This is a genomic window from Streptomyces sp. NPDC044061 (assembly GCF_056434305.1).
Map to the genome: position 1 here is coordinate 312,734 of NZ_JBWKFL010000004.1, position 54,119 is coordinate 366,852.

The 54,119-nt window shown below is 70.4% G+C and carries 55 protein-coding genes, 1 tRNA gene, 2 pseudogenes and 1 riboswitch (1 of these 59 cut by a window edge); of the genes and pseudogenes, 27 read left to right on the forward strand and 31 right to left on the reverse strand.

The window, feature by feature from the left end:
- Positions 1-80: 80 nt before the first annotated feature.
- The 11 genes and pseudogenes from AC07CM_RS08615 to AC07CM_RS08665 all read right to left on the reverse strand — a co-directional run bounded on the left by AC07CM_RS08615 (position 81) and on the right by AC07CM_RS08665 (position 9,847).
- Entirely contained in the window at positions 81-1,136 is a 1,056-nt protein-coding gene (locus AC07CM_RS08615) for a 2-aminoethylphosphonate ABC transporter substrate-binding protein (RefSeq protein ID WP_478875592.1), read from the reverse strand.
- Positions 1,137-1,199: 63 nt separating this feature from the next.
- Entirely contained in the window at positions 1,200-1,997 is a 798-nt protein-coding gene (locus AC07CM_RS08620) for an ABC transporter permease (RefSeq protein ID WP_478875593.1), read from the reverse strand.
- Positions 1,984-2,825, reverse strand: a pseudogene (locus AC07CM_RS08625) (2-aminoethylphosphonate ABC transporter permease subunit). The gene AC07CM_RS08620 and the pseudogene AC07CM_RS08625 overlap by 14 nt, the downstream one beginning before the upstream one ends.
- The gene (locus tag AC07CM_RS08630) at positions 2,818-3,864 is read right to left on the reverse strand and encodes an ABC transporter ATP-binding protein (RefSeq protein ID WP_478875594.1); all 1,047 of its coding nucleotides are present in this window, start codon (positions 3,862-3,864) and stop codon (positions 2,818-2,820) included. Before AC07CM_RS08630 ends, AC07CM_RS08625 begins: the two are co-directional and overlap by 8 nt.
- Position 3,865: 1 nt before the next feature.
- The gene (locus AC07CM_RS08635) at positions 3,866-4,585 is read right to left on the reverse strand and encodes a phosphonatase-like hydrolase (RefSeq protein ID WP_478875595.1); all 720 of its coding nucleotides are present in this window, start codon (positions 4,583-4,585) and stop codon (positions 3,866-3,868) included.
- Between the two features lie 8 nt (positions 4,586-4,593).
- Entirely contained in the window at positions 4,594-5,718 is a 1,125-nt protein-coding gene (locus AC07CM_RS08640) for a TIGR03364 family FAD-dependent oxidoreductase (protein ID WP_478875596.1), read from the reverse strand.
- A 132-nt stretch (positions 5,719-5,850) separates the two neighbouring features.
- Positions 5,851-6,606, reverse strand: coding sequence for a GntR family transcriptional regulator (locus tag AC07CM_RS08645; RefSeq protein ID WP_478875597.1), 756 nt, complete (start codon positions 6,604-6,606; stop codon positions 5,851-5,853).
- 49 nt (positions 6,607-6,655) lie between these two features.
- Positions 6,656-7,549: a hypothetical protein gene (locus AC07CM_RS08650; protein ID WP_478875598.1), complete on the reverse strand. Its 894-nt coding sequence runs from the start codon at positions 7,547-7,549 to the stop codon at positions 6,656-6,658.
- Positions 7,550-7,636: 87 nt separating this feature from the next.
- Positions 7,637-7,918, reverse strand: coding sequence for a hypothetical protein (locus tag AC07CM_RS08655; protein WP_478875599.1), 282 nt, complete (start codon positions 7,916-7,918; stop codon positions 7,637-7,639).
- Positions 7,919-7,946: 28 nt separating this feature from the next.
- Complete coding sequence (locus AC07CM_RS08660) at positions 7,947-8,303, reverse strand: hypothetical protein (protein ID WP_478875600.1); 357 nt, start codon at positions 8,301-8,303, stop codon at positions 7,947-7,949.
- Between the two features lie 407 nt (positions 8,304-8,710).
- Positions 8,711-9,847 (reverse strand): ROK family transcriptional regulator, encoded by a 1,137-nt coding sequence (locus tag AC07CM_RS08665; RefSeq protein WP_478875749.1) that lies wholly within the window; start codon positions 9,845-9,847, stop codon positions 8,711-8,713.
- 48 nt (positions 9,848-9,895) lie between these two features.
- On the opposite strand from AC07CM_RS08665, the gene AC07CM_RS08670 reads away from it, so the two are divergent.
- The 3 genes from AC07CM_RS08670 (at position 9,896) to AC07CM_RS08680 (ending at position 12,443) form a co-directional block, all read left to right on the forward strand.
- Entirely contained in the window at positions 9,896-10,963 is a 1,068-nt protein-coding gene (locus tag AC07CM_RS08670) for a Gfo/Idh/MocA family protein (RefSeq protein ID WP_478875601.1), read from the forward strand.
- Complete coding sequence (locus AC07CM_RS08675) at positions 10,963-11,463, forward strand: heme-degrading domain-containing protein (RefSeq protein ID WP_478875602.1); 501 nt, start codon at positions 10,963-10,965, stop codon at positions 11,461-11,463. The genes AC07CM_RS08670 and AC07CM_RS08675 overlap by 1 nt, the downstream gene beginning before the upstream one ends.
- Positions 11,464-11,555: 92 nt before the next feature.
- Positions 11,556-12,443 carry an LLM class F420-dependent oxidoreductase gene (locus tag AC07CM_RS08680; RefSeq protein ID WP_478875603.1) on the forward strand — a complete coding sequence of 296 codons (888 nt, stop codon included), beginning with the start codon at positions 11,556-11,558 and terminating at the stop codon, positions 12,441-12,443.
- Positions 12,444-12,539: 96 nt separating this feature from the next.
- Here the strand turns inward: AC07CM_RS08680 and AC07CM_RS08685 are convergent, their stop codons facing one another.
- The 4 genes from AC07CM_RS08685 to AC07CM_RS08700 form a co-directional block, all read right to left on the reverse strand.
- Positions 12,540-13,397, reverse strand: a complete 858-nt coding sequence (locus tag AC07CM_RS08685; protein WP_478875604.1) for a fumarylacetoacetate hydrolase family protein — start codon at positions 13,395-13,397, stop codon at positions 12,540-12,542.
- A 143-nt stretch (positions 13,398-13,540) separates the two neighbouring features.
- Complete coding sequence (locus AC07CM_RS08690; protein ID WP_478875605.1) at positions 13,541-14,257, reverse strand: YidC/Oxa1 family membrane protein insertase; 717 nt, start codon at positions 14,255-14,257, stop codon at positions 13,541-13,543.
- A 118-nt stretch (positions 14,258-14,375) separates the two neighbouring features.
- A complete protein-coding gene (locus AC07CM_RS08695) occupies positions 14,376-14,702 on the reverse strand; it encodes a DUF6412 domain-containing protein (protein ID WP_478875606.1) in 327 nt (108 codons plus the stop codon).
- A 54-nt stretch (positions 14,703-14,756) separates the two neighbouring features.
- Positions 14,757-15,284: a winged helix-turn-helix transcriptional regulator gene (locus AC07CM_RS08700; RefSeq protein WP_478875607.1), complete on the reverse strand. Its 528-nt coding sequence runs from the start codon at positions 15,282-15,284 to the stop codon at positions 14,757-14,759.
- A gap of 68 nt (positions 15,285-15,352) precedes the next feature.
- Between AC07CM_RS08700 and AC07CM_RS08705 the strand changes: the two genes are divergently transcribed.
- Positions 15,353-16,759, forward strand: coding sequence for an MFS transporter (locus AC07CM_RS08705; RefSeq protein ID WP_478875608.1), 1,407 nt, complete (start codon positions 15,353-15,355; stop codon positions 16,757-16,759).
- A 43-nt stretch (positions 16,760-16,802) separates the two neighbouring features.
- Here AC07CM_RS08705 and AC07CM_RS08710 read toward each other — a convergent pair whose 3' ends face one another.
- The gene (locus AC07CM_RS08710) at positions 16,803-17,579 is read right to left on the reverse strand and encodes a class E sortase (protein WP_478875750.1); all 777 of its coding nucleotides are present in this window, start codon (positions 17,577-17,579) and stop codon (positions 16,803-16,805) included.
- A gap of 226 nt (positions 17,580-17,805) precedes the next feature.
- Here AC07CM_RS08710 and AC07CM_RS08715 point away from each other — a divergent pair, with 226 nt between their 5' ends.
- Both AC07CM_RS08715 and AC07CM_RS08720 read left to right on the forward strand, forming a co-directional pair.
- On the forward strand, positions 17,806-18,816 hold the full coding sequence (locus AC07CM_RS08715) for a hypothetical protein (RefSeq protein ID WP_478875609.1): 1,011 nt from the start codon (positions 17,806-17,808) through the stop codon (positions 18,814-18,816).
- A gap of 189 nt (positions 18,817-19,005) precedes the next feature.
- Complete coding sequence (locus tag AC07CM_RS08720; RefSeq protein ID WP_478875610.1) at positions 19,006-22,155, forward strand: DEAD/DEAH box helicase; 3,150 nt, start codon at positions 19,006-19,008, stop codon at positions 22,153-22,155.
- Here AC07CM_RS08720 and AC07CM_RS08725 read toward each other — a convergent pair.
- Positions 22,152-22,796 carry an ATP-binding protein gene (locus tag AC07CM_RS08725; RefSeq protein WP_478875611.1) on the reverse strand — a complete coding sequence of 215 codons (645 nt, stop codon included), beginning with the start codon at positions 22,794-22,796 and terminating at the stop codon, positions 22,152-22,154. The genes AC07CM_RS08720 and AC07CM_RS08725 overlap by 4 nt on opposite strands.
- Positions 22,797-23,041: 245 nt before the next feature.
- Here AC07CM_RS08725 and AC07CM_RS08730 point away from each other — a divergent pair, with 245 nt between their 5' ends.
- The 5 genes and pseudogenes from AC07CM_RS08730 (at position 23,042) to AC07CM_RS08750 (ending at position 26,948) form a co-directional block, all read left to right on the forward strand.
- Positions 23,042-23,887, forward strand: a complete 846-nt coding sequence (locus AC07CM_RS08730) for a helix-turn-helix domain-containing protein (protein WP_478875612.1) — start codon at positions 23,042-23,044, stop codon at positions 23,885-23,887.
- Entirely contained in the window at positions 23,887-24,102 is a 216-nt protein-coding gene (locus AC07CM_RS08735; RefSeq protein WP_478875613.1) for a DUF397 domain-containing protein, read from the forward strand. Before AC07CM_RS08730 ends, AC07CM_RS08735 begins: the two co-directional genes overlap by 1 nt.
- Before the next feature lie 73 nt (positions 24,103-24,175).
- Positions 24,176-24,646: pseudogene (locus AC07CM_RS08740) on the forward strand (DUF5753 domain-containing protein); the annotation flags it as partial.
- Positions 24,647-25,003: 357 nt separating this feature from the next.
- Positions 25,004-26,191, forward strand: a complete 1,188-nt coding sequence (locus AC07CM_RS08745) for a TIGR03118 family protein (protein ID WP_478875614.1) — start codon at positions 25,004-25,006, stop codon at positions 26,189-26,191.
- A 214-nt stretch (positions 26,192-26,405) separates the two neighbouring features.
- Positions 26,406-26,948, forward strand: coding sequence for an MOSC domain-containing protein (locus AC07CM_RS08750; protein ID WP_478875615.1), 543 nt, complete (start codon positions 26,406-26,408; stop codon positions 26,946-26,948).
- A 128-nt stretch (positions 26,949-27,076) separates the two neighbouring features.
- Here the strand turns inward: AC07CM_RS08750 and AC07CM_RS08755 are convergent, their stop codons facing one another.
- Positions 27,077-27,565 carry a DUF2267 domain-containing protein gene (locus AC07CM_RS08755; RefSeq protein ID WP_478875616.1) on the reverse strand — a complete coding sequence of 163 codons (489 nt, stop codon included), beginning with the start codon at positions 27,563-27,565 and terminating at the stop codon, positions 27,077-27,079.
- 191 nt (positions 27,566-27,756) lie between these two features.
- On the opposite strand from AC07CM_RS08755, the gene AC07CM_RS08760 reads away from it, so the two are divergent.
- On the forward strand, positions 27,757-28,062 hold the full coding sequence (locus AC07CM_RS08760; RefSeq protein WP_478875617.1) for a hypothetical protein: 306 nt from the start codon (positions 27,757-27,759) through the stop codon (positions 28,060-28,062).
- Between the two features lie 27 nt (positions 28,063-28,089).
- Here the strand turns inward: AC07CM_RS08760 and AC07CM_RS08765 are convergent, their stop codons facing one another.
- A complete protein-coding gene (locus AC07CM_RS08765; protein ID WP_478875618.1) occupies positions 28,090-29,052 on the reverse strand; it encodes a GlxA family transcriptional regulator in 963 nt (320 codons plus the stop codon).
- Between the two features lie 161 nt (positions 29,053-29,213).
- Between AC07CM_RS08765 and AC07CM_RS08770 the strand changes: the two genes are divergently transcribed.
- Positions 29,214-29,663 carry a hypothetical protein gene (locus AC07CM_RS08770; protein ID WP_478875619.1) on the forward strand — a complete coding sequence of 150 codons (450 nt, stop codon included), beginning with the start codon at positions 29,214-29,216 and terminating at the stop codon, positions 29,661-29,663.
- Between the two features lie 32 nt (positions 29,664-29,695).
- On the opposite strand, the gene AC07CM_RS08775 is transcribed toward AC07CM_RS08770, so the two are convergent.
- Positions 29,696-31,030 (reverse strand): SGNH/GDSL hydrolase family protein, encoded by a 1,335-nt coding sequence (locus tag AC07CM_RS08775; RefSeq protein ID WP_478875620.1) that lies wholly within the window; start codon positions 31,028-31,030, stop codon positions 29,696-29,698.
- 196 nt (positions 31,031-31,226) lie between these two features.
- Between AC07CM_RS08775 and AC07CM_RS08780 the strand changes: the two genes are divergently transcribed.
- The 3 genes from AC07CM_RS08780 to rdgB are packed head-to-tail and all read left to right on the forward strand — an operon-like array spanning position 31,227 to position 34,794.
- The gene (locus tag AC07CM_RS08780; RefSeq protein WP_478875621.1) at positions 31,227-32,540 is read left to right on the forward strand and encodes a DUF445 domain-containing protein; all 1,314 of its coding nucleotides are present in this window, start codon (positions 31,227-31,229) and stop codon (positions 32,538-32,540) included.
- Positions 32,541-32,591: 51 nt separating this feature from the next.
- Positions 32,592-34,145 (forward strand): MFS transporter, encoded by a 1,554-nt coding sequence (locus AC07CM_RS08785; RefSeq protein ID WP_478875622.1) that lies wholly within the window; start codon positions 32,592-32,594, stop codon positions 34,143-34,145.
- 46 nt (positions 34,146-34,191) lie between these two features.
- Positions 34,192-34,794: an RdgB/HAM1 family non-canonical purine NTP pyrophosphatase gene (rdgB, locus tag AC07CM_RS08790; protein WP_478875623.1), complete on the forward strand. Its 603-nt coding sequence runs from the start codon at positions 34,192-34,194 to the stop codon at positions 34,792-34,794.
- 55 nt (positions 34,795-34,849) lie between these two features.
- Here rdgB and AC07CM_RS08795 read toward each other — a convergent pair.
- The 4 genes from AC07CM_RS08795 to bcp all read right to left on the reverse strand — a co-directional run bounded on the left by AC07CM_RS08795 (position 34,850) and on the right by bcp (position 36,858).
- Positions 34,850-34,922: transfer RNA gene (locus AC07CM_RS08795), tRNA-Leu, on the reverse strand.
- Between the two features lie 25 nt (positions 34,923-34,947).
- Positions 34,948-35,601, reverse strand: coding sequence for an HNH endonuclease (locus AC07CM_RS08800; RefSeq protein ID WP_478875624.1), 654 nt, complete (start codon positions 35,599-35,601; stop codon positions 34,948-34,950).
- Entirely contained in the window at positions 35,598-36,251 is a 654-nt protein-coding gene (locus tag AC07CM_RS08805; RefSeq protein WP_478875625.1) for an HNH endonuclease signature motif containing protein, read from the reverse strand. The genes AC07CM_RS08800 and AC07CM_RS08805 overlap by 4 nt, the downstream gene beginning before the upstream one ends.
- A gap of 139 nt (positions 36,252-36,390) precedes the next feature.
- Positions 36,391-36,858, reverse strand: coding sequence for a thioredoxin-dependent thiol peroxidase (gene bcp / locus AC07CM_RS08810; protein ID WP_478875626.1), 468 nt, complete (start codon positions 36,856-36,858; stop codon positions 36,391-36,393).
- 93 nt (positions 36,859-36,951) lie between these two features.
- Here bcp and AC07CM_RS08815 point away from each other — a divergent pair, with 93 nt between their 5' ends.
- The 3 genes from AC07CM_RS08815 to AC07CM_RS08825 all read left to right on the forward strand — a co-directional run bounded on the left by AC07CM_RS08815 (position 36,952) and on the right by AC07CM_RS08825 (position 38,162).
- Complete coding sequence (locus AC07CM_RS08815; protein WP_478875627.1) at positions 36,952-37,281, forward strand: DUF3618 domain-containing protein; 330 nt, start codon at positions 36,952-36,954, stop codon at positions 37,279-37,281.
- Positions 37,282-37,374: 93 nt separating this feature from the next.
- Positions 37,375-37,677, forward strand: coding sequence for a GroES family chaperonin (locus AC07CM_RS08820; RefSeq protein WP_478875751.1), 303 nt, complete (start codon positions 37,375-37,377; stop codon positions 37,675-37,677).
- 56 nt (positions 37,678-37,733) lie between these two features.
- Positions 37,734-37,804: riboswitch (guanidine-III (ykkC-III) riboswitch) on the forward strand.
- Between the two features lie 37 nt (positions 37,805-37,841).
- A complete protein-coding gene (locus AC07CM_RS08825; protein ID WP_478875628.1) occupies positions 37,842-38,162 on the forward strand; it encodes a DMT family transporter in 321 nt (106 codons plus the stop codon).
- A 7-nt stretch (positions 38,163-38,169) separates the two neighbouring features.
- Here the strand turns inward: AC07CM_RS08825 and AC07CM_RS08830 are convergent, their stop codons facing one another.
- Entirely contained in the window at positions 38,170-40,947 is a 2,778-nt protein-coding gene (locus AC07CM_RS08830; RefSeq protein WP_478875629.1) for a transglycosylase domain-containing protein, read from the reverse strand.
- 1,296 nt (positions 40,948-42,243) lie between these two features.
- On the opposite strand from AC07CM_RS08830, the gene AC07CM_RS08835 reads away from it, so the two are divergent.
- From AC07CM_RS08835 to AC07CM_RS08850, 4 genes are read left to right on the forward strand one after another with little or no spacing between them, the layout of a single operon-like run.
- The gene (locus tag AC07CM_RS08835) at positions 42,244-43,044 is read left to right on the forward strand and encodes an ABC transporter permease (RefSeq protein WP_478875630.1); all 801 of its coding nucleotides are present in this window, start codon (positions 42,244-42,246) and stop codon (positions 43,042-43,044) included.
- Positions 43,037-43,861 (forward strand): ABC transporter permease, encoded by an 825-nt coding sequence (locus tag AC07CM_RS08840; protein WP_478875631.1) that lies wholly within the window; start codon positions 43,037-43,039, stop codon positions 43,859-43,861. The genes AC07CM_RS08835 and AC07CM_RS08840 overlap by 8 nt, the downstream gene beginning before the upstream one ends.
- 2 nt (positions 43,862-43,863) lie before the next feature.
- On the forward strand, positions 43,864-44,826 hold the full coding sequence (locus AC07CM_RS08845; protein ID WP_478875632.1) for an ABC transporter ATP-binding protein: 963 nt from the start codon (positions 43,864-43,866) through the stop codon (positions 44,824-44,826).
- 9 nt (positions 44,827-44,835) lie between these two features.
- Positions 44,836-45,588: a DUF1707 SHOCT-like domain-containing protein gene (locus AC07CM_RS08850; protein ID WP_478875633.1), complete on the forward strand. Its 753-nt coding sequence runs from the start codon at positions 44,836-44,838 to the stop codon at positions 45,586-45,588.
- A gap of 36 nt (positions 45,589-45,624) precedes the next feature.
- Here AC07CM_RS08850 and AC07CM_RS08855 read toward each other — a convergent pair whose 3' ends face one another.
- The 3 genes from AC07CM_RS08855 to AC07CM_RS08865 form a co-directional block, all read right to left on the reverse strand.
- Positions 45,625-46,020, reverse strand: a complete 396-nt coding sequence (locus AC07CM_RS08855; protein ID WP_478875634.1) for a hypothetical protein — start codon at positions 46,018-46,020, stop codon at positions 45,625-45,627.
- A 125-nt stretch (positions 46,021-46,145) separates the two neighbouring features.
- Complete coding sequence (rph, locus tag AC07CM_RS08860) at positions 46,146-46,883, reverse strand: ribonuclease PH (protein WP_478875635.1); 738 nt, start codon at positions 46,881-46,883, stop codon at positions 46,146-46,148.
- Positions 46,884-46,984: 101 nt separating this feature from the next.
- Positions 46,985-47,218 (reverse strand): PTS sugar transporter subunit IIB, encoded by a 234-nt coding sequence (locus tag AC07CM_RS08865; RefSeq protein ID WP_030782705.1) that lies wholly within the window; start codon positions 47,216-47,218, stop codon positions 46,985-46,987.
- Positions 47,219-47,405: 187 nt separating this feature from the next.
- On the opposite strand from AC07CM_RS08865, the gene AC07CM_RS08870 reads away from it, so the two are divergent.
- From AC07CM_RS08870 to AC07CM_RS08880, 3 genes are all read left to right on the forward strand, one after another.
- Complete coding sequence (locus tag AC07CM_RS08870; protein WP_478875636.1) at positions 47,406-48,704, forward strand: PTS transporter subunit EIIC; 1,299 nt, start codon at positions 47,406-47,408, stop codon at positions 48,702-48,704.
- A gap of 240 nt (positions 48,705-48,944) precedes the next feature.
- Positions 48,945-50,210, forward strand: coding sequence for a PTS transporter subunit EIIC (locus AC07CM_RS08875; protein ID WP_478875637.1), 1,266 nt, complete (start codon positions 48,945-48,947; stop codon positions 50,208-50,210).
- Positions 50,211-50,358: 148 nt separating this feature from the next.
- Entirely contained in the window at positions 50,359-50,754 is a 396-nt protein-coding gene (locus AC07CM_RS08880) for a hypothetical protein (protein WP_478875638.1), read from the forward strand.
- Positions 50,755-50,814: 60 nt separating this feature from the next.
- Here the strand turns inward: AC07CM_RS08880 and AC07CM_RS08885 are convergent, their stop codons facing one another.
- Positions 50,815-51,567 (reverse strand): MBL fold metallo-hydrolase, encoded by a 753-nt coding sequence (locus AC07CM_RS08885; RefSeq protein WP_478875639.1) that lies wholly within the window; start codon positions 51,565-51,567, stop codon positions 50,815-50,817.
- A 238-nt stretch (positions 51,568-51,805) separates the two neighbouring features.
- Between AC07CM_RS08885 and AC07CM_RS08890 the strand changes: the two genes are divergently transcribed.
- The gene (locus tag AC07CM_RS08890) at positions 51,806-52,264 is read left to right on the forward strand and encodes a type II toxin-antitoxin system PemK/MazF family toxin (RefSeq protein ID WP_478875640.1); all 459 of its coding nucleotides are present in this window, start codon (positions 51,806-51,808) and stop codon (positions 52,262-52,264) included.
- 64 nt (positions 52,265-52,328) lie between these two features.
- Here AC07CM_RS08890 and AC07CM_RS08895 read toward each other — a convergent pair whose 3' ends face one another.
- Positions 52,329-52,790 (reverse strand): hypothetical protein, encoded by a 462-nt coding sequence (locus tag AC07CM_RS08895; RefSeq protein WP_478875641.1) that lies wholly within the window; start codon positions 52,788-52,790, stop codon positions 52,329-52,331.
- 155 nt (positions 52,791-52,945) lie between these two features.
- Positions 52,946-54,119 carry the 3' portion of a putative Ig domain-containing protein gene (locus AC07CM_RS08900; protein ID WP_478875642.1) on the reverse strand. 890 nt of this gene lie beyond the right edge of the window, so the window shows 1,174 of its 2,064 coding nt (coding positions 891-2,064); its start codon lies off the right edge, out of view — the gene reads right to left on this strand; it ends in the stop codon at positions 52,946-52,948.

Below are 54,119 nucleotides of genomic sequence, written 5' to 3' on the forward strand. Positions count from 1 at the left end.
CGAACTCACTGGACGGCCGAACCCCCGGAGGGAACCGCATGGTTCCAGGGGCGTTGCCGGCGTTTCTCGTGCTGGGCGGGTCAGTTGCCGGTGGCCGACTTCCAGTCCTCGACGTACGTGGTGAGGTTCTTGTCGATGTCGTTCCAGTCCGGCTCGAAGAACTCCACGCCGTCCATCACCTTGGTGAGGGCGATGGCGTTGGCGTCGGTGGCCTTGACGTCCCGGCGGGCGCTGAACCCGCCGCCGATCTCGCTGACCTCCTGCTGCTGCTTCTGCGCGAGCATGAAGTCGAGCAGCTTCCTGCCGTTCTCGCTGTGCGGGGCCTTGGTGACCAGGCCGGCCGCGTAGGGCAGCGCGAAGGTGGTGGGCTTGCCGTCCTTGCCGGCCGGGAACCAGATGCCGAGGCCCGGCATGGTCTTGGACTGGGCGTAGTTCATCTGCACATCGCCGTTGGCGACGAGCAGTTCGCCCTTGTCCACCTTGGGGGCGAGCTTGCCGGTGGAGGCGGACGGACCGACGTTGTTGGCCTGGAGCTTCTTCAGGTAGGCGAGCGCCTGCTCCTTGCCGCCGAAGTCGTGGACGGCCTTGATCAGCACGGCGGTTCCGTCACCGGCGACGCCGGGGGTGGAGTACTGCAGCTTGTTCTTGTACTTCCCGTCGAGCAGCTCGTCCCAGGTCCTGGGGGCCTGCTTCAGCTCCTTCTTGTTGTAGACGAAGCCGAAGTAGTTGTTGACGACGGAGGTCCAGGTGCCGTCGGTGCTCTTGTCGGCTCCGCTGACCTGCGTGGAGTCCTTCGGCTCGTACTTCTGCAGCAGGCCCTTGCTGTCGGCCTGCTGGATGAAGGGCGGCAGGGTGACCAGCACGTCGGCCTGCGGGTTGCTCTTCTCGCGGACGGTGCGCTGCACCATCTCGCCGGAGCCGCCCTCGACGTACTTGACCTTGATGCCGGTCTGCTCGGTGAAGTCCGCGAAGACCTTGTCGTACCAGCCGTCGCCGTTCTCGCCCTTGAGGCCGTCGGCACTGTAGACGGTGACGACCTTGGCGTCGGAGGCGGCGGAGGAGCCGCCGCAGGCGGACAGCACGGGGGCGGCGAGCAGAGCGAGGGTTACGGCGAGCGTGACGCGGTTTCTGGGCATGGCGAGGCCACTCCTGGCGTGAGTAAGGGGGTGAGGGAGGGTGTGAAGGGGTGCGGGAGAGTGTCAGCGGTACGACGCCCGGGTGCGGACCCGGGAGACGGCGAACAGGACGAGCAGGGTCGCGGCCATCAGGACGACGGCGACGGCGGAGCCGGTGAACAGGGCGCCGCGGTCGGTGGCCGCGTAGATCAGGACGGGCAGCGGGGTCCAGTCGGGCGGATAGAGCATCATCGTGGCGCTCAGCTCACCCATCGACAGGGCGAAGCAGAGGCCGGCCGCGGCGGTGAGTGAGGGCAGCAGCAGGGGCAGCCGTACTCGCCACAGCACGTAGGAGGGCCGGGCGCCGAGGGACGCGGCGGCCTGTTCGTAGGCCGGGTCGAGGCGGGTGATCGCCGCCGACACGGACTGGTGGGCGAACGCGGTGACCAGCACCGTGTGCGCGAGGATCACGATCCACCGGGTGCCGTTGAGCAGCATCGGCGGCTGGGAGAAGGCGACCAGGACCGACAGTCCGACGACGACCGACGGCACGGCGACCGGCAGCACGAACAGGGCGTCCACGAGCCGCCGGTACCGCTTCTTCAGCGCCGCCCCGGCCAGCGCGGCCCAGGTTCCGACGGTCAGCGCGAGCAGGCTGGCGGCGGTGGCCGTGAGCAGGCTGGTGGTGAGCGCCTGGAGGGCCTCGCCCCGGGTAGCCGAACGGTAGTTGGCAGTCGTGGTCCCCGAGGGCAGTACGCCGGACCAGTGGGTGGCGAAGGAGGCGCCGAGGACGACGAGGAGGGGAAGCGCGAACAGCGGCAGGAACAGGACGAGGAACACCGCCCACACGGCCCACCTGGCCCCCCGGCTATGCACCAGCACGACGGCTCACCACCCGGTAGAGGCCGTACAGCCCCACGGAGATCAGGACATTGACGACGGCGACCACGCAGGCGCCCGGGTAGTCGGACTCCAGGATCGCCTTGCTGTAGACGAGCATCGGCAGGGTGGTGACCCCCTTCGCGCCGGTGAACAGCACGATCCCGAACTCGTTGAGGCAGAGCACGAGGACGAGGCTCCCGCCGGCCGCGAGCGCGGGCAGCGCCTCGGGCAGGATCACCTGCCGCACGATCCGCGGCACCCGCGCCCCCAGCGAACTGGCCGCCTCCAGCTGTGCGGTGTCGAGCTGCGAGAACGCGGCGAGCAGCGGGCGCATCACGAACGGCGTGAAGTAGGTGACCTCCGCCAGCAGCACGCCCCAGGGCGTGGTGAGGAACTGGAAGGAACCGATGATGCCGGTCGTGCCGTAGATGAACAGCAGCGCCAGCGTGATCAAGAAGGACGGGAAGGAGAGGTACACATCGATGAACCGCGCCACCGCCTTCGCCCCGGGGAACGGCACGAACGCGATGACCAGCGCGAGCAGGAAGCCGAGGATCAGACACCCGACGGTGGAGCCCAGCGCGAGCCAGACGGTCGTCCACAGGGCGTTCCGGAAGCCGGCGGAGGCGAAGACGTCGGCGTACGGCTGAAGGGAGGTGCCTCCGCCGTCCGGCTGGAAGGACTGCCGGACGACGAGGGCGAGGGGTAGAGGAAGAAGAGGGCGAGGAGAGCGACCGGGGGGAGGGCCCAGAGGTGCGCCCCGAAGGGGCGCGGGGAACTGCGCGACCGGCCACGGGCGGCCCGCGCGTTCTGTGCGACCTCAGCCATGGCTCACCCCTGCGGGCAGCAGCACCGCGTCGTCGGGAGCGAAGTGCAGGTTCACCGGGTCCCCATGCGCGGGCGGATCCTTCAGCTCACGCACGTCCGCCATGACGGAATGCCCGTCGACCTCGACGTACAGCCGGTGCGTGGCTCCCCGCCACTGGATCTCCCGTACGAGGCCCGTGAGTCGATTGGGCCCGTCCCCCAGTCCCACCAGATGCGGCCGCACACACAACGTGGCCCGCGCCCCCAAGACCGCACCCACCGTGCCGACCTTCAGTTCGGCGCCCGCGAAGTCGACACCCCCGGAGCCGACCGTCACCGGCAACAGATTCGCGCCGCCCACGAAGGACGCCGTGAACTCGCTGTTCGGCGCCCGGTACAGCTCACGAGGCGTACCGCACTGCTGGAGCCGCGCGGCGTCCATCACCGCGATCCGGTCGGCCAGGGTCAGCGCCTCGACCTGGTCATGCGTGACGTACAGCATCGACACGTCCGGCAGCTCACGGTGCAGCCGGGCGAGTTCCGCCAGCATCCCCGACCGCAGCTGGGCGTCCAGCGCGGACAGCGGCTCGTCCAGGAGCAGCACGTCCGGCCGGACGGCCAGCGCGCGGGCGATGGCGACCCGCTGCTGCTGCCCGCCGGACAGCTCGCGGGGGTGCCGGCGGGCGTAGGCGGCCATGCCGGTCATCTCCAGCGCCTCGGCGACCCGCTGCCGTGTCTCGCCCTTGGCCGTCTTACGGGCACGGAGTCCGAAGGCCACGTTCTCGTCGACCCGCATGTGCGGGAAGAGCGCGTAACTCTGGACGACCATGCCGATGCCCCGCCGGTGCGGCGGCAGGTCCGTCACGTCCCGGTCGCCGAGGAACACCCGCCCGGAGGCGGGCCGTACGAACCCGGCGACCGCCCGCAGCGCGGTGGTCTTGCCGGATCCGGACGGCCCGAGGAGCGCCATGACCTCGCCGGGCTCGACGGTCAGGTCGAGCCGGTCGAGGACGACGTTGCCGTCGTAGGCGACCGTGACGGACTCGAAGCGGATGCCCATCTCACCGGGCTCCGGGGCGCAGCAGGGCGGGCAGGCCTGCGACGGAGTCGAGGACGTGGGTGGCGCCGGCCGCGTGGAACGCGTCGTCGCCGTGGGCGCCGGTGCGGACGCCCGCGACCAGGCCCGCTCCGGCGCGTACGCCGCTGAGCACGTCGTAGGAGGTGTCGCCGACGACGGCGACCTGCCGTACGTCCTCCGCCGCCTTCGTGCGGACGAAGGCCTCCAGCACCATGTCGGGGAAGGGCCGCCCGCGCCCGCCCGCGTCGGCCGGGCACAGGGTCAGCGGCACCAGGTCCCGCCAGCCGAGGGCGGCGAGGACGGCGTCCTGGGTGACGCGGGCGAAGCCGGTGGTCAGCACGACGGTACGGCCGCAGCCGGCCAGCTCCTCGATGGCCTCGCGGGCCCCGGGCACGGGGGCGACAAGGCCGTCGTCGACCAGATCCCCGTAAGCCTTCTCGAAGGCGGTGTTGGCGCGCTGGGCGCGGTCCTCGTCCCCGAACAGGTGCCGGAAGACGGAGATCTTGGACTCGCCCATGGTGGCGCGTACGTAGTCCAGCTTCTCGGCGTGGTCGGCGGAGCCGGGTTCGACGCCGAGTTCGGCGGCGGCCGCGGCGAAGGCGCGCTCGACGAGGCCGCCGTCGGCCACGGTCGTGCCGGCCATGTCGAGGACGACGAGCCGGATGTCGGTGACGGTGAGGGGGTCGGTCAGGGGATTGGTCATGGGATCGGTCACCAGCCCAGTTCGTTCGCGGTGGTCTCGGCTATCGCGGGGGAGCAGGTCATGCCGCGCCCGCCGGGCCCGGTGACCAGCCACACCCCTTCGCGCACCTGCCGGCGGTGCACCACCCGGCCCGGCTCGGTGCACTGCGCGTACACCCCGGCCCAGCGGTGCCGGATGCGCGGCAGCGGCCGGCCGAGCAGGGACTCGACGACTCCGACGAGGTGCTCGTACGGCTCCTCGACGGTGTCGAAGGCGAAAGGGTGTGCGTACTCGTGGGTGTCGCCGACGGTCAGGCCGCCGTCGGCGCGCTGCACCATGAGCAGTTGCATGCGGTGCGCGGCCGCGGTCTCGGCCTGCGGCTGCCGGGCGTTGAGCTCGTCCAGCGCCGGGGAGGCGTAGGCGGGGTAGTAGCGGAAGCTGTCGGCGTCGGCGACCGAGGTGGTGAGCGGTTCGCCGAGCGGGTCGGTCTGCATCATCTGCAGGCGGACCCGGCGCACGGGCAGGTCCGGTCCGGCCAGTTCGCGGACCAGTCCGCCGAGCCAGGCGCCGGTGCACAGCACGACGGCGTCGGCGTGGTGCACGTCTCCGTGGTCGTCCCGGACGGCTCCGGCGCCGACGACCTCCCGCACCTCGCGGCCGGGCAGGAAGGTGTAGTTCGGGTTCTTCAGCAGCTCGTCGCGCAGGGCGCGCTGGGCGGTCCGCGGCTCGACGGCCGCGTCCCGCTCGCAGTACAGGGCGGCGGTGAACTCGCCGCGCAGGGCGGGGTTGATCGCGCGGGCCTCGCCCGGCGTGAGCAGCTTGTAGCCGCGGGCGGCGGCGTCCGCGCGGGCCACGGCGGCCTCGGCGACGGCGAGTTCGAGGGGGCCGCGCACCGGGGTGAGCGACCCGGTGGCACGGAAGCCGAGCCCCGGCACCCGGGCGCCGATACCCTCCCACAGTTCGCGCGCCCGCAGGGCCGCTTCCAGCTCTTCTCCACCGGCGCGCCCACTGACCCAGATCTGCCCGAAGTTGCGCAGTGAGGCGCCGCGCGCCTCGGCCTCGCGCTCGATCTGGACGACCTGGTGGCCGCGCTCCACTGCCTGCCAGGCGTGCATGGTGCCCACCACGCCTGCTCCGACGACTGTCACTTTCACGGCGGCAACGCTCCTCGTGATTCGGGAACCGGAGACATCCGGCTGACAACGAGAGCGTGAACGACCCATCACGTTTGGGCTAGACCCGTTATCTCATCGTTATGAACAAGGCTCGGTCAGAGGGCTTGCTTTTCAGCCGCGCAGGTGGGCGGTGAAGGAGAACCGGTCGCCGCGGTACAGGGACCTGACCCGCTCCAGCGGCCGCCCCTCCGTGTCCCTGGACACCCGGTGGATCAGCAGCATCGGCAGGGCGGGCGGGGTGCCGATGAGCAGCGCCTCGCGGGGTGTGGCCAGCACGGTCTCGATGCGTTCGTCGGCGTCCCCGAAGGCGATGCCCTGGGCCTCGAGGTAGGCGTAGAAGGAGGAGTCGGGGTCGAAGTCGGCGTCCAGGCGCGGAACCGTGCCGACGGCGACGTACGTGCTCTCCAGACCGACCCGCTCGTCGTCGGCGAGCAGCACGCGCTCCAGGTGCCAGACGGGCTCGCCCCGGGTGAGCCCCGTCTCGGCGGCCAGGGGCTCCGGGCACGGGAAGCGGTCGAGGGTGACGAGCGTACGACCGGGTGTACGGCCCTGTCGGCGCACTCCCTCGGTGTAGCTGGCGAGGGACAGCGGCTGGGCCAGCTTGGGACCGGCGACGACCGTCCCGCGTCCCCGGCGCCTGAGCCGGCCCTCCAGCACCAGCTCCCGCACGGCCTGCCGTACGGTCTCGCGGGCGACGTCGTACCGCTCGGCGAGATCGCGCTCGGTGGGGATGACACTGCCGTCCCCCAGCTCCTCCAGCAGTCCGGCGATGCGCGCCTTCACCGCGTAGTACTTCGGGATGCGCCCGTGCTCCGGGATGCCGGAGCGGACGGGGGCACCGGGGGCCTGGTCGTTCGGGTAGTCCACGGGTGGATCGTCGCAGACGGGGGCGGGCCGCCGTACGGCAGCCCGCACGTCAGCGCCGCCGGCGGACCACCAGGAACGCGGCTCCGCCGACGGCGAGGAGCGCGGTGGTGGCCGCGAGCAGCCCGTGCGCCAGCCCGGGTCCGGTACGGGCGAGTTCCCGGGCCCGCTCGCCCGCTTCCCGCGCCTCCTGGGCGATGGGCAGGGAGGTCCCGTCGGGGTCGGCACCGCTCGGGGAGGCCTGGGGGGTGCCGGACGGGCTGGCGTCCGTGCCGCCGGGATCCTCGGTGCTCCCCGGATCCTCCGTACCCCCGGGCTGCTCCGTGCCTCCGGGCTCCTCCGTGCCCCCCGGCTCCTTGGTCCCCTCCTGGTCCTCCTCCTCGGCCCCGTCCCCCGCGATCCCGAAGCGGTAGGGATTGGACTCGCCGACCCAGTCGCCGTCGTCGCCCCGGCGCTGGACCACGGCGGCGTTGGCGGTGACCTGGTCCGGTGTGGCGTCGGAGGCGAGGGAGAGCCTGACCTTGACCGTGACGGTCTTCCCGGGCGCCACGGTGAACCCGTCGAACCCCTCGGCGTCCAGCACACCGACCAGTTCCTGCTCGTCGGTGCTCTCGAAGGTGACGGGCCGGGCCTGTGAGCCGTCGTAGAAGTCCAGCTCGGCCTGGGACGGCTTCAGGCTGCGCTTGTCGTCGACGAGGACGACGACCGGGTGGATGTCGGTGCAGGTCTGCCGGGTGGAGTTGGTGAGGTCGATGTACCAGGTGCCGTAGCCACCGCCCGCCGCGTAGGAGCTGGGCCCGCCGTGGATGCGGCTGGCCAGCGGAAAGTCGCGGTCGCCGGGCGCCGCGCAGGAGGGGGTCGCATCCGCGTGGGCGGCTTCCGGCGACACCGGGACGAGGACGGCGGCTGCGGCAAGGCAGAGGGACACGGACGTGCACAGTCGCATGAACACATGACCATGCCGGGTGGGGGCGTGCGGCCCGGGGTGCCACTCCGGAGGGCGGCGGGAAGTCCGCTCGAACAGCCGACCTTCTCAGGGACCGCAGACGCGCTCGGCCTGGGAGGCCGTCCCGACGCGGTCGGCGTCGGCCGATGCGAGCGCCTGCCGCTGGGTGGCGTCCGGGTGGCCCCCGTCCGCGATGATCTGCCGCAGCTCGCCCTTCAGGGCGTCGTAGTCGTGTTCTGCCTGGTCGGCGGCGGCCAGGGCGCGGGCACACGCGTCCTGGTCCGGGGTGGACGCGGCATAGGCCACGGAGGTGAGCGCGACGAGTACCGCGGTGCCGGCCGTGATCGCCGGCAGCCGTACGGACACCATGGGGGCCTCCGGTCTGCGAGGGGCGGGGTCAGGACGTGAGGAGGACCCGTCGGCCACTGTCGTCCGTGTCCAGGCACTCCTGGTACGGGTTGGGGTCGCCGCGCCGTTCCTGGCAGGTCCAGCCGACTCCGCCCGCACGGACTTCGACGGGCTTGCCCCGCGTGCCGTGCCAGACCTTGGTGTAGGCGGCCGCCACCTGCAGTGCGGTGCCACAGGGCACGTCCTGACCGGCCGAGACACCGAGCCCGGTGCCTGCGTCCACTCCACAGAACCTGACGGCTCCCGCGGCCTCGCTCCCGGCGGCGAACGTCTGGGCAGGCGCCGAGAGGCACAGCACGGCGGCTCCCAGCAGACCCGCGGCGGTTCTCACGTTGATCGAGCGCACTCTGCGACCTCCCTCGAGACGATCACTCCCAGCAGTCACTTCTGCCCCCGAGTCCCCTTCAGTGAACAACTCACCCGACATCGGGGCGAACGGTCACAGGCAGACGGGCGGGAGCCGCGGCACCGTCGGCCGCCGCAAACGCGGGCAGTCGCGCCACCGGGGGGCATCCACCCAACAGCCGCCGCCGCACGCAACTGCGGGGCGGTCGGGCGGAGCCGCGGCACCGTCGGCCGCCGCAAACGCGGGCAGTCGTGTCACCCGCAGTGCGTCAAGGGCCTGGGGGCCCCAGGCGGCACGGGTGGGCGCAGCGGCACCCCGTCAGCGCGGGCAAGCGACCCCGCCCCCGGCCGCTCCCAGCCAACGGGACTTCTCGGCACCCGGCACCGACACCCGGCGCCGAGCAACCCTCAGCCCTCCGCCCGCCCGAACAGCGGAGCCAACAGCAGCTGGGCAGCCCCCTCCGCCACAACCCGCTCGCCGCCGGAGGCAACCCGCACGGGAACCGTCCCCCCGAGCACCCCCTCCCGCCGAGCCCGGGCATCGAGCACCTCGGCGACCCCCCGTACGAACGCCTCCGGCGCCGTACCGACGGTCCGCCCCCCGAGCAGCACCAGGTCGATGTCCAGCAGCCCGACCAGATTCCCGGCCCCCACCCCCAGCACCCGCGCGGCCTCCCTCACCTCGCCGCGCCCCACGGCCGCCAGGCACAGCACCTCCACGCAGCCCCGGTTCCCGCACTCGCACTGCGGCCCGTCCAGCTGGATCACCTGGTGCCCGAACTCCCCCGCCCCCGTCCGCGCCCCCCGGTGCACGCTGCCGCCGATCACCAGCCCGGCCCCCAGCCCCGTACCGAGATGCAGGTACGCGAAGGACCCGCTCTCCCCACCGACCGACAGCCCCAGCGCGGCCGCGTTGGTGTCCTTGTCCACCACCACCGGCACCCCCAGCCGCTCGCCCAGCGCGTCCCGCAGCGGGAACCCGTCCCACTCGGGGAAGCCGGTGACCCGTTGCAGCACCCCGCGCGCATGATCGAGCGGCCCGGGCAGCGCGACCCCGACGCCGAGCAGCGAACCGGCGTCGGAGGGCCGCGGAACGCCCAGCACCTCTTCCACCAGCTCCTCGACCACCCCGGCCACGACCCCGAGCACGGCCTCCGCCCCGGCCCCCAGATCCAGCGCCCCGCAGCGCTCCCCCACCACGGCCCCGTCGAGATCGGCCAGTACGGCCCGCACCTCGTCCCGGTCCAGATGCACCCCCACCGCGTGTCCCGCCTCCGGTACCAGCCGCAGCACGGTGCGCGGCTTGCCCCCGGTGGACGCCCGCCGCCCGGCCTCCGCGGCGAGCCCCGCCTCCCGCAGCCGCGCGGTGATCTTGCTGACCGCCTGCGGGGTCAACCCGGTCCGCTCGGCCAGCTCGAGCCGGCTGATGCCGTCCGCCCCCGCCGCCCGCAGCAGATCCAGCACCAGCGCGGTGTTGTGACTGCGCACCGCCAGGAGATTCGCTCCCGCCGCCCCGCCGCTTCTCGTCCTGTTCACGCCACCCATTGTCTCCACCGCTTGCACTTTGGCAACAGCGTTGCGAAAGTAGGACGCATGACTGGTACCCCCCTCCGCGTCGGCCTGATCGGCTACGGCCTCGCAGGCTCCGTCTTCCATGCCCCGCTGATCGCCGCCACCGAGGGCCTCGCCCTGGACACGGTGGTCACCTCGAACCCCGAGCGGCAGGAGCAGGCCCGTGCCGAGTTCCCGGACGTGCGCGTCGCCGGCACCCCCGAGGAGCTGTTCGACCGCGCCGACGCGCTGGACCTGATCGTCATCGCCTCCCCGAACAAGACCCATGTCCCGCTCGCCACCGCCGCCCTGAAGGCGGGTCTGCCGGTGGTCGTGGACAAGCCGGTCGCGGGCACGGCCGCCGAGGCACGCGAGCTGGCCGCCCTCGCCGAGGAGCGCGGCCTGCTCCTGTCGGTCTTCCAGAACCGCCGCTGGGACAACGACTTCCTGACCCTGCGCAAGCTGCTGACGGAGGGCGGACTGGGCGACGTCTGGCGCTTCGAGTCCCGCTTCGAGCGCTGGCGCCCGCAGCCGAAGGGCGGCTGGCGCGAGTCCGGCGACCCGGCAGAGATCGGAGGTCTGCTCTACGACCTCGGCAGCCACGTCGTCGACCAGGCCCTTGTCCTGTTCGGCCCGGTCACCGAGGTGTACGCCGAGACGGACGTCCGCCGCCCCGGAGCCGAGACCGACGACGACACCTTCATCGCGCTCACCCACGCGAACGGCGTCCGCTCCCACCTCTACGTCTCGGCCACCACCGCCCAGCTCGGCCCGCGCTTCCGGGTCCTGGGCTCGCAGGCCGGCTTCGTGAAGTACGGCCTCGACCCGCAGGAGGCGGCCCTGCGGGAAGGGCTGCGGCCCGGCCCCGCCTGGGGCGCGGAACCCGAGGCGCTGTGGGGCCGGCTCGGCGCCGGCGAGTCCCCGCTGACCGGCGGCGGCCGCCCCGTACCGACCCTCCCCGGCGACTACCCCGCCTACTACGCGGCCGTGGCGGCGGCCCTGGCCGGCGACGGGCCCAACCCGGTGACCGCCCTGGAGGCGGCCTCGGCTCTCGACGTACTGGAGGCGGCCCGCCGGTCCGCCCGCGACAAGGTGACGGTGACCCTCTGATGCACCACCCCCAGATCACCCCGAAGTTCGCCCCCGAGATCACCCCGAGCGTGGAGGAACTGGAGGCGCAGGAACGCCGGCTGGTCTTCCGTCGGTTCACTCTCGACGACGCCTGGGCGCTCGGCTCCCTCCTGGTCGAGCTGGCCCGGGAGCGGCAGGCCCCGGTCGCCATCGACATCCACCGCGCCGGCCAGCAGCTCTTCCACGCGGCCCTGCCCGGCTCCACCCCCGACAACGACGCCTGGATCGCCCGCAAGCGGCGGGTGGTCGAGCGTTACGGCGCCTCCTCCTACCTGGTCGGCGCCCGCTTCCGCGCCAAGGGCACGACCTTCGAGGACTCCTCCCGCCTGGACCCCGACACCTACGCGGCCCACGGCGGCTCCTTCCCGATCCACGTCGAGAACGCGGGCGTCATCGGAACGGTGACGGTTTCCGGCCTGCCGCAGCTCCAGGACCACAGGTTCGTCGTGGAGGCGCTGGAACAGTTCCTGGGCGAGTAGCCCGCCCGCAGGATTACCGCGCGGCTCCCTCCGGTTGGCATCGACGTGGATGACGATCACGGCACCACACCCACCCGGAGGGAAGGGACCCGATGAGCGAGTCGACGAACGGCACCCGCACCGTCAAGGAGACGATCGGCCGGTACGGCGTCTGGAACGTGGGACTGCGCGCGGAGGACCCGGCCCGGCGCGGTGACATCGCCGAGGCCGCGGCGGAACTGGAGCATCTCGGCTACGGAGCCGCCTGGCTGGGCGGCAGCAGCGCCCCCCGGCACGCCGTCCCGCTCCTCGAGGCGACGTCCCGGCTGGTCGTCGGCACGAGCATCCAGAGCATCTGGCAGTACGAGGCGGAGGAGAGCGCGGCCGCCTTCGCCGAGGTGGAGTCGGCCCGGCCCGGCCGCTTCCTGCTCGGCCTCGGCGTCAGCCACGCCAAGCTCGCGGACCAGTACCGGCGCCCGTACTCCGCCCTGGTCGCCTACCTGGACACGCTGGACGCGGCCGGAGTACCCGCCGAGCGCCGGCTCCTCGCGGCCCTCGGCCCGAAGACCCTGGAGCTGTCCCGGGACCGCGCGGCGGGCGCGATCCCCTACCTCGTCACCCCCGAGCACACCGCCCGGGCCCGCGAGATCCTCGGCGAAGAACCGCTGCTGGCCCCGGAGTTCGCCGTCGTCCTGGAGGCCGACCCGTCCGCCGCCCGCGCCCTGGCCCGCGAGCACCTGGCGATGTACCTCACGCTGCCCAACTACACCAACAGTTTCCTGCGCCTCGGCTTCACCGAGGACGACCTCTCCGCCGGCGGCAGCGACCGCCTGGTCGACGCGCTGTACGCATGGGGCGACGAGACCCGGATCCGGAACCAGGTGAACGCCTTCCACGAGGCGGGCGCGGACCACGTGGCGATCCAGGTGGTGAACGGCGGCTCACGGGACGCCCTGCCCAGGAAGGAATGGCGCCGCCTGGCCGGCCTTTTGGAGGCGTAGCCGACAGAAAAAGGGGTGCGGGGGACTGCGCGACCAGCCACGATCCATCCGCGGCCGACAACCGATCCGCGGTCCCCCGGCGCTCTTGGCGAAGCCCTAGGCGTCCTTGAGCTCCTGCCGCTGCCGCCCCAGCCCCGCGACCTCCAGCTCCACCACGTCCCCGGCCCGCAGGAACGGCTTCGGCTCGGGCCGGCCCAGCGCAACGCCGGCGGGTGTACCGGTGTTGATGACATCCCCAGGGTACAGCGTCATGAACTGGCTGACGTACCGCACCACTTCCCCGACGGGGAAGATCTGCTCGGCGGTGGTCCCGTCCTGCTTCAGCTCGCCGTTGACCCACAGCTTCAGCGAGAGCCGCTGCGGATCGGGAACCTCGTCGGTCGTCACCAGCCAGGGCCCCAGCGGGTTGAACGTCTCGCAGTTCTTTCCCTTGTCCCAGGTGCCGCCCCGCTCGATCTGGAACTCACGCTCGGACACGTCGTGCGCCACCGCGTACCCGGCGACGTGCGCGAGCCCCTCCTCGGCCGACTCCAGGTAGCGGGCCGTGCGCCCGATGACGACGGCCAGCTCCACCTCCCAGTCGGTCTTGGTGGACCCGCGCGGCACCAGCACGGTGTCGTTCGGCCCGACGACGGTGTCCGCGGCCTTGAAGAAGATCACCGGCTCGGCGGGCGGCTCGGCCCCCGTCTCGCGGGCGTGGTCGTGGTAGTTGAGTCCGATGCACACGATCTTGCCGATGCGCCCGAGCGGGGGCCCGACCCTGAGGCCCGCCGCGTCCAGCACGGGCAGTTCGCCCGCCTCGGCCGCCGCCCGTACCCGGCCGAGCGCGCCGTCGTCGGCGAGCAGCGTCCCGTCGATGTCGGCCACGATCCCCGACAGGTCGCGGAGGGTCCCCTGGGCGTCGAGCAACGCGGGTCGCTCCGCCCCTGCCGTTCCGACTCGCAGCAGCTTCATGGTCACAATCTCCCTCGATCGCGGGCCGCCCGGCCGATGGGTGCAGCCATCGGAGGACTGGTCGATCCTCCAATCACGCTGTCCAGTCTGCAAGACCCTGTTCACGGACTGGACCGTAACCACGCCCCGGGGGTGGCAGCGGCTCAGCGGTAGAGCGCGGCCCGCTCCACCGCGCTCCACGTCGTACTGGTGACGACGTACAGCGCGGCCGCGAGCGGCACCACCGCGACGGTGACGAGCGTGAAGAAGGACATGAACGGCATGACCTTGTTGACCGCGCCGAGCCCCGGCACCCGCTCCCCGTCCGCGGCCGCGACCGGGACGGGGTTCTTCGCCATCGTCAGCTTGGTGCGCCGGTAGTTGAAGGCGGCGACGGCCGCGACGAGCACGAAGAGCGCGAGGTAGACGGCTCCGGCCGCCCCGAAGACCCCGCCGCCGGCGAGGGCGTCGGCCCAGCGGCCGCCGAGCGGCGCGGCGAAAAGCTGGTGCGTCAGCAGCCCGTTGGCCTCGCCGCCGATCGAGGAGTTGGAGAAGAGGTGGTAGAGGAGGAAGAAGGCGGGCAGCTGGAGCAGGCTGGGCAGGCAGCCGGAGAGCGGCGAGACCTTCTCCTCGGCGTGCAGTTCCAGCACCGCCTTCTGCAGCCGCTCCGGTTCCTTGGCGTGCTTCTTGCGCAGTTCGGCGATTCTCGGCTGGAGCGCGGCCCGGGCACGCTGGCCCCGGGCGGCGGCCCGGGACAGGGGATGGACGAGGAGCCGTACGAGCGCGGTGAACAGGACGATCGCGGCGGCGGCCGCGGAGGCGTGGAAGAGCGGCTGGAGCAGATCGGCGAGCTGCTCGACCAGGCGAGCGAAAACGGACATGGGTGAACCCCTCGTGACGGGTGCGTCGTGCCGGTGTGGTGGGACGTGCCAGGTGACGGGACATGGCAGGGCGGCATGACGACCCGCGCGGGGTCACGTATCGCTGATGGCGGGAGCCCTACGCGCGGATCGTCGCGAGGGCGTGTCCGGGTGCCCGGGGCCGGCGGCGCCCCGAGGCGTCGGGGTCGCGCTGCGGCAGGAATGCCGTACGCCGGGCCCGGTCGCGTATCGCGGTGCGGACCCGGGTGGGTGGGACGGCGGGCGCGGAGCGGGCGGCGACGAGCGAGCAGGCGGCGAGCGCGGAGCCGGCGGCGGCGGTCGCGGCGAGCGCGACGGTGGTGGAGAGGCTGCCGGTGTCGAGAAGCGCGGCCTGGAGCAGGAGCAGGTTCACCACGACCAGCAGCAGGGCGGTGGGACGCGCGACGGCGACGCGAGTGCGCACCATGACCTCCCCCTCCCTCTGACCTGCGCTGCTGCGCTTCTGTGCCGCTGTGCTTCGTTATACAGGCTCGATCTGCAGGGGCTCGAGCAGCCGCTTCGGCTTGAGCAGCGCCCTGCTGACCGGGTCCGCCGGATCGGGGTCGAGTCCCGGGCCCGGCACCATGACAACGTCCGCGGGGGGCACGACGGTTCCACAGACGGGACATTCGCCGTAGGAGCCGAGTTCGGTGCCGCACGGCGCGTGCCGGAACACCCGCAGCTGGGTCTCCTGGAAGTGCTCGCGGCCCCACAGCCCGAGGGCGCGCAGCGTGGGCCACAGCGCGATGCCGCGCTCGGTGACGAGGTACTCGTCGCGGGGCGGCGCCTCCTGGTACCGCCGCTTCTCGAGGATTCCCTCCTCGGTGAGCGTCTTCAGCCGGGCCGAGAGGACGGCGCGGGGGATGCCGAGGTGGGAGAGGAAGTCGTTGTAGCGCCGGACGCCGTAGAGCGCGTCTCGGACGACGAGGAGGGTCCACCGCTCGCCGACGACCTCGAGCGCGCGGGCGATCGAGCATTCCTGCGTCGCGTAGTCCTTGCCCAGTGCCATGGCGTCCACCTTAGCCACTTTCCGAAATGCGGGTTCAATGACCGAACCGATGGTGTTACGGTACACCCATGTCTAAGTTCAATGAAAGAACTCTCCTCGTGCGTCCCGCCGCCACACGCCGGGACACCCACCCCTCGCCTCCCCCGCACCCCCGGGCGACGCTGGCCCTGACCAGCGCCGCGACCGGCGTGGCCCTGATGACGTACACGGCACCGGCGGTCTCCCTGCCCGACACCGCGGCCGCACTGCACACGCCTTTGTCCGCCCAGGCCTGGCTCCTGAACGGCACGCCGCTCGGCCTCGCCGCCGTGCTCCTGGTCGCCGGCAGCCTGGCCGACGACTACGGCCGCCGCCGCGTCTTCCTCGCCGGCACCCTGGCCCTGGGCCTCACCACCGCGCTCAGCGGGCTGGCCACCTCCACCTTGGCCTTCACCCTGACCCGGGTCGCACAGGGCGCGGCGAGCGCGGCGATCCTGGCCAGCAGCCTGGGCCTGCTCGTGACGGCCTTCCCGAGCCCGCGCGGCCGGCTGCACGCGACCGGCGTGTGGGGCGCCTTCGTGAGCGGTGGCATCGCGGTCGGCCCGCTGGTCTCGGGCGCGATACCGAACTGGCGGCTGGCCTACGGCGTCCTCGGCGCGGCGACGCTGCTCGTGGCGGGCCTGGCGCTCGGGCGGCTGTCGGAGTCGCGGGCCCCGAGGGGCGGACGCCCCGACGTGCTGGGCGCCCTGACCTTCGGACTGGCGCTGGTGGCCCTGGTGGCCGCACTGACGCTGGGCCGGGACGGGTGGCTGCGCGCGCCGGTGGGCCTGCTGCTGGCGGCGGCCGTCGTACTGCTCGCGCTGTTCGCGCTGGTGGAGACCCGCGTGTCGAAAACCCCGATGATCGACCTGGGCCTGCTGCGCCACCCCCGCTTCCTGGCCTCCTCCGCCGGCGGCCTGTTCACCGGGCTGACCGTGATCGGCCTGTTCAGCTTCCTGCCGACCCTGCTGCAGAAGGCACTGGGCCTGTCCGCGCTGGACACGGCGTGGCTGTTCCTGCTCTGGTCCGGCGTCTCCTTCGCGGTCGCCCTGCAGGCGAAGCGGCTGGCGGGGCGGGTGGCACCGCGCCGACAGCTGGCGGCCGGCTTCCTGCTCCACGCGGTCGGCGCGCTGGCGATGCTGGGCGCGATCGACGCGGGTTCCTGGCCCCGGCTCCTGCCCGGGCTGGTGCTCGGCGGCGTGGGCAGCGGCCTGCTGAACGCCGCTCTTCCCCTGCTGGCGGTGGAGTCGGTGCCGACCGGCCGGGCGGCCATGGGCTCCGGCGCCCAGCAGACGTTCCGCTACATCGGCTCCTGCGCGGGCGTGGCCCTCACGATCGCCCTCGTCACCTCCTCGGGCGGCGGCCTGGCGCGCGGCGCCGACGTGGCGATGGTGGTGTCGGCGGGGCTGGCCGCGCTCGGGGCGGTGCTGGTGGGCGTGGTGCGGGAACGGGCGTGAGACGGCTCGTCCAGGGCGCCCCGGACGTCCGTCGCGTCCCCTGTCACCGGGGCCGCATCGACACCAGCTTCCCCCACACCACCATCCGGTAGCGCGAGGTGAACTCGGGGGTGCAGGTGGTCAGGGTGATGTAGTAGCCCGGCTCGTCGTACCCGTACCCGGGGCGGACGAGGGAGCGCGGCACGGGCCGTACGACACCCGAGTCCCGGGCGGACGTCTGCGGCAGGATCTTGTCGACCGCGTAGGTGAATGTCGCCGTCCTCGTCTCGACCTCCACCGTGTCCTCGATCCGGAGCCTCGGGAGGTACCGGAAGGGCTCACCGTGGGTGTTCCGGTGCCCGGCGAGCGCGAAGTTCCCCGCCTGACCGGGCTGCTGGGTTCCGGGGTAGTGGCCGACGTACCCCTTGTTCAGGACATCCGGCTTGCTCACCCCCTCCGCGACGGGAACGCGGAGCCGCAGCCGGGGGATGGTGAGAACGGCGTACGCCTGGGAGCGCCTGGGCCGGCCGGAGACGATCACGGGCGTGTACGTCCGCTGCCGCCCGCTCTCGGGAGCGCTGCTGTTCCCCGCCGGGCCGGACGACGCCGCGGCGGAGGGCGTACTGGCCGGAACGGAACCGCCCCCGCTCCCCCACTCCTTCTCCAGGGCCTCCACCTTCCGTGCGGCTCCCTGCCGTGCCTCCCGGTTGGTCCACCAGAGCTGATGCACGACGAGCAGCATCAGAACGACGCCGGCGGTGACGAGCAGCTCGCCGCCGCTCCACAGCCCCCGCCGCCACCTGGCCCGCCTCCGCCGATCACGGTGCCGTACGACCCGCATCCGCACACCCACCTCCCAGCAGCCGCCCGCACGATAGGGCGCGTCACTCCAACTCACCAGAGGAGTAGGGGATTCCGAGCGGCCGCACGCTCTGGACGATGCAGCGCCTTGGAACGACGCAGGACTGTCGATGTCGGGACTTGGGACGATGTAGGGCGATGAGCGGGAGACGCCGATGACCAGCACGCACTCCTCTGTGTCACTGGTCGGCAGTACGGTGTCCCCCATGCGCCCCGACACGCCTGCCGAGAACGTCGACCACACCGCCGAAGCGGCACGCCTGGAGCGAACCGCCGGCCTGTACCCCGAGGACGCCGAGGCCCTGCTCCTGCGCGCAGCGGCCCACCTGGAACTCTCCGGCGACCGCCCCGCCGCGACGACGCTCTACGACCGCCTGCTGTCCACTCCCGCCGGGCTCGAGAGTCCCGCTCTGGTACGGGCCCTGAAGGCCTCGAACCTCTGGGAGTACGACCACGAGGCGGAGGCAAGGGCGATCATCGACGGAATCCGCACGTCGGCCCCCCGGGACCCGGCCCCCTGGGTGATCGTCGCCGAGGCCCTGGAGTCGCACGACGAGTTGGAGGCGGCGGAGGCCACGTTCACCGAGGCGGCTCACCTGCTCCTGCCGGACGGGACGGAACCCCCGTTCCCCACCCACCCCCTCCTCTACGGCCGCCACCGCGTGCGCCGCATGCTGGGCCTCCCCCACGACGACTGGGACACCCTGGCGGACCTGCTCCACGCCTCCCCGGTCTCCCTGGACGAACTCCACGACCCGAAGCGGGTCTGGTCCCTCGGCTCGGACAACCCGGCGGAACTGGAGGCGGAGATCTCCCGGCTGCGGGCCGAGTTGGGCGCCTACCGCGAGGCCCTGTCCCGCCCCTTCCCGGTGGCGATCCTCCACTGGCCGGCACCCGAACTCTCGGAACTCGTGTCGACGTACCCGGCCCTGGCCACGGAGTACCCCTCCCACGAGGAACACCTGACGACCATAGAGTCCTCCCTCCGCGAACTGTCCCTTTCCGGCACGGCGAACCTGGGCATCGTCACGGGCACGGTCCCCTCCTACGAGGCGTTCGCAGCCTCGGAGGCAACACCTCCGACCGACGCGACGCTGCTCCCGCAGTACGCGACGACGCTGGCAGCGAGGGGCAGAGCTGTGGCTTGGCCGCCACAGAGGGGGGCGGAGTGCTGGTGCGGTTCCACCCAGGGCTACGGCACCTGCCACGGAGTGTAGAAAGCGGCCACCGCTACAAAACGAGCGGCAAGCCCCCACCCACCAGGCGTGCCGCCCGCTCGTTCCTCCCCAGCACTGGAGCGGCCCGGGTCAGGGGGGCCCGGAGGCCTTTCGCCACAGAGCCTTCCCTTGTCAGTAGCTGCTGTTAGAAATGATCCCTACCGGCACGAGGGGTTAGGGGGAACAGCAGTGGCAGAACCGAGGGGTCTTTCAAAGCCGATCCCAGGTGTCTACGAGAAGCTGATCACGCGTGACGTACGTGACGAATTGCAGCGATTCGAGGCCTCCGGCTGGAAAGCCATCGCCGCCGAGGTCAGCTCGGAGTCCGCTCCCCATGTCCTGGCTCGCTACATCGGTGAAGCTGTCGGTCAAAGGTTGAGCCAACTTCCGGCCGAGGAGCGAGTCAAGGTCGCGAACGACGTCCTGCACGCACTGGCCGCAACCAGTGTTCCTGAATCCAGCGATGCCGAAGCCGTCAACACCATTGTCGAGGGACCCCGGCAGCTTCTGACTCTCGCCCGGCAGGAGGCAGCAGGTGTGTATGCCCTGCGTCCTCTGACGCCCCTATCTGAGACATCGCTCATCACCAACTCCCCGGAGGATCTCAGTCTCGGTGCCGAACTCAGGGCTGAGCTGGCCACGGCGGACCGTATCGATCTGCTCTGTGCCTTCGTGAAGTGGCACGGCATACGCGTCCTGGAAGACTCGCTGCGCGCCGCGAAGGAAAAGGGCGTGCCAATCCGTGTCATCACGACCACCTACATGGGCGCCACCGATCGCCACGCGCTCGACCGTCTGGTCCGGGACTTTGGTGCCACCGTCAAGGTCAATTATGAGATCCGTTCGACTCGACTACATGCCAAAGCCTGGCTGTTCAGGCGCGAGACGGGCTTTGACACCGCATACGTCGGCAGCTCGAACCTCTCCAAGGCGGCACTTCTAGACGGCCTGGAATGGAACGTACGCCTGTCGTCCGTCGCGACACCTGCCGTACTGAACAAGTTCGAGGCCACCTTCGACGCGTACTGGAACGACACTGCCTTCGAGACGTACGACCCCGACCTCCACGGTGAACGCCTCGATGAAGCTCTGGCCCAGGCGAGTGGCACCAGGTCCGGCACAGACCTGAAGATCAGTCTTTCTGGCCTGGAGGTGCGCCCTTACCCCCATCAGCGGGACATGCTGGAGCGGCTCACCGTCGAGCGGGAGCTTCGTGGGCGGCACCGAAACCTTCTGGTGGCCGCGACCGGAACCGGGAAGACGGTGATGGCCGCGCTGGACTACCGCAGCCTGTGCGGCAAGTCCGGTGACGGCCGACCGAGGCTGCTGTTCGTGGCCCATCGCAAGGAGATCTTGAAGCAGTCTCTGCGTACCTACCGGGAGGTGCTCGACGATGCGTCCTTCGGGGAGCTGCTGCATGCGGGGCAGGATCCCCGCGAGTGGAACCACGTCTTCGCCAGCGTCCAATCGCTCAACGTTCAGCGTCTTGAGCAGCTGGCCTCCGAGCACTTCGACGTCATCGTCATCGACGAATTCCATCACGCCACGGCTACTACCTATCGGCGGGTCATCGATCACTTCGCTCCGCATGAGCTGCTAGGCCTGACGGCTACGCCCGAGCGGATGGACGGGCTCAACGTCCAGGACGAGTTCTTCGAGGGCCGAATCGCTGCCGAGATACGGCTCTGGGAAGCCCTGGAAAACGACCTGCTCTGCCCCTTCCACTATTTCGGAGTCCCAGACGGCACGGATCTGACGAATCTTGGATGGCAGAAAGGTTCGTACGCCGACCAGGACCTCGGCAACCTCTTCACGGGCAACCAGGCGCGCGCCCGGATCGTGGTGAAGCAGATCCGGGACAAGGTCTCCAACCCGGGCGCCATGCGGGCGCTGGGTTTCTGCGTCACCAAGGCACACGCCCACTTCATGGCGGACTTCTTCCGAGAAGCCGGATTCGAGGCGGTGGCGCTCGACAGTGACTCACCTTCTGACGTCCGATCTCAGGCACTGTCCGACCTTCGTGACGGGAAGCTCCAGGTGATCTTCTCTGTCGACCTGTTCAACGAGGGGCTCGACATCCCTGACGTCGACACCCTGCTCCTCCTCCGCCCCACCAACAGCGCCACCGTCTTCCTCCAGCAGTTGGGCCGTGGCCTGAGGCGAACCGAAACAAAGCCCGTACTCACCGTCCTCGACTTCATCGGACAGCATCGGGCCGAGTTCCGCTTCGAGGAACAGTTCCGGGCCCTGACCAATCTGTCGCGCAACCGACTCCTCGACCACATCGAGCACGACTTCCCCCAGTTGCCGTCCGGCTGCCAGATCATCCTCGAGGGCAAGTCGAAAGACCTCGTCGTCAGCAACATCCGGACTCAGCTGGCAGCCACGGTGAAGACTCTGGTGAAGGAGGTCAGTTCCTACGGCACCCCCCGCCTCGCCGATTACCTTCGGGAGAGCCGTCGTGAGATCAGGGAGCTGTACAAAAGCGACAACTCCTGGACGACAGTCCTGCGCCGCGCCGGGCTGGTCGACGAACCCGCGTACCCCGGAGAAGCCGCACTACTCAAGCGGGTCCACGCCTTCCTCCACGTAGATGACCCGGAGCGTGCGGGCGCCTACCTGCGCCTCCTCCAAGACGACGCTCCGCCCTACGAGGAACTGGGCCCCACCGATCAGTCGTACGCTCGCATGCTGTTCTTCAATCTGTGGGACAACGCGGGCGGCTTCACCAGCTTCCAGGACGGCCTGGAATCGCTGCGTGACCAGCGGATCTTCCGCGACGAGCTGAGACAATTGATCTCGCACGTCATCGAGCAGGCCGACCACTTCCCCATCCCGCTGTCTGGCCGCCTCAGCCAGATCCCACTGAAGGCGCACGGGTCCTACAACCGCTCCGAAATCCTCGCCGCCCTGGGTGTGGCCCGCTTCGGTGGGCAGATGCCCCGTTCTTTCGCGCAGGGCGTGCAGTGGGTTGAGGAGTTGCAAACGGACGCTCTTCTCATCACGCTGGAAAAGAACGAGAAGGACTTCTCGCCCACCATCCGGTACAAGGACTATGCGTTGAGCCCGACGCTCTTCCACTGGGAGTCCCAGAACTCGACGGCCTCCGACTCCCGTACCGGCCTGCGCTACCAACAACACAGGGATCGCGGAAGCCACGTCCTGCTGTTCATGCGACGCTACAAGAACTCCGACATCGGCAAGTCCCAGCCTTGGATGCTCCTCGGCCCCACCACGTACGAGGGCCACACCGGGAGCAAGCCGATGGCCATCACCTGGCGCCTACAGCACGAACTACCGGCCGACGTATGGACGTACTCGGCCATCACAGCGGGCTAACCCTGGCAAGGGCCCGCCGTCGGTAAACGGGTCTCGGCCTCGAAGTGGGCCTGGGCTCGGTCGAGCACGTCGTCAGAGTCCCGTCCGTAGGAGCCGAGCCAGTGCAGGAGATCGGCGATCACCCTGATCGCCATCTCCTCCGCCACCGCTGCCCCCAGTCGACTTAGCTGGGAGCTGGTTGACGGCTTCGGCACGTCGGCATAGAGCCCAAGCACCCTGGCGACCCGCCCTGTGCGGAGGTCTGCGGGGTGTACGTCTGCCGTCGCTAGTTCGGTGCGGAGCTCACACCATGTCGCCTTGCGGCCGGCCGTGAGATCGACACCCCAACGGTCGGCAATAGCGTCGATGAGCATCATGCCCCGCCCCGCCTCAGCGTCCGAGTTCGTGTCAGCCAGAACCGGAAGGACGCGGGGGTCGGGGTCCTGGACTGCGAGCCGCAGGCGGCTACCGCTCAGACTGGCTGCAAGCGTGGCAGGAGTGCCAGGGCCCACGTGCTTGATGACATTGGCGACCAGCTCACTGACGCACAGTTGAGCGGATTCACTCAGTTCCGGCAACCCCCACAGTTCCAGTTGATGCCGCAGAACGCGCCGAAGTGCGCCGACTTCTTCCGCTCGAGCCAGGAACGGCAGTTCCCACACCGTAGGTGCCATACAACTGGTGCAGTCCATGACATGCCCCGCTCTCTCGCTCACGCTACCCATGACGCTCCGTGCGCCCAGTGGCCTACCGGTCACCTACAGTTGCAGTGAAACTCTCAAAATGGAACTCTCATAACTGGGCAAGTGGAGCGCGGCGACACCCAACACGCCCCGGCGCACACCACCTTGCCGTCTCCTCAAGAGGTCGAGGACGATCTAGCGCATCGACAGAAAGGGTCGCAGGCATGGCAGTTGGACCCACCACTCGGCGGCGTCAATTGGGAGCCGACCTTCGTCGACTCCGGGAGCTGAAAGGGCTGACCCTGGAGGAGGCGGGGGCTCGCGTCGGGATCTCGAAGGCGACGCTCAGTCGCTACGAGACGAAGGAAGGGGCTGTGAAGTGGCCAGCCATCGACGCTCTTTGCCGCGAGTACGGTGCTCCGGATGAGGAACGTCTGGCGCTGGTCGAGCTAGCCAAGGGCGCCAAGATCCAGGGATGGTGGCGCTCCCTCGCGGACCCCATCCCCGAGTCCATGAACCTCATGCTCACGCTCGAAGACGAGGTTGTACGCGAGGACCACTACGCCTGCATGTATGTCCCTGGCCTACTTCAGACGCGCGCATATGCCGAAGTCGTCCACCGAGCCTCGGAAGTGCATTGCACGGAGCGTGAGGTCCAGCACATGGTCGACATCCGCATGAGGCGCCAGGAGTTGCTGGATCGCGAGCAACCACCGCATCTCTGGTGTGTGATCGACGAGGCAGCTCTCCGACGGCTGGTGGGCGGCCGAGAGGTCATGCGACAGCAACTGGACCATCTGCTCACCATCTCCGAGCGGCCGCATGTCACCCTCCAAGTGCTGCCGTTCGCCTGCGGCGCGCACGCGGCTACCGTCGGCAGCTTCGCTGTTCTGCGCGGGCAAGCTCCAGAGCTGGACGTGGTGTACGTAGACCTCATCGGTGGAGGCCTCTTCATGGAGAAGCCCCAGGAACTCGAACGTTATAGGTTGGCGTTCGAGTACCTAAGCGCCCAGGCGCTCGATTTCGAGTCCTCAGCCGAGCTCATCGACCGGATCAACAAGGAGCTTTGATGACAGCATCGTCACAACTGCGGTGGTTCAAGTCATCTTATAGCGGTGGCAGCGGAACGGAGTGCGTGGAGTGTGCGCATACCTCTGAAGGCATGCACATACGCGACTCGAAGCAGAACGGACCAACTATCGGACTCGGAGGCGAGGCTTGGGAGTTCTTCATTTGGGCGGTCGCCCATGGTGCAGGAAGCACCGAGACAAGAGACGGTGCATGAATCTCCATGTCGGGCTCGCCCACAGCCTCAGCGACTCGGCCTGCTCGTCGGCGACCGACGGGCCACAGAGAGGTCAGAACACAGAGCTGTCCACACTGGGCTAGCGAAGAATGCCAAGTAGCAAGGCTGGTGGAACTCCTTCGCAGACTCCATTCCCGAGAGCGTGAACCTGTTGCTCACCCCTGAGGACGAAGCAGTGCGCGAGAGCCACTTCTCCAGCGTCTACGTCCCTGGCCTCTTGCAGGCGCGCGCCTACAGCACAGCACTGCAGAAGGCCAACGAAGTACCTCTGGAGCATGCCGGGATCGAGCGCCTGGTCGATATCCGTATGAAGCGGCAGGAGATCCTCACCCGCCCGAAGCCACCGCGCCTGTTGGCCATCCTCGACGAGTCCGTGATCCGCCGCGTCGTCGGGTCACCTCAGATCATGAAGGAGCAGCTCGAGCAACTACTCGAAGTCAACGAGTAGCCCCACATCACGCTCCAAGTGCTGCCCTTCTCCAAGGGAGCCCATGCCGCCGCGCTGGGAAGCTTCGTCGTCCTCAAGGAGCGGGAGAAGCGGGCGGCTGCCGGGCAGGCAGAGCCATTCGAGGAAGAGGATCTCTACGACGATGTGCGCGCGTGACGATGCCTGCCGGGCATGCCCTCTCCCGCACCCCGCCGTCACGCCGGCGGCGGATCGCCTCTGACGTCCAGGCCGCCAGGTCGGCCGCGACCGCCAGAGGCCCGGTCCAGGTCAAGGTCCAGTCGTGGCCGTTCACCGGGGCTCTCGGTTGCCGGTGGACGGCAGCGTCAAATTCCGTCCAACGATCACGGGGCCTGCGTGTCGCTTATGTGTGTATTTACGGTCGCATGAGATTACTTCTTTCTGTTCGCTCGTACTTGAACAGGAGTAATCCGCATGGCATCACAGGCACCCACCCGCAGACCCCGCCCCAGCCTGCAGCGGCTGACCACGGTCACGCTCGCCCTCGGCACGCTCGGCACGCTCGGCGCGCTCGTCGCCGCGACGCCGGCGGGGGCCGCGGGCTCACCGCGCAGGGCCGATCACGGGTTCCGGGAGCGCGACCTGGTGTCCGACATCCCGGGCCGGGCGGAGAAGACCGACCCGAACCTGGTCAACCCCTGGGGTCTGGTCCGTACGCCCGCCGGCAACATCTTCGTCTCGGACAACGGCTCGAACCTGGCCACGAAGTACTCGGGCGCTCGGGACAACCAGCCGGTGAACATCCTCTCCCAGGTCGTGTCGATCCCCGAGGGCGGCGCCCCGACCGGGGTCGTACGCAACGACACCGACGCCTTCCGCTTCACCGACCCCGGGTCGGGGAAGTCCGGGGTCGCCCGCTACCTCTTCGCGGGGGAGGACGGTGACATCTTCGCCTTCAACAAGGACGTGAACCCGACGAGCGCCGTACGGGTGGCACACGAGAACAGTGACGGCGAGAACGCCATCTTCAAGGGCCTGGCGCTCGTGCCGGGCAAGAAGGAGTACGGAGAGGACTGCAACAAGGGGGGTAAGTGCCGCGAGCCGCGTCTGCTGATCGCGAACTTCCGTGACGCGCGCATCGACAGCTTCGACAAGAAGTTCCACCTCCTGCCGCCGGACAGCCGATTCCAGGACCCGAACATCCCGGGCGGCTTCGCACCGTTCGACGTCAAGCTGATCGGCGACCGGGTCTTCGTGACCTACGCCAAGCAGGACGCCGGCAAGGAGGACGACGTCGCCGGTCCCGGCAACGGCTTCATCGACGTGTTCAGCACCGAGGGCAAGCTGCTCAAGCGCTTCGCGAGCCACGGCGTGCTCAACTCGCCCTGGGGTCTGGAGACGGCGCCCGAGAAGTTCGGGAAGTTCTCCGGTGACCTGCTCGTCGGCAACTTCGGAGACGGCAGGATCAACGTCTTCGACCTGCGGACCGGCCACTTCGAGGGAACCCTTCGGGACCGCAACGGGCACCCGATCGTGATCCCGGGACTCTGGGGGCTCCAGCGCGGCACCGACAAGTCGGGCGGCCGGAACAGCGTCTGGTTCGCGGCGGGCATCAACGACGAGAACAACGGGCTCCTCGGCACTCTCCGCGCCGCGAAGTAGGACGAGAAGTAGGACGAGAAACAGAGCACGAACCAGGGCGAGGGGTAGGGCGAGGAGTACCGCGTCGCCGTACCTGCGGGTGCTCGGCCGGCGGATTCAGTCGTCGGCCGAGCACCCGCCCCCGGCCTACCGCCATCAGGGCCGCGTCGGGGCGGGTTAGGCTCTCGGCTGATCTTGGGACCGAGAGCGGACAAGCGGAAGCGGGGGTTGCGACATGGGCGGGACTGTCACTGCCGTCAGCAGTAACGGGGAGTACTCCTTCACCAAGCACAACCGGGAGAGCATCACGTTGCTCGCCGGGCTCGGGGTCGAAGGGGACGTGCACGCGGGGGTGACCGTCAAGCATCGGTCTCGGGTTGCTCAGGATCCGACTCAGCCCAATCTGCGGCAGGTCCACCTCATTCATGAGGAGCTGTTCGAGGAAGCAAGGGAGCACGGTTTCCGGGTCGGTGCCGGGGAGCTCGGCGAGAACATCACCACCCGCGGCATCGATCTGCTCGGACTGCCCACGGGAACGGTGCTGCGGATCGGGGACGAGGCCGTCGTCGAGGTGACCGGGCTGCGCAATCCCTGTGCTCAGATCGACAACTTCCAGCGCGGGCTGCTGAAGGAGGTCGTCGGGCGCGGCGAGGACGGGCGCGTCCGGTACAAGGCCGGTGTCATGGGTGTCGTGCGGGTGGGTGGCCTTGTGCGGCCCGGTGATGGGATCGCCGTAGAGCTGCCGGACGCGCCGCATCGGGCGCTTGAGCGGGTCTGAGGGAGGCGCCGGGTCCGAGGGAGGCACCCGGTCCGAGGAGGGCCGTCGCGGGGCCGGGGAAGAGCTCCAGTAGGTCTCGTGGCGGTGGGCGCCGCCGGGCGGTTGTGCGGCGCCCCGAGTCCGGAGGACTATGCCGGCGATGCCGTCGGTGCCAGGTCCGCTCGGCCGAACAGGAGGGCGTAACCGGGTGGGAGTTGGGTCAGGAGTCGGGTGGTCAGGGGGTCGCCGAGGCCGTCCGCCAGGACGCTGAGCACCGAGCTGACGTCCCAGCGGGCCGTCGCGGGCGTCGAGCCCTCGATGCGGGTCGCCACCGACTCGACGAACTCACGAGCCGTGAGGGGGACGGTCACGGGGATCTGGGATGCGACCAGCTTGCCGGCCTCCCGGGGGAGGGACTGAACCAGGGCCACTCGTTCGTCGCCGATGACGTGCGCGCCCAGAGCTGACAGGACGATACGGGTGATTCGTTCCGCCTCCGCCCTCGTCGGGTACTGGCCCGCCTCGCGCACCGCCTCCGTCAGCTCCGGCCAGCCGGCGTCCTCGGCCGCCTCGGGTATGCGAGGGCGCGGGGACGGGGTGGGGATCGTGGATCTCTGCTGCGGGGTCGTCACGGTCATCGCGCTGGCTCCTCCTCCGGGACGCTGCGGAACACCGGACGCCCGGTACCCCGTAATGCCTCGGACATGGGGTGGAGTTCGGCCAATGTGCGGCCGGGTGGGAAACCTGACAAGCCTGGACTCAGGTTCGGGGAGGGGTCCCGCCTGCGCGTTAGCCTCAGACCCGAGAAGAGACGCACAAGGAGGCAGTCATGGCCAGGGTTCCCAGCGCGGTGGTCGCCGCGACCGGGCTCGTCGGTGGTTACGGCGTCGCACGCTGGACCAAGAAGCGGCAGCTCGGCGGGGCCGTTCTGGCCGTCGCCGGTGCCGCCGCCGCTCAGCAGTGGCGCAAGCAGGCGGGCGGGAAGGCCGCCGGCGTGCTCACCGCCGCCTATGTAGCCGCGTTCGCCGGGTCCCACCCGCTGGCCAAGAAGGTCGGCGCCTGGCCCTCGGTCCTCGGTGTCGCCGGCGCGGTGGCCCTCGCCTCCTGGGCCGTCGCCGACCGGCACCAGGGCTGACCGGCCGACGGCGGGGCCGACAGCGCCCTACGACACCCCTACCGAGCCCCTCGCCCGGAACGCCCTCCGGTACGCCTGCGGGCTCGTCCCCACCACCCGGCGGAAACGCTCCCTGAAGGCCGTCGGGGAGCCGAAGCCCGCCTGGGCGGCGATCCGCTCCACCGGGTACGGCGTCGTCTCCAGCAGGTACTGCGCCCGCCGCACCCGCGCCCGGTGCAGCCACTGCAGCGGTGTCGTGCCGGTCTGTTCGCGGAAGCGGCGGTTGAGAGTACGGCTGCTCATGCGGGCCCGGGCCGCGATCTCCTCCAGGGTGAGGTCGCGCTCGCAGTGGTCCTCCAGCCAGGCCAGGAGGGGCTCCAGAGTCGCGCCGGCGGGCGCCGGGGGCAGATCGTGGACGATGAACTGGGCCTGCCCGCCCTCCCGTTCCAGCGGCATCACGGACATCCGGGCCGTGTGCGCGGCGACCGCCGAGCCGTGGTCCTTGCGGATCATGTGCAGACACATGTCCATGGCCGCGGCGGCGCCCGCCGAGGTGAGGAACTGGCCGTTGTCGACGTAGAGGACGTTCGGGTCGACGGTGATCCCGGGGTACATCTCCGCGAGGGCTCCGGCCGCGTGCCAGTGGGTCGTCGCCCGCAGGCCGTCCAGCAGGCCGGTGGCCGCGAGGACGAACGCGCCCACGCAGATCGACGCGACGCGCGTGCCCTTCGCCGCCGCCGCGCGCACCGCCTCCGCGACGCCCGGCGGCAGTGGCGCGGTCGGGTCGGCGACGCCCGGCAGGATGATCGTGTCCGCGTCCGTCAGCGCCTCCAGACCGTACGGCGCCCGGACCGTGAATGCCCCCGCGCTGACCTCACCCGCCGGGGAGCAGACCCGCACCCGGTAGGCGGGGCGGCCGTCCGGCAGCCGGGCCCAGCCGAAGGTGTCGATCGGGACGGACAGGTCGAACGGGATCACCTGGTCCAGCGCCAGGACGGCCACGGTGTGCATGGCAGGAATCTAGTCGTGCGACGGATTGACGCCAAGCCACGCAGCCTGGCTGGACTGCCCGAGACCCCTGTTGTGCGAGGAGAGACGGGCTGGCGGGAATCCGTCGAGTGGTGGCAATCACGCCACTTCTGCGGGAACCGCCGCCCGCATAGCGTCCCTGCGTGACCAAGTTCCTCCTCGCCGTCCACGTACTCGCCGCGATCGTCGCCATCGGGCCCGTCACCGTCGCCGCCAGCATGTTCCCGCCCGCCGCACGCAGGGTGCTGGCCGCCCCGGACGACACCCGGGCCGCGCAGACCCTGGGGCTGCTGCACCGGACGTGCCGCGTGTACGCGGTCGTCGGCGTCGTCGTCCCGGTGTTCGGGTTCGCCACCGCGAGCGACATGGGCGTGCTCGGCAGCGCCTGGCTGATCGTGTCCATCGCCCTGACCGCCCTCGCCGCGCTGGTGCTCGGCGCGCTGGTGCTGCCGGCCCAGACCGCGCTCGTGGAGGGCGGCGGCACGCGCGGGACGACCGTGCGGCTGGCCATGTTCACCGGGATGTTCAACCTGCTGTGGGCGGCCGTGACGATCCTGATGATCGTACGGCCGGGGTCGACGACCGGAGCCTGAGCCACCGTCATCGACCCCTGTACGCGGGTGCTTTACAGCTCCGCCTGCCCCGCACCCTTCAGCGCCGTCAGGTCGAAGACCTCACCCATCCTGGCGAAGCCCAGGTCGCTGGGGTGCAGGTGGTCGCCCGAGTCGTAGTCGGGGCGCAGGCGTCGGGGCTCGTACGGGTCCCTGAGGGCCCTGTCGAAGTCGACGACGGCGTCGTACACCCGGCCCGCCCGGATCTGGGCGTTGACCTGCTGACGCACCGCCTCCCGTGCCGGGGTCCAGCCGCGGTGGCCCCTGAACGGCATGAGGGTGGCGCCCACGACCTTCAGACCGCGGGCGTGGGCCTGGCGGACCAGGGTGCGCAGACCGTCGGCGATCCGGTTCGGGTCGGCCAGCTTCGGGTTGCGCAGGATGTCGTTGATGCCGAGGTCGACGACCACGACCTTGACGTCGGTCCGGGAGAGCACGTCCCGGCCGAACCGGCCGAGCCCGCTCTGGTTCTCGGCCGGGCGGCCGAGGCCGTCGGCGAGGACCTGGTTGCCGCTGATGCCCTCGTTGACGATGCCGTAGCGGGGCAGGGCGTCGCCGCTCTCGACGGCCGTGCGCAGGCGCCCGGCGAGGACGTCGGTCCACCGGCGGTTGGCGCCGACGGCGGAGGTTATGCCGTCGGTGATGGAGTCCCCGAAGACGACGACCGTGCCGGTGGCCTCGTTGCTGAGGACGTCAAGGGCCGTCAGATAGCGCCAGTACGCCGTCTGTTCGGTGTACGGCATGCCGGTCGCGTCCTCGGTGCGGTCGCCCTCGGCGACGTACGACACCTGCCGCGCGTGCGGGTGGTAGGTCACCGGGCCGGACGGGATGCGCGAGTAGGTGGTGACCAGGACGTCCGTGTCGTGCGGGATGCCGAGGCGGACGGCGTCGCTGAGCACCTGGCCGCCGGGCGGGATGACCACACTGGTGCCGCCGTTGAAGGTGAGGCGCCGCATCGTCTGCGCGTCGGCCGCCGCCGTGCCGTCGCCGGCCGCCAGGGCGAGCGAGGCGTGCGCGATGGTCAGCGCGGACTGGCCGTAGAGATTGGACAGCGTGATGCGGGCACTCGTCCCTCCGGTGCTCGCGTGCACGACGTTGCGCACGGAGCGCCCGGCCAGGCCGCCGGTCTCGGTGCCCGGCTCGCCGCCCACGGGCGCCGTGGACCAGGAGCCGACCCAGGTGCCGGTGGAGGCGGGAGCGACGGAGGAGTCGCGGTGCGGACGGTTGTCCGCGAAGGTGCTGCGGGGGGTGCCGTCGTCGGCGGCCACCGTGAGGTAAATGACGGCGGACAGAACCACGACCAGTGCGACGAGCGCACTCAGGACGGCATAACCATGACGCTTGGTCACGCTTTTGTTGTTCTCCTCGAGAGATGGGAGCCCAAGGCTCCGATCCGGAGAGTCCATGATGCGTCATGGGCTCGGGAGAGCTGACAGGGACCTGCCGCAAACCCCCGGTGAGACAGACGCCGGGAACTCCTGTTCCGTTCCGGGAGTCGGTCAGGAAGGGACAATTGTGTGCGGGATCACCGAACGGGTGGAGCTGATGGAACGTACGGAGACGGAAACACCGAGCCGGACGACGTCGTACCGGACCATGACCGCGTTCACCCCGGCCGACGAGGAACGCCGGCGCGGGGTGCGGCGCATGAAGCTGACGGCGACCGGCATGCTGCTGTTCGTGGCGGTCGTCTACGTGCTGGCCACCTGGGCCTCGCACGAGGGCGCGGGGCCATGGACGCGCTATGTGGCGGCGGCCGCCGAAGCCGGCATGGTCGGCGCGCTCGCCGACTGGTTCGCGGTCACCGCCCTCTTCCGGCACCCGCTCGGACTGCCCATCCCGCACACCGCGATCATCCCGACCAAGAAGGACCAGCTCGGCGTCTCCCTCGGCGAGTTCGTCGGCGAGAACTTCCTCTCCCAGGACGTCGTACGGCAGCGGCTGCGCTCCGTCGGCATCGGCAGCCGGCTCGGCGCCTGGCTGGCCGAACCGGAACACGCCGACCGCGTCACGGCCGAGCTGGCCACCGCCCTCAGAGGAGCCCTGACCGTCCTGCGCGACTCCGACGTGCAGGCGGTCGTCGGAGAGGCGATCACCCGGCGGGCCGACGCCCAGGAGATCGCGCCCGGCATCGGCAAGATGCTGGAGAAGGTCGTGGCCGACGGCGGGCACAAACGCGTGGTCGACCTGGTCGTCTCCCGCGCCCACGACTGGCTCGTGCTGCACCGCGGCGACGTGATGGTCGCCGTCGAGGGGGGCGCACCCGGCTGGACCCCGCGATTCGTGGACAAGAAGGTCGGCGAGCGCGTCTACAAGGAGCTGCTGCGCTTCTGCGCCGAGATACGGGACATGCCCTCCCACCCCGCCCGCGGCGCCCTCGACCGCTTCCTCACCGACTTCGCCTCCGACCTGCAGTCCGACACGGACACCCGCGCCCGGGTCGAGCGGCTCAAGGGCGAGGTGCTCGGCCGCGGCGAGGTACAGGACCTGATCGCCTCCGCCTGGACCGCCGTACGATCCATGATCGTCGCGGCCGCCGAGGACGAGCGCAGCGAGCTGCGGCTGCGCGTACGCGCCGCCCTGCTCTCCCTCGGGTCACGCATGGCGAGCGAGCCCAAGGTCCAGGAGAAGGTCGACAGCTGGGTCGAGGGCGCGGCCGTGCACGTCGTGACCACCTACCGCAAGGAGATCACCTCCCTGATCACCGACACGGTGGCCGGCTGGGACGCCGAGCACACCACCCGCAAGATCGAGGCCCACATCGGCCGAGACCTGCAGTTCATCCGGATCAACGGCACGGTCGTCGGCTCACTGGCCGGCCTGCTCATCTACGTCGTCTCGCACGGCCTCGGGGCCTAACCGCACCGGACCAGGGCACCCGTCTCCTCGTCCTCGACGAGGAGGGAGCCCATGAGCACAGCAGCCGAGACACCGTCGCCGAACGCCGGCCGGACCATCACCACCGACATCCCCGCCCGACTCGACCGTCTCCCCTGGTCCCGCTGGCACTGGACGATCGTGATCGGGCTGGGCACCGTGTGGATCCTCGACGGCCTCGAGGTCACCGTCGTCGGCAACATCGCCGGCCGCCTCTCCGAGCCCGGCAGCGGCCTGGCCATCTCCTCCGGCCAGGTCACCGGCACCGCCGCCGCGCTGTACGTGGCGGGCGCCTGCTTCGGCGCCCTGTTCTGGGGCCGGCTGACCGACCGCTTCGGCCGCAAGAACCTCTTCATGATCACCCTGGCCGTGTACCTCGCGGCCACCGCCCTGACCTCGATCTCCTTCGCACCCTGGTGGTTCTTCCTCTTCCGGTTCCTGACCGGATTCGGCATCGGCGGCGAGTACGCGGCGATCAACTCCGCGATCGACGAGCTGATCCCGGCCCAGTACCGCGGCCGGGTCGACCTGATCATCAACGGCAGCTTCTGGCTGGGCGCGGTCGGCGGCTCCCTGCTCTCCATCGTCGCGCTCAACACCGGCCTGCTGCCCGCGAACCTCGGCTGGCGCCTCACCTTCGCCCTCGGCGCCCTCCTCGCGCTGGTGATCCTGCTCGTACGACGCCACGTCCCCGAAAGCCCCCGCTGGCTGCTGATCCACGGCAGGGACCAGGAGGCGGAGGAGATCGTCTCCGGCATCGAACGGCGGATCGAGACGGAGAAGAGCGAGCCGCTCGCCGAACCGGAGGGCGAGCTGGAGATCCACCAGCGCAGGAGCATCACCTTCCTCGAGATCGCCCGCACGATCTTCGCCGACTACCGCAAGCGGGCCGTCCTCGGCTTCTCCCTCTTCATCGGCCAGGCGTTCCTCTACAACGCGATCACCTTCGGCTTCGGCGCGATCCTCACCAAGTTCTTCGACGTGCCCGCCGACCGCACCGGCTACTACTTCGCGGTCATCGCCGTCGGCAACTTCTGCGGCCCGCTGCTGCTCGGCAAGCTCTTCGACACCGTCGGCCGCAGGGTGATGATCTCCTCGACCTACCTCCTGTCGGGCCTGCTGCTGTTCGGCACCGCCTGGCTCTTCGACCGGGGCTCGCTGAGCGCGGGCACGCTGACCGCCTGCTGGTGCGCGGTCCTCTTCTTCGCCTCGGCCGGCGCCTCCAGCGCCTACCTGACCGTCTCGGAGATCTTCCCGATGGAGACCCGGGCCATGTCCATCGCCTTCTTCTACGCCCTCGGCACCGCCGCCGGCGGCATCAGCGGCCCGCTGCTGTTCGCCGACCTCACCAACACCGGCAAGGTCGGCGACACCGTCCTCGCCTTCCAGATCGGCGCGGCCCTGATGTGCGCGGCGGGCCTCGTCGCGGCGGCACTCGCGGTACGCGCCGAACGCCGCTCCCTGGAGGACGTCGCCCGCCCCCTGACGGCCGCCGCGAGCAAGGCGAAGGCGGCGACCAGGAGCGCCCGCGCATCGACCCCCGGCAGGCAGGGACCCACGGCACCACCGGCCGTCGGCAGGCCGTGAGGGGCGGAGTCCTCGGGGGCCGGGCCCGACAGGGATACTGGCCCCCATGACCCGCTTGATCCTCGCCACCCGTAACGCCGGAAAGATCACCGAGCTGAGGGCCATCCTCGCCGACGCAGGACTGCCGCACGAACTCGTCGGCACGGATGCCTACCCGGACGTCCCCGACGTCAAGGAGACGGGTGTGACGTTCGCGGAGAACGCCCTGCTGAAGGCCCACGCCCTCGCCCGGGCCACCGGTCTGCCCGCCGTCGCCGACGACTCCGGCCTCTGCGTCGACGTCCTCGGCGGCGCCCCCGGCATCTTCTCCGCCCGCTGGGCGGGCAAGCACGGCGACGACAAGGCCAACCTTGACCTGCTCCTCGCCCAGCTGTCCGACATCGCGGAGGAGCACCGGGCCGCCCACTTCGCCTGCGCCGCCGCCCTGGCCCTGCCGGACGGCACGGAGCGGGTGGTCGAGGGCCGACTGCTGGGCACCCTGCGGCACGCCCCGGCGGGCACGAACGGCTTCGGCTACGACCCGATCCTCCAGCCGGAGGGGCAGACGCGGACCTGCGCCGAGCTGAGCCCCGAGGAGAAGAACGCGATCAGCCACCGGGGGAAGGCGTTCCGGGCGCTGGTGCCGGTGGTGCGGGAGCTGCTGGGCTGACTGCGTGAAGGAACCCCGCACCTTTGAATCGCAGGTACGGGGTTCCTTTTGCCTGTGCGCCCGGTCGGATTCGAACCGACAAACACGACCACCTAAAGATCGCCGCTCGGCCGTTGGCGTACGGGCGCTCACACCGCGCCCTACTGTACTGGGCTACTCGCTGCGGCGCCGACCCCCTCTGCACCAGGTGCCTGTGACGGCGTGGCAGTTGGGGCACAGCAATCGCAGATTCTCCAGTCGGTCGTCGCTCCAGTCACCGTTGATGTGATCGACCTCCAGCGTCATCGGCTGCCCGAACCACTCGGAGCCGACCCCGCACTCGGCGCACCTCCCCGGTACGCCCGACTCCCGGAGCGCACGGCGCAGGAGATGGGTGCGCGTCCGACGTCGGCCATCATGCTTGACCAGCACGTCCTCGGGGCGCCTGGAAGAGTCCGCACGGGCCTTGCCTCGCTGGTGCGCTTGCCCCAGGAAGTGACCAGTAGAGATGCCCCCTTCAGCGGCCCACTGGCAGAGCAGCGCGCGCTGAGTACCTGTATCCGGGCGACCCAGGCGACGCAGCGTCTCTGCGATGGAGATCGACTCGGTAACCGCGACACGCAACTCCTCGAGCCCGGGACGGGCAACCCTGCCCGACTCGGAGAAGTGGGAGATGTCGATCCCGAAGTGCGCGAACCTCTGTGCGAGGTATCGACGCAACTTGCCGTACGGGCGAGTACCGAAGTAGACGATGACCTCGTCGAGGCCGGCGCACCGCTCGGCGGCTTCTTCCAACCGCTCACGCGTGTACTGAACGCCGTTGCTCATGCGGCGCCACCCTTGGCACGCCTTTTGCCCCGACCGCGGTAATTGTCCGTGACGGAGTGGCAGTTGGGGCAGAGGAACCGAACGTTCTCGATGCGGTTGTCGCGCCAGTTCCCGTCGATGTGATCGACCTCAAGAGGGAGCGGACGGCCTCGCCACACCGGCCCCGTGCCGCAGGAGGCACAACGCTCCGCGATGCCGGTGGAGGTCATGGCCCACTTCAGGCGGTCGCTCGGAATGCGCCGGGCGTGGCCGACCGACTGCTCGACGAGCAGGGCTTCCGGCGTTCGGGCGTTCCACGGCTTCCCCCGCTGTGTCGGCACGCGGAAGTGCGTGGTGTCGATCCCGTATGCCTTGATCCGCCGGCTGATGTGCGTGTGGTGACCGCCGACGACCTCCAGCCCGAGCCGCCGCAGCACCTCGCACACGTTCGTGGAGGCAGCCACAGCCTCTGCAAGGACCTCCCGGGTCCACCTCACCCCCTCCCGCTCGAAGTTCGACACATCCACTCCCAGCTTCCGCATCCGCCCGAGCACGTACCGCCGCGTCGAGCTCCTCGGATCCACCCCCAACCTCTCCAGCGCCTCCGACAACGTCCGTGCCCCACGAGCCGCCTCCTCCAGCCGCTCCTTGGTGTATGCACTGGCCCCCATCGAGTGCCCTCCGTTCCGGCTGCACGTTCGCAGTGCGTACGGATTAACGAACCGGTTGTCGGACAGTCACGCCCGGAAAGGGGAAGCGGCCCGCGCCGGAGTGTTCCGGTGCGGGCCGCTCGCCGTCGGAAGGGGACTCTCAGATGCCGAGGTCCTTGATGATCTTGGCTACGTGGCCCGTGGCGCGGACGTTGTACAGGGCCCGTTCGACCTTGCCCTCCTCGTCCACGATGATCGTGGAGCGGATGACGCCCATGTAGGTCTTGCCGTAGTTCTTCTTCTCGCCGTAGGCGGCGTAGGACTCGGTGACCTTCTTGTCGGGGTCGGCGAGCAGGGTGATCTTCAGGGACTCCTTCTCCCGGAACTTCGCCAGCTTCTCCGGGTTGTCCGGGGAGATGCCGATGACGTCGTAGCCGGCGCCCGCCAGGAGGGACAGGTTGTCCGTGAAGTCGCAGGCCTGCTTGGTGCAGCCTGGAGTGAGGGCGGCGGGGTAGAAGTAGACGATGACCTTGCGGCCCTTGTGGTCCGACAGGGAGACCTGGTTGCCGTCGGCGTCGGAGAGGGTGAAGGCGGGGGCCACGTCCCCCGGCTGGAGTCGCTCGCTCATCGGGCCAGCGTAACCGGGGGGCCTTGCGGCGCGGTGCGACCATGAGCTGACAGACTGTCCGGAACAGCATCAGGAGACTTCGGAGGCCGTACGGTGGCGGACACGTCGGACACCAGAACCCCGGCGCAGATCGAGGCGGACATCAAGACCCGCCGCGCAGTGCTGGCCGAGACGCTCGACGAGATCGGGGTGCGGGTGCATCCGAAGACGATCGTCGGGGACGCCAAGGCCAAGGTCGTCGCCAATATCGATCACACGGTGGGACGTGCGTACGTCCAGGTCAACCGCGTGGTGAGTGAGGTGCGGGCGCAGTTCGTGGACGAGGAGGGCGCGCCGCGGCTGGAGCGGGTCGTGCCTGTCGCGCTGGTGCTGGTCGGGGTCGTCGGGCTGGTCGCCTTCGGCTCGCGGCGGCGCAAGCGCTGACCGGGGTCGTACGGGCGGGTCACAGGCAGGTAGGTTCGAGGCGTGAGCGCCAACAGAAACAGCAACCCTCAGCACGACAAGCTGCCCATCCGGATGCTGCACGACCGGGTTCTCGTGCGTCAGGAGACCGGTGAGGGCGAGCGGCGGTCGGGCGGCGGCATCCTGATTCCCGCGACCGCGGCCGTCGGGCGGCGGCTGGCCTGGGCCGAGGTCGTCGCGGTCGGGCAGAACGTACGGACCGTGGAGCCGGGTGACCGGGTCCTGTTCGACCCGGAGGACCGGGCCGAGGTCGAGGTGCGGGGCGTGGCGTACGTGCTCATGCGGGAGCGGGATCTGCACGCGGTGGCAGCGGACCGGTTCGAGGGGACCGAGGACTCGACGGGCCTGTACCTCTGACACTTCTGGTTCCAGGGTCGAAAGGGGCTGGTGGCAGTGGTCACCAGCCCCTTTCGCGCGCTTTTGCTATGTTCGAAGGAGCCCGACGAGACGCGCCGTACCGGGATGCAGGCAAAGACGACGCACCGGAGAACAGGTTTTCGTCGTCTCGGAGGTGCTTTCTCGTGGCCTGGGTTCTGTTGATCGTGGCCGGTCTGCTCGAGGTGGGCTGGTCGATCGGGATGAAGTACACCGACGGGTTCAGCCGGGTCGTGCCCAGTGTGTTCACCGGTGCGGGGATCGTCGCCAGCATGGTGTTGCTGTCGTATGCCGCCAAGTCGCTGCCCATCGGTACCGCCTACGGCGTGTGGGTGGGCATCGGGGCGGCGGGGGCGGCGGTGCTCGGCATGGTGGTGCTGGGTGAGCCGGTCACCGCCGCCCGGATCTTCTTCGTGTGTCTGCTGCTGGTCGCCGTCGTGGGCCTGAAGGCGACCAGCGGTCACTGACCTGTTCCTAGGGTTGTCCTCCTGTGTCGGTGCCCGTGGTTCCGCCGGGTGTGCCGCCGCCGGTCGCCGTGTCACCGCCGGTGGTTCCGCCGGGTGTGCCGCCGCCGGTCGCCGTGTCACCGCCGGTGGTTCCGCCGCCGGTGTCGGCGCCCGTGGTGGTCGTGCCGCCACCGTCGGTGGTCGTACCGCCGTCCGTCGTGGTGCCGCCGTCGGTGGTGGTGCCGGTGGTGGTGCCGCCGTCGGTGGGGGTTCCGGTGGGCGTGCTGGTGCTGCCGCCGTTGTCCTGGCCGCCGTCGGTGGTGGTGCCGCCGTTGTCCTGGCCTCCGGTGCCGGGCTGGTCGGAGGGTTCGGTGCTCGGGGGCTGGATCACGTCGGCGCCCTGCTGGAGCTGGAGGTCGAAGTCGGTGACCGGCTTGCCCTTGAGCGCGTCGCGCGTGTACTGGGCCCAGATGTCGGTGGGCGGGCCGCCGCCGTTCATACGGGGCTGGCCGAGGGCGTAGTACAGCGACTTGTGCGCGGCCGTGACCGGGTCCTGGCCCATGACGGAGACCACGGTGGCGAGGTCGGGGGTGTAGCCCGCGAACCAGGCGGCGGTGTCCTCCTCGGCGGTGCCGGTCTTGCCGGCCGCGGGGCGGCCTGCGGCCTGGGCGGCGGTGGCGGTGCCGTTGTCGACCACGCTCTGCAGGACGGAGGTGGTGGTGTCGGCGGCCTCGCGGCTGACGGCCTGCTTGGTCTGCCGGTCGGGCAGCTCGACCTCCTGGGTGCTGTCCTTGGTGATCTTCTCGATCATGGTGTACGTGCCGTGCTTGCCGTGGTTGGCGAGCGTGGCGTACCCCTCCGCCATGTCGAGGACGCTGGCGGTGGCGGTGCCGAGGGCGATGGACGGGTAGGGCTGGAGGTCCTTGGTGCCGGCGGGGATGCCGAGGTCGACGGCGGTCTGCTTGACCTTGGCGGGGCCGACGTCGACGGCCATCTGAGCGTAGACGGAGTTGACCGAGAGGTCGGTGGCCTTGCGGACGGTGATGTCGCCGTACGACTTCTGGTCCTCGTTCGCGGGGGCGTAGGCGCCGCCGCTCCAGCCCTGTACGGGGCGCCTGTTGGTGCCGTCGTACGTGGTGTTCGGGGTGATGGTCTGGCCGTCCTGGGTGGTGGAGCTGTTCTGGACCGCCGAGGTGAACACGAAGGGCTTGAAGGTGGAGCCGACCTGGAAGTCGCCTCGGGTGGCGCCGTTGGTGTACTGCTTCACGTAGTCGATGCCGCCGTACAGGGCGACGACCTTGCCGGTCTTTGGGTCGACGGAGGCGCCGCCGGCGCGGACGTAGTTGTCGACCTTGCGGTTCTTCTTGTCCAGCTTGGACATCAGCTGGTCGTCGACGGCCTTGACGAAGGCGTTCTGCTTGTCCTTCTGGAACGTGGTGGTGATGCGGTAGCCGCCGCCCTCCAGCTGCTCCTTGGTGAGGATGTCGTTCTCGGTGAGGTAGTCCTTGACGGCCTCGACGAGGTAGCCGCGCTGGCCGGAGAGGCCGGTGGAGATGGTCTGCTCCTTCGGCATGGGGAACTTCAGGCGGGCGCGCTCGGACTGGCTGAGCCAGCCCTTGGTGACCATGCCGTCCAGGACGTAGTTCCAGCGGGCGACGGCTGAGGCCTTGTTCTCGGGGTGGGCCACGACGTCGTACTCGCTCGGCGCGTTGACGAGGGCGGCGAGGTAGGCGGCGCGGGCCGGGTCGAGGTCGGCGGCGTCCTTGCCGTAGTAGGCCTGGGCGGCGGACTGGATGCCGTAGGCGCTGCGGCCGAAGTAGCTGGTGTTGAGGTAGCCCTCGAGGATCTGGTTCTTGCTCTTGTTGCGGTCCAGCTTGATCGAGATGAAGAACTCCTTGGCCTTGCGGGTGACGGTCTGTTCCTGGGCCAGGTAGTAGTTCTTCACGTACTGCTGGGTGATGGTGGAGCCGGACTGCTTGCCCTTGCCGGTGGCCGTGTTCCAGCCGGCGCGGAGCATGGCCTTGGGGTCGACGGCGGACTCGGTGTAGAAGTCGCGGTCCTCGGCGGCCAGTACGGCGTGCTGAGCGGCCTTGGAGACCTGGGCGAGCGTGACGTTCTCGCGGTTGATCTGGCCGTCGCGGGCGAGCTGGGAGCCGTCGGCGTAGAGGTAGACGTTGCTCTGCTTGGTGGCGAGGGCGTTGGCGGGCGGGATGTTCACCATCGAGTAGCCGATGAAGAACAGGCCGATGATCAGCAGGATGCCGATCAGGAAGGTGCCGAGCACCATGCGCCAGGTGGGGATGAGCCGCCGCCATCCGGTCCGCTTGGGCCGCTTGGGCTTCTTGCCGTTGCCGCCGCCTCCGGAGGGGGTGAGGGCGGTGGGATCGGCGGGGTCGGTGCCGGGGGCGGTCCGGGAAGCGGAGCCGGTGCGGGGTGCGCGGGGCGCGGGAGCCGCGGGGCTCGCCGCCCCGGCGGCCTTGGACGTCGCCTGGGCGGCGGCGCCCGCGAGTCCGGCCCGTGCCGCCTCGGCCGCGGCTGCGGCACCGGCTCCGGCGCCGGCCGACTTGGCCGCGCCGACCGCGGCAGATGACCCGAAAGCCTGAGAAGTCCTGGATGTCGGGGTGGAAGGAGACGGCTTGGGGGCCTGCTCCGGCCGTGCCGGCTCACCCTGCCGGGGCGCGCTGACGCGCCGGAGTACCTGGGTGCTCTCGGGAGCCTGTTCGGTCCCGCCGTCCGCGTCTGGCCGCCCCGGGCCACCCGTCTTGCCGGACCCGTCTGCCGGAGAAGCCTTGATCCGCCGAAGCACCTGCGTACTCTCGGCCGACTGGGACGCCTCGGAGGCCTTGGCCCCACCGGAAGACTCGTGCCGGCGGGAGGCCTGGGTGGCGTCGGAACGCCGTGAGTCGCCGGAGCGCCGGGGCTCGCCGGGCTGCTGGGACTCGCCGGAGCGCTGGGATTCGCCGGACCGCCGACCCTGACCGGAACCCTGGGACGCACCGGGCCGCTGGGGCTCGCCCTTGCCGGAACCACCAGAAGCCTCGGCTCCCGTACGACCGGGGGCCGCCGCACTGCCGGACGCCCCCGTACCGCCGGAGGCTCCCGCACTGCCCGAGGCCCCCGAACCGCCGGAGGCCGCCGCACTACCCGAGGCCCCCGAACGACCGGAGGCCGCCGCACCACCGGACGCCCCCGTACCGCCGGAGGCCGCCGCACTACCCGAGGCCCCCGAACGACCGGAGGCCGCCGCACTACCCGAGGCCCCCGAACGACCGGAGGCCGCCGCACCACCGGACGCCCCCGTACCGCCGGAGGCCGCCGCACTACCCGAGGCCCCCGAACGACCGGAGGCCGCCGCACCGCCCGAGGCCCCCGTAGTGCCGGACGCCTCTCCCCTGGCCGGAGCCCCGGTCCCGAGGTTCGGTTCGGTCGAGCGGGGACCCGGAACGGGGCGGCCCGCGCGGGCCGCCTGGGCCGCGCGGCGTGCCTGGTCCAGGCGGCCGGTCCGGGCCGCCGGAACCGAGGGGTTCCGGGACGGCCGCTCCTCCGGGGACCGCTTCTCCGGGGACGCCTCGGCACCCTTGTCGGCGCCCGTGGCCTCCTCGGAGGACCCCTTACCGGCGCCCTTGGCCCCCTCGGCGGACCCCGCCGACCGCTGCCTGGCTTGCTCGGCTCCGTCGGCCGACCTCGCCGACCCCGTCTCCGCGCCTTCGGCTCCCTCGGCAGACCCCGTACCGGCGCCCCTGGCCCCCTCGGCCGGCCCCTGGCCGGCTCGCTCGGCATCGTCCGGGGCCGGGGGTGTGTGCTTGCGGTCCGCCGGCTCTCCGGGCCCTTCAGCCGGCAGCGGATTGCCTGGCGCCCCGCCCTTGTCCTGCTGCTGCGGCTGCGGCTCGTCGCTCATCTCGTGCACGGACTCCTGTTTCGCGTCGTACGTTTCCCGTACGCCTCGTACGCCTTCTGCGCCCCCTGTTTGAAGACTCTCGCACCTGGCGTTCCGTTCCCGGATTCCGGCACGCTTCGGCCACGAAAATGCGTGGCCGGGTGCCGGGCCTCCGGACTAGGCTCCTGCGCTTCGGTGTCGAGCTGTCCAGGGAGGTCGACTGACGTGGGCGCGGGACGGTTGTACGTGGCCGTCGCGGCGGGGGGATTCAGACGGTACGCGACGTATCGGGCGGCGACTGCGGCAGGGGTCTTCACCAACACGGTCTTCGGGCTGATCCTCGTGTACACCTACCTGGCGCTGTGGGACGAGAAGCCGCACCTCGGAGGCTATGACCAGGCGCAGGCTGTCACCTTCGTATGGCTGGGGCAGGCGCTGTACGCGACGCTGGCGATCCAGGGGGGCGGTTTCGAGACCGAGTTCATGGAACGCATCCGTACGGGTGAGGTCGCGATCGATCTCTACCGGCCGGCCGACCTGCAACTGTGGTGGCTGGCGAACGACTTGGGCCGGGCGCTGTTCCAGCTGCTGGGGCGTGGAGTGATTCCGTTCACCTTCGGGGCGCTCTGCTTCCCCACCGCGCTCCCGGCCGACCCGGGGACGTGGCTGGCCTTCCTGGTGACCGTCGTCCTCGCGATGATCGTCAGCTTCGGGATCCGCTACCTGGTGGCGCTTACGGGGTTCTGGCTGATGGACGGCACGGGGGCGCTGCAGGCGCTGATGGTCACCGGCATCTTCTGTTCGGGGATGACCCTGCCGCTGAACGCCTTCCCCGGGGCGCTCGGCGAGGTCGTACGGGCGCTGCCCTGGGCGGCGCAGGTCCAGGTGCCGGCGGATGTGCTGATGGGGACGGCCGCCCCGTTGCCCGCCCTCGTCTTCCAGGCGGTGTGGGCGGTGGTGCTGCTGGGGGCCGGGCGGCTGGTGCAGACGGCGGCGGCGCGGAGGGTGGTGGTGCAGGGTGGGTGAGCGCAACGCCCTGGTCGAGGGGCTCCGCGCCTACCGGCTGATCTCCGGGATGTGGATCCGCTCCACGCTGACCTACCGGGTGTCCTTCGCGATGACCGCGTTCGGCGGTCTGGTGGTGACCGGCCTCGACTTCGTCGCGATCCTGCTGATGTTCTCGCGGGTGGACGCCCTCGGTGGCTGGTCGCTGCCCGAGGTGGCGTTCCTGTACGGCCTGTCGGCGAGCTCGTTCGGGATCGCGGACCTGGCGATCGGCTCGGCGGGCCGGCTGGGCACCCGGGTGCGTGACGGCACGCTCGACACCCTGCTGGTGCGGCCCGCGCCCGTGCTGGCGCAGGTGGCCGCCGACCGGTTCGCGCTGCGCCGGGTCGGCCGCGTCGCCCAGGGGGCGCTGGTGCTGGGGTACGCGCTGGTCGCGTCGGACATCGCCTGGACGCCGGTCAGGGTGCTGATGGTGCCGGGGATGCTGGTCTGCGGCGGGGTGATCTTCTCGGCGCTGTTCGTGGCGGGGGCGGCGTTCCAGTTCGTGGCGCAGGACGCGTCCGAGGTGCAGTCGGCGTTCACGTACGGCGGTCAGACGCTGTTGCAGTACCCGCCGACGGTGTTCGGCAAGGAGCTGGTGCGCGGGGTGACGTTCATGCTGCCGCTGGCCTTCGTCAACTGGGTGCCGGCGGCCTATGTGCTGGGGCGGCCCTATCCGCTGGGCGGTCTGCCCGAGTGGGCGGCCTTCGCGCCGCCGCTGGTGGCGGTGGTGTGCTGCGCGGCGGCGGGGCTGGCCTGGCGGGCGGGCCTTCGGTCCTATCGGAGTACAGGGAGTTAGCGGTGGAGACGTTCATCGAGGTGGACCGGGTCGAGAAGGTCTTCGACGTGCGCAGGAGGACCGGGTTCCTGAAGCGGGAGCGGCGACAGGTGCGGGCGGTGGACTCGATCTCGTTCACCGTGGCGCGCGGCGAGATGGTCGGCTACATCGGCCCGAACGGTGCCGGGAAGTCGACCACGATCAAGATGCTGACGGGCATCCTGACGCCGAGCGCCGGCCGGCTGCGGGTGGCGGGGATCGATCCGTCGCGGGAGCGGACGCGGCTGGCGCACCGGATAGGGGTGGTGTTCGGGCAGCGGACGACACTGTGGTGGGACCTGCCGCTGATCGACTCCTACCGGCTGGCGCATCTCATGTACCGGATCCCGTACGCCCGGTACCGGAAGAACCTGGACCGCTGCGTCGAACTGCTGGAGCTGGAAGACCTGTTGGATGTTCCGGTGCGGCAGCTTTCGCTGGGCCAGCGGATGCGCGGGGACATCGCGGCGGCGCTGCTGCACGATCCGGAGGTGCTGTACCTGGACGAGCCGACGATCGGTCTGGACGTCGTCTCGAAGGCCAAGGTGCGGGGTTTCCTGAAGGAGTTGAACGCGGAGCGCGGCACGACCGTGCTGCTGACGACGCACGATCTGCAGGACATCGAGCAGTTGTGCTCGCGGGTGATGGTGATCGACCACGGCCGGCTGATGTACGACGGTCCGCTCGCCGGGCTGCACGAGGCCGGGGAGGGTGAGCGGACGCTGGTGGTGGATCTGGAGCGGGAGTTGCCGCCGATCGAGGTGCCGCTGTGCCGGGTGGTGCGGGTGGAGGGGCCGCGGCAGTGGCTGGCGTTCCCGGCGGGGCAGTCGGCGGCGCCGCTGGTGGCGTCGATCGCGGCCGAGTATCCGCTGGTGGACCTGTCGGTGCGGGAGCCCGACATCGAGGCGGTCATTGCGAAGATGTACGCAGAGAAGGCGGTCTCGTAGGCTTCTGCCATGACTGACGACGCAGTCCCGGAACTCCGCGCATCCGACGCCGACCGTGAACGAATCACCGAGGTCCTGCGGGACGCCCTCGCCGAGGGGCGCCTGGACATGGAGGAGTTCGAGGAGCGCCTGGAGGCGACGTACAAGGCGCGTACGTACGCCGAGCTGACACCGATCACCCGTGACCTTCCGGCGGCCGGGAACGCGCCGTCCGCTCCGGTGTCCTTCACCAAGGAGCCGGAGCCGAGCGGGACTTGGGCGGGGCGAATCGTCGGCGGCGAGGGGTCGTCGACGGGGGCGGTCGCGGTCCTGTCCGGCTTCCAGCGCAAGGGGCACTGGACGGTGCCCAGGCGGTTCAGCTGCTTCGCCTTCTGGGGCGGCGGCGAGATCGACCTCAGGGAGGCGGACTTCGCCGACCGCGAGGTCGAGATCAACTGTGTGGCGATCATGGGCGGGGTGCAGGTGATCGTGCCGCCGGGCGTCGAGGTCGTCGTGCGCGGGATCGGTGTGATGGGCGGCTTCGAGCACCCCGGTGGTGACGCGCGGCCCGAGCCGGGTGCGCCGCGGGTGGTGATCAGCGGCTTCGCCTTCTGGGGCGGGGTGGGTGTGGAGCGCAAGGTCACCCGGGCCGAGCGGCAGCGGCTGAAGGAGCAGCGCCGTCAGGAGCGGCTGGAGCGCCGGGAGTCGCGGCACGAGCTGCACCAGGCCCGTCGCGAAGAGCGGGAGCACGAGCGGGAGCGGCGCAGGCACGGGGAGTACTGAGCCCTCCCCCGGCCGGGCCGCTCCCGACGCCGGCGGTTACGACGTGCAGACCTTGGTGAGTTCGCCCGCCGCGTCGGTTACGGGGCTGACGTCGGGGGTGCGGTCGCCGTTCTTGATGGACGTGCGGACGTTGTCGACGGCCTTGTCGAGGTCGTCGACCGCCGCGTTGACGTCGGCGTCGTCCGTCCTGTCGCCGATCTTCCTCAGGTTCTTCTGGATGGAGTCGAGGGCGGCGTCGGCCTGGGTGGGGTCGTTCGCCGCGTTCTCCACGGCCTGCTGGAGGTCGGTGACGCTGTCGGCGATGGAGTCGGCGGTCTGGACGCAGTCCAGTGCCTTGTTCACGGCGTCGCAGCCGGTGGTGAGGCCGGCGGTGAGCGCGGCGGTCGCCACGACGGCGGCGACAGCGGTGAGTCGGCGTCGGCTGACGGCCATGGTGATGTTCCCTCCCCTGGTGCGGCTGGCCGGGCGCACGGTGGTGGGCCGTGCGCCCGTACCCATAGGGACGCCGGGAAGGGTGTGTCAGTTGCCCTCGCGTGCCGGGATCTTTGGTGTGCGCTTTACTTTGCGAGGGTGGCGGCCAGTGCGGCCCGCTGGATCGTGGCCAGTTCGGTGCAGCCGGTGACGGCGAGGTCGAGCAGGGCGTTCAGTTCCTCGCGGGCGAAGGGCTCGGCCTCGGCGGTGCCCTGGACCTCGACGAAGCGGCCGTCGCCGGTGCAGACGACGTTCATGTCGGTCTCTGCGCGCACGTCCTCCTCGTAGCAGAGGTCGAGCAGGGGCACTCCGCCGACGATGCCGACGGAGACCGCGCTGACGGTGCCGGTGAGCGGCTGGCGGCCCGCCTTGATCAGCTTCCGGCCCTGGGCCCAGGCGACGGCGTCGGCGAGGGCGACGTAGGCGCCGGTGATGGCGGCGGTGCGGGTGCCGCCGTCTGCCTGGAGGACGTCGCAGTCGAGGACGATGGTGTTCTCGCCGAGCGCCTTGTAGTCGATGACGGCACGCAGGGAACGGCCGATGAGGCGGGAGATCTCGTGGGTGCGGCCGCCGATCTTGCCCTTGACGGACTCGCGGTCGCCGCGGGTGTTGGTGGCGCGGGGCAGCATGGCGTACTCCGCGGTGACCCAGCCCTCGCCGCTGCCCTTGCGCCAGCGCGGGACTCCTTCGGTCACGGAGGCGGTGCAGAACACCTTGGTGTCGCCGAAGGAGACGAGGACGGAGCCCTCGGCGTGCTTGCTCCAGCCGCGTTCGATGGTGACGGGGCGGAGCTGTTCGGGGGTTCGGCCGTCGATTCGAGACATGGCAATGAGCCTATCCGGAGTGTCGGAAGGGGCTCCTCCCGCGGCGGGAAGAGCCCCTTACCGGTGAACCGCTGGGCCACGGTCGGGGTGGCCGGGCGGGTTCACATCATGTCTTCGATCTCCGCGGCGATGGGGTCGGCGTCGGTGCCGATGACGACCTGGATGGCGGTTCCCATCTTGACGACGCCGTGGGCGCCGGCGGCCTTCAGGGCGGCTTCGTCGACCAGCGAGGGGTCGGACACCTCGGTGCGCAGCCGGGTGATGCAGCCCTCGATCTCCTCGATGTTGTCGATGCCGCCGAGGCCGGCGACGATCTTCTCAGCCTTGCTGGCCATGTTCCTTCTCCCTGATCCGAACCGCTTTGTCGCAGTAACCCACAGTTGGCCCATCTTCGCGAGCGGTCATGCCGTACGTGCCGAATGATGGCGATCACGGCAGCGGAACCGTCCGCCGACTGGTCTACACCACTGTGGGTACGGTCGCCAAACCGCGTCCGCATCCAGCGGTTCAGGGAGGACGCCGATGAGCGCGGAGAGCGCCGAGGCCACAGTCAGTCCGGCGCGGGAGCGGTGGAACCGGCTGTTCCAGGGCCTGCAGAAGATGGGGCGCAGTCTTCAGCTGCCGATCGCGGTCCTGCCGGCGGCGGGCATCCTCAACCGGCTGGGGCAGCCGGACGTGTTCGGGGACGACGGCCTGGGCTGGACGGACGTCTCCAAGGTGATGAAGGGGGCGGGCGGTGCCCTGCTCGACGGCTCGATCGGGCTTCCGCTGCTGTTCTGCGTGGGCGTCGCGATCGGCATGGCACGCAAGGCGGACGGCTCGACGGCTCTGGCGGCGGTGGCCGGCTTCCTCGTCTACTACGGCGTGCTGCACCAGTTCCCCGAGAAGTGCCCGGGGGGCTCGAAGACGATCCCGGACATCGGCTGCCAGGTGCAGGACGGCTCGGTGACGACGTTCACCTTCCAGAACCCGGGGGTGTTCGGTGGCATCGTCCTCGGCCTGCTGGCCGCCTTCTTCTGGGCCCGTTTCCACCGCACCCGGCTGGTGGACTGGCTCGGCTTCTTCAACGGCCGGCGACTCGTGCCGATCATCATGGCGTTCGTCGCCATCGGCTTCGCCGCCGTGTGCCTGTGGATCTGGCCGCCGATCGGCGACGCACTGGAGAGCTTCAGCCAGTGGTTGCGGAACGTGGGGTCCTGGGGCGCGGGCGTCTTCGGCGTCGCCAACCGGGCGCTGCTCGTCGTCGGCCTGCACCAGTTCCTGAACGTGCCCATCTGGTTCCAGTTCGGCACCTACACGCCGCCGGGCGGGAGGCCCGTGCACGGCGACATCAACATGTTCCTGGCGGGCGACCCGGACGCGGGCCAGTTCACCTCGGGCTTCTTCCCGATCATGATGTTCGCGCTGCCGGCCGCGGCGCTGGCCATGACGCACTGCGCCAAGCCGCACCGCCGCAAGGAGGTCGGCGGCCTGATGCTGTCGGTGGCGCTGACGTCGTTCGTGACCGGCATCACCGAGCCGATCGAGTACTCGTTCATGTTCATCGCGCCGCTGCTGTACGTGGTCCACGCGCTGCTGACAGGGGTGTCGATGGCGGTGACCTGGGGGCTCGGGGTGCACGACGGCTTCAGCTTCTCGGCGGGTCTGATCGACTACGTCATCAACTGGAACCTGGCGACGAGACCGTGGGCGATCATCCCGATCGGCCTGTGCTTCGCGGCCGTCTACTACGTCATCTTCCGCTTCGCGATCACCAGGTTCGACCTGAGGACCCCGGGCCGCGAGCGGGAGGAGGACGTCGAGGACGTCACCAAGGTCTGACCCGCCGTCGATTCCACCCCTCGGGCCACCGGCTCCGGGGGCCTTCGGCATGCCCCCGAAGCCGGCCCGCGAAGCGCTCCCGGCCTGCACTGCGCGTAACGCCGCGGTAGCGGATTCACGGGTTCCTTATACCGCCTTCATCGTGCTACAACAGGTCTACACCACTGAGTGGTGTAGACCAGAGACGCTGCCGTCCCCTTCCATGGTTCCCGGGCGGCGCCTTGCCCACTGGAGGAACTTGTGACCACGGTCAGCGCCGCTCCCGCGGCCGAGAAGAAGAAGGGCCCCGGGGTGATGGCTGTGCTGCAGCGCATCGGCCGCAGCCTGATGCTGCCGGTGGCCGTGCTGCCCGCCGCCGCCCTCCTGGTGCGCCTCGGCAACGCGGACATGCTGGGGCGCCCCTCCTTCCCCGCGTTCCTGACGAAGATCGCCTCGTTCATGGCGGCCGGCGGCAACGCGATCCTCGACAACATGGCGCTGCTGTTCGCGGTGGGCATCGCGATCGGCTTCGCGAAGAAGTCGGACGGCTCGACGGCGCTCGCCGGGGTCGTCGGCTACCTGGTCTTCAAGAACGTACTCGGTACGTTCACCGACAAGAACCTGCCCAAGGTCGCGACGGCCGTCGACGGCAAGGTCGTCATGGTCGACGCCCCGGCAGACGCCAAGGTTCTCGGCGGTGTGGTGATGGGCCTCGCCGTCGCTCTGATCTACCAGCGGTTCTACCGCACCAAGCTGCCGGACTGGGCCGGCTTCTTCGGCGGCCGCCGGCTGGTGCCGATCCTGTCGGCGCTCGCGGGCCTGGTCATCGGCATCGTCTTCGGCTACATCTGGCCGGTCCTCGGCGCCGGTCTGCACAACTTCGGTGAGTGGCTGGTGGGTTCGGGCGCCCTCGGCGCGGGCATCTTCGGGGTCGCCAACCGCGCGCTGATCCCGATCGGCATGCACCACCTGCTGAACTCCTTCCCCTGGCTGCAGGCGGGCGACTACCACGGCAAGAGCGGCGACATCGCGCGCTTCCTGGCCGGAGACCCGACCGCGGGCCAGTTCATGACCGGCTTCTTCCCGATCATGATGTTCGGTCTCCCGGCCGCCTGCCTCGCCATCGTGCACTGCGCCCGCCCGGAGCGCCGCAAGGTCGTCGGCGGCATGATGTTCTCGCTCGCGCTGACGTCCTTCGTCACCGGCGTCACCGAGCCCATCGAGTTCACCTTCATGTTCATCGCGCCGGTCCTGTACGCCATCCACGCGGTCCTCACCGGCATCTCCATGGCACTGACCTGGTCGCTGGGCATGCGGGACGGCTTCGGGTTCTCGGCCGGCGCGATCGACTGGTTCCTGAACCTGGGCATCGCGAGCAACCCGTGGGGCCTGGCGCTGGTGGGCCTGTGCTTCGGCGCCGTCTACTACGCGGTCTTCCGCTTCGCCATCATCAAGTTCAACCTCCCGACGCCGGGCCGCGAGTCCGACGAGGAACTGGCGGAACTGCAGAAGGCCGAGGCCAAGTAGGCCCGCCCGAAAGCTCACCCAGCACCGAATTCCCCGGCCGTGTCGCGGCCGGGGAATTCGGCGTACCCGCGAACTGAATTCCGTAAAAAGCCTCTTTCCTGGAGGGGACGCCGCTCCGGGCGCGCCCGGCTACCGGTCCGAGCGGATCGTGGACTCCTGGAGCCTGCTGTGCGAGCTGGCCCTGCGGCTCGGCGACGCCGACGCCCTGCGGACGTACACGGCCCTGCTCATGGAGGCGGGACGGGCCGTCGAGGCCACGTACTACCGCACGCTCCTGGAATCGAGCCGGCTCCTCGGACGGCTGTCCGTCCTCGTCGACCGGATCGACGCCGTCGCGGCGGAGGAGGAACCGTCGAACCGTCATCTCATGGCCCGCCTCTTCGAACTGCAGTCGACACTGGCGCTGGCCGGCGGTCATTACGAGACGGTCCTGCCCGCATACCGGAAGGTGGTCGCACGTGGCGCCGGACAGGGTGTGCTGGACGACTTCGGGATGCTCGGCCGGGTGTTGGGCGAACTGGAGGACGGGCCCGGCGTCGGCTGATCTCCCGGCGGCCGGAAGGTACCCGGAACCGGTTCGGTTCCGGGCCCTTCACAGCTGAGGCTAGATCTCGTAGACGGCCCGCGGAGCGGCCAGTTCCACCGGGCCGGTGAAGGCCTCGCGGGCGTCCGCCAGATTGACCTGCGGGTCGGTCCACGGCGGGATGTGGGTGAGGACCAGGCGGCGGGCGGCCGCGCGGGCCGCCGTCTCGCCGGCCTCGCGGCCGTTGAGGTGCAGGTCGGGGATGTTCTCCTTGCCGTGCGTGAACGCGGCCTCGCACAGGAGCAGGTCGGTGTCCCGGGCCAGCTCGTCCAGCGCCTGGCTCACCCCCGTGTCACCGGAGTACGTCAGGGACTTCCCGCCGTGCTCGATGCGGATGGCATACGCCTCCACGGGATGGCGGACCCGCTCGGTGTGCACCGCGAACGGGCCGATCTCGAACGTGGACGGCTTGACCGTGTGGAAGTCGAAGACCTCGCTCATGGAGGAGGCGGAGGGGGTGTCGGCGTACGCCGTGGTCAGCCGGTGTTCGGTGCCCTCCGGGCCGTAGACCGGGATGGGACCGCAGCGGCCGCCGTCGTGGCGGTAGTAGCGCGCGACGAAGTACCCGAGCATGTCGATGCAGTGATCGGCGTGCAGGTGACTCAGGAAGATCGCGTCGAGGTCGTAGAGACCGCAGTGGCGCTGCAGCTCGCCCAGGGCGCCGTTGCCCATGTCGAGAAGCAGCCTGAAGCCGTCGGCCTCGACGAGGTAGCTCGAGCAGGCCGAATCCACGGACGGAAACGACCCCGAGCAGCCGACGACGGTGAGCTTCATGAAGCAGAAACCTCCGTTGGCGGGGCACCGTGGGGCGGGGACCGGAAGGGGTCGGGGCAGCGGACAGACAGGGGTCGTGCGGTTTGTCGAGCGTAAGGCGCAAAAGGGCGGGTCGCTCCTCCGCCAGGGGCCGTTGTGGGCGAACTCACCTGTGCTGTCACCGGTTCGGCTGGACTGGGGGCGCTGAAGCTCACGGGAGGGCGCGCGCTGCTCGGCGCACGCCGGTAACGTCGTGCGTATGGACACGTCCTGGTGGCTGGCGCTCGCGGCGGTGGTACTGCTCGCGCTGGTCGCCACGCTCGTCGACGGCTGGGGGCGCGGCCACCGGGCCGGCCGGCGGCTGCGGCCGCCGGGGCGTCCCGGCGCCCGGGCCCGGCGGCTGACGGCACGTCCGCATCCCGGGGACATCTGGTGGGCGAACGTGCCCTACGAGGAGCGCGCCGAGGTCAAGGACCGGCCCTGCCTGGTACTGGCCGTGCGAGGCAACCGGGCCACGGTCGCGAAGATCACCAGCAAGTACCACGACGAGCGCGCCGGGGTGATCCCGCTGCCGCCCGGCTCGGTCGGCGACGCCCACGGCCGGCCCAGCTTCCTGCAGACCGACGAGCTGCGTGAGGTGCCGTTCGGCGATTTCCGGCGCCGGGTCGGCGTGGTCGACCCCGTCCTGTGGGATCAGGTACGGCACCTGGCGGGTTAGCCGTCGATCGTCTGCTCAGTCGTAGCTGGTCGCGCAGTTCGCCGCGCCCCGTCGGGGCGCTGCCTCACCGCACCTTCACGGTGACCGTCCACTCCTGGATGCCCTTGCAGGAGACCTGACCGGGAGCCGTGGGCTCGGCGCACAGCGGACGCGAGGACGTCAGCTTCGCGGTTCCGGGCGCCGCCGCCTGGTAGGCCGCCGTGGCGTCACCCGGCTGGATGACGAAGCCGGAGTTGATCGCCTTCAGGACGGTGCCGCTCACCTGGACCGGCTTCCAGGGGCGGGCCTTGGTGCCGTCCAGGGTGAGCCGCAGTTCGCCGCCCTTGGCCAGGCAGAGGGCGCGGCCGTCGTCGGCGGCGGTCAGTTCCGCGTGGGTGACGCAGCCGCCGCCGGAGGAGGGGGCGGATGCCGACGGTGACACCCTGCCGCTGCCGCTGCCGCCTCCTTTGTCCCCGCCGCTCTGGGAGCCGCAGGCCGCGAGGAGCAGCGCTGCCGCCACGATGGCGATGGGCGTCGTACGGCGCATGGGGGGACCGCCTTTCTGCCGTGGCCGGACGACCGGCCGCCTGGTGCAGATGTGACGTACCACCGGCGCGGTCGGATCCCACACGGACGGATCCGCACAGGCGAATCCCGCACGCGGGAAGACGCTTCCGCGTGCGGGACCGGGTGCCGTACGGATCAGCTGGTCGTCACGGCGGTGTCGTCGACGACGAAGCTGGTCTGGAGGGAGGAGTCCTCCGCTCCGCTGAACTTCAGGGTGACCGTCTGACCCGCGAACGAGGACAGGTCGAAGGTCTTCTGCGCGTACCCCGAGGCGGCGTTGACGTTCGAGTACGTCGCCAGCGTGGTCGAACCGGCGGTGACCGTCAGCTTGTCGTACGCGGTGCTGCCGGTCTCGGCGGTGTCGATGTGCAGGTAGAAGGTGAAGCTGGCCTTGCAGCCGGCCGGGACGGTCACCGACTGGGACAGCGTGTCGGTGTGCGAGGAGCCGTAACCGTCGAGCCAGGCCTTGTAGGAGCCGCCGTGGGCCGCCTCACCGCTGTCGGTGGTGATGACACCGCTGCTGGCGGTCCAGGTGGTGTTGCCCGACTCGAAGCCGGGGTTGCCGAGCAGCTGGGACGAGGTGCAGGTGCCGCCGCCGGAGCCGACCGTCCAGGTGAAGGAGGTGGAGCCGGAGGCGCCGGTGGAGTCGGTCGCGGTGACCGTGACCTGGTAGGTGCCCGCGGTGGACGCCGTGCCGCTGATCAGGCCGGAGCTGTTGATCGACAGGCCGGTCGGCAGGCCGGAGGCGCTGTAGGTCAGGGCCGCGCCCGCGCTGTCGGTGGCGTGGATCTGCAGGCTGACCGAGCCGCCGGTGGTCGTGGACTGGCTGCCGGGGTTGATGACGGTCACCGTGTTGCCGCCGGTGGTGCCGGCGGTGAAGGCGGTGGTGCCGTTCGGGGTGCCCCAGCCGGTCGGGCCGTCGTAGCCGGTGCGCGCGGTGCAGAAGTACGAGGTGGAACAGGAGCCGTTGCTGCCGCTGGTCACGTCGTACAGGTTGCTGGTGTGGGTGTAGGGGTACTTCGCCGGGTAGTCGCCGGAGCCGGGGGTGCCGGCGAGGGCGTACACACCGGCGATGATCGGCGCGGAGGCGCTGGTGCCGCCGTAGACCGCCCAGCCGGAGCCGCCGTAGGTGTCGTAGACGGCCACGCCGGTGGCCGGGTCGGCGACCGCGGAGACGTCGGCCTCCATGCGCTTGGAGCAGCCGGCGTCGGTCTGCCAGCTCGGCTTCGGGTCGTACGCCGAGCAGCCGGAGCCGGTGCCCTCGGTGGAGCTGGTGTGCCACACCGACTCGCTCCAGCCGCGGGAGTTG

What these genes read in the sequence shown, in the direction of transcription:
- AC07CM_RS08615 (WP_478875592.1), bottom strand. Translation starts at nt 1,136, where the DNA reads ATGCCCAGAAACCGCGTCACGCTCGCCGTAACCCTCGCTCTGCTCGCC.
- AC07CM_RS08630 (WP_478875594.1), bottom strand. Translation starts at nt 3,864, where the DNA reads ATGGGCATCCGCTTCGAGTCCGTCACGGTCGCCTACGACGGCAACGTC.
- AC07CM_RS08635 (WP_478875595.1), bottom strand. Translation starts at nt 4,585, where the DNA reads ATGACCAATCCCCTGACCGACCCCCTCACCGTCACCGACATCCGGCTC.
- AC07CM_RS08650 (WP_478875598.1), bottom strand. Translation starts at nt 7,549, where the DNA reads ATGCGACTGTGCACGTCCGTGTCCCTCTGCCTTGCCGCAGCCGCCGTC.
- AC07CM_RS08655 (WP_478875599.1), bottom strand. Translation starts at nt 7,918, where the DNA reads ATGGTGTCCGTACGGCTGCCGGCGATCACGGCCGGCACCGCGGTACTC.
- AC07CM_RS08665 (WP_478875749.1), bottom strand. Translation starts at nt 9,847, where the DNA reads ATGGGTGGCGTGAACAGGACGAGAAGCGGCGGGGCGGCGGGAGCGAAT.
- AC07CM_RS08670 (WP_478875601.1), top strand. Translation starts at nt 9,896, where the DNA reads ATGACTGGTACCCCCCTCCGCGTCGGCCTGATCGGCTACGGCCTCGCA.
- AC07CM_RS08675 (WP_478875602.1), top strand. Translation starts at nt 10,963, where the DNA reads ATGCACCACCCCCAGATCACCCCGAAGTTCGCCCCCGAGATCACCCCG.
- AC07CM_RS08680 (WP_478875603.1), top strand. Translation starts at nt 11,556, where the DNA reads ATGAGCGAGTCGACGAACGGCACCCGCACCGTCAAGGAGACGATCGGC.
- AC07CM_RS08685 (WP_478875604.1), bottom strand. Translation starts at nt 13,397, where the DNA reads ATGAAGCTGCTGCGAGTCGGAACGGCAGGGGCGGAGCGACCCGCGTTG.
- AC07CM_RS08690 (WP_478875605.1), bottom strand. Translation starts at nt 14,257, where the DNA reads ATGTCCGTTTTCGCTCGCCTGGTCGAGCAGCTCGCCGATCTGCTCCAG.
- AC07CM_RS08695 (WP_478875606.1), bottom strand. Translation starts at nt 14,702, where the DNA reads ATGGTGCGCACTCGCGTCGCCGTCGCGCGTCCCACCGCCCTGCTGCTG.
- AC07CM_RS08700 (WP_478875607.1), bottom strand. Translation starts at nt 15,284, where the DNA reads ATGGCACTGGGCAAGGACTACGCGACGCAGGAATGCTCGATCGCCCGC.
- AC07CM_RS08705 (WP_478875608.1), top strand. Translation starts at nt 15,353, where the DNA reads ATGTCTAAGTTCAATGAAAGAACTCTCCTCGTGCGTCCCGCCGCCACA.
- AC07CM_RS08710 (WP_478875750.1), bottom strand. Translation starts at nt 17,579, where the DNA reads ATGCGGGTCGTACGGCACCGTGATCGGCGGAGGCGGGCCAGGTGGCGG.
- AC07CM_RS08715 (WP_478875609.1), top strand. Translation starts at nt 17,806, where the DNA reads ATGCGCCCCGACACGCCTGCCGAGAACGTCGACCACACCGCCGAAGCG.
- AC07CM_RS08730 (WP_478875612.1), top strand. Translation starts at nt 23,042, where the DNA reads ATGGCAGTTGGACCCACCACTCGGCGGCGTCAATTGGGAGCCGACCTT.
- AC07CM_RS08735 (WP_478875613.1), top strand. Translation starts at nt 23,887, where the DNA reads ATGACAGCATCGTCACAACTGCGGTGGTTCAAGTCATCTTATAGCGGT.
- AC07CM_RS08745 (WP_478875614.1), top strand. Translation starts at nt 25,004, where the DNA reads ATGGCATCACAGGCACCCACCCGCAGACCCCGCCCCAGCCTGCAGCGG.
- AC07CM_RS08750 (WP_478875615.1), top strand. Translation starts at nt 26,406, where the DNA reads ATGGGCGGGACTGTCACTGCCGTCAGCAGTAACGGGGAGTACTCCTTC.
- AC07CM_RS08755 (WP_478875616.1), bottom strand. Translation starts at nt 27,565, where the DNA reads ATGACCGTGACGACCCCGCAGCAGAGATCCACGATCCCCACCCCGTCC.
- AC07CM_RS08760 (WP_478875617.1), top strand. Translation starts at nt 27,757, where the DNA reads ATGGCCAGGGTTCCCAGCGCGGTGGTCGCCGCGACCGGGCTCGTCGGT.
- AC07CM_RS08765 (WP_478875618.1), bottom strand. Translation starts at nt 29,052, where the DNA reads ATGCACACCGTGGCCGTCCTGGCGCTGGACCAGGTGATCCCGTTCGAC.
- AC07CM_RS08780 (WP_478875621.1), top strand. Translation starts at nt 31,227, where the DNA reads ATGGAACGTACGGAGACGGAAACACCGAGCCGGACGACGTCGTACCGG.
- AC07CM_RS08785 (WP_478875622.1), top strand. Translation starts at nt 32,592, where the DNA reads ATGAGCACAGCAGCCGAGACACCGTCGCCGAACGCCGGCCGGACCATC.
- rdgB (WP_478875623.1), top strand. Translation starts at nt 34,192, where the DNA reads ATGACCCGCTTGATCCTCGCCACCCGTAACGCCGGAAAGATCACCGAG.
- AC07CM_RS08800 (WP_478875624.1), bottom strand. Translation starts at nt 35,601, where the DNA reads ATGAGCAACGGCGTTCAGTACACGCGTGAGCGGTTGGAAGAAGCCGCC.
- AC07CM_RS08805 (WP_478875625.1), bottom strand. Translation starts at nt 36,251, where the DNA reads ATGGGGGCCAGTGCATACACCAAGGAGCGGCTGGAGGAGGCGGCTCGT.
- bcp (WP_478875626.1), bottom strand. Translation starts at nt 36,858, where the DNA reads ATGAGCGAGCGACTCCAGCCGGGGGACGTGGCCCCCGCCTTCACCCTC.
- AC07CM_RS08820 (WP_478875751.1), top strand. Translation starts at nt 37,375, where the DNA reads ATGCTGCACGACCGGGTTCTCGTGCGTCAGGAGACCGGTGAGGGCGAG.
- AC07CM_RS08850 (WP_478875633.1), top strand. Translation starts at nt 44,836, where the DNA reads ATGACTGACGACGCAGTCCCGGAACTCCGCGCATCCGACGCCGACCGT.
- AC07CM_RS08855 (WP_478875634.1), bottom strand. Translation starts at nt 46,020, where the DNA reads ATGGCCGTCAGCCGACGCCGACTCACCGCTGTCGCCGCCGTCGTGGCG.
- rph (WP_478875635.1), bottom strand. Translation starts at nt 46,883, where the DNA reads ATGTCTCGAATCGACGGCCGAACCCCCGAACAGCTCCGCCCCGTCACC.
- AC07CM_RS08865 (WP_030782705.1), bottom strand. Translation starts at nt 47,218, where the DNA reads ATGGCCAGCAAGGCTGAGAAGATCGTCGCCGGCCTCGGCGGCATCGAC.
- AC07CM_RS08870 (WP_478875636.1), top strand. Translation starts at nt 47,406, where the DNA reads ATGAGCGCGGAGAGCGCCGAGGCCACAGTCAGTCCGGCGCGGGAGCGG.
- AC07CM_RS08885 (WP_478875639.1), bottom strand. Translation starts at nt 51,567, where the DNA reads ATGAAGCTCACCGTCGTCGGCTGCTCGGGGTCGTTTCCGTCCGTGGAT.
- AC07CM_RS08890 (WP_478875640.1), top strand. Translation starts at nt 51,806, where the DNA reads ATGGACACGTCCTGGTGGCTGGCGCTCGCGGCGGTGGTACTGCTCGCG.
- AC07CM_RS08895 (WP_478875641.1), bottom strand. Translation starts at nt 52,790, where the DNA reads ATGCGCCGTACGACGCCCATCGCCATCGTGGCGGCAGCGCTGCTCCTC.